This window comes from Brevibacillus fulvus, from assembly GCF_016908525.1.
Taxonomy (GTDB): Bacteria; Bacillota; Bacilli; order Brevibacillales; family Brevibacillaceae; genus Brevibacillus_G; species Brevibacillus_G fulvus.
Genome location: NZ_JAFBEB010000005.1, coordinates 230,687 through 279,801 on the forward strand (window position 1 = coordinate 230,687; position 49,115 = coordinate 279,801).

A 49,115-nucleotide genomic window follows, 5' to 3' on the forward strand; every position below is an offset into this window, starting at 1 on the left:
CATGAACACCCGCTACCCCGGCATTAAAGAAGGCCAGGCCGGCCAGATAGCTGCCCATGCTCATATCTGTTCTCGCCTGCCGACTGCTCCCCTCCTGCACCGCTGTCCGCAAAGAGCGGGCAATCAGTCTGACCGCTTGCAGAGCAAGCGCATCTGTTGCCGGATTGGCGTTTACCGACACATACGCTTCGACCGCATGCGTGAGCGCATCGATGCCTGTTGCCGCAGTAACCCGCGGCGGGACGGAAACAGTCAACTCCGGATCAACAATCGCCACATCCGCCAACAAGGAATCATGCGTCACAACATCCTTCGTCGTTTCCAGAGAGAGCACAGCGATGTTGGTTACTTCCGAACCTGTCCCCGAAGTGGTCGGGATCAAAATTTTGGGCAAAGCTTTTTGTGTAATCTGTTTTTTGCCCGTCAAATTCAGATAGTCGGCCACGGAACCTTCATGTACTGCCATGACCGCTGCCAGTTTCGCCAAATCGAGCGCACTGCCGCCACCCAAACCGATGACCAGATCAAAACGGTTTCCGCGGGCAAATTGAACCAGCTTCTCCCCAATCTCCAGCGGCGGCTCCGGCACCACTTCGGTGTAAACTTCAACAGCGAATCCGTTTTGACGCAGCGATTCTGTGACTCGCTCCGCCAACCCAATCTTCACCAAAGCCGGATCAGTGACGACCAGGATTTTTTTCGGGGAAAATTTGCTCACTTCCGGCACAAGCTGCTGCAGCGCCCCCCAACCGGTTATACTAAGCGGGGCAAAAACGATGCGGGCCACATTCATTGGAATTCCCCCTCTTTATTCATAATAACCTTCCGTAGATTTGCGGAACTGGCGAAACTGTTCGGAATCATGCCCGAACCATACTTGCGAACCGGTTTTTTCAGCAATTCGCCTGATTTTCTCCACAGCGTTGCGGTAGCCCAGCGAATCGTAAATAATTCCCGGCGGTTTCACAGGCGGCCCGTAGCTTTCGGCCGTATAGACGGCATCAGAAGCAAGAATGATACCGCCTGTTTCCGGCATTTCTACATGCAGCCCCAACATTCCCCAGGCGTGCCCGCTGCCAAAATTGAGCACTTTGATTCCCGCGGCAAGCGGCAAATTGTCCTCCGTCCGTTTGACCGGACGCCATTGCAAACGGTTTTTGATCCAGGCATCGATGTCAGCCCATATGTAAGCGCCTTCTTTTTGATGTCTGGCGTAGCTTTGCAAAGTCCCGTTCCATTCATCCTCATGCACGATGATCGTCGCATTGGTGAACATCTCCAGACAGCCGGCGTGGTCAAGATGCAGATGGGAGGCGACGACATATGTAATGTCTTCCGGTCGGACCTTTAGCTGTTCCAAGCGGTTGTGCAAATAGCATTCTTCGGTTGCGGTCCACGGAAACTGCTGCTGTGTTGTTTCTGCCCAGCGTCCCTCCGGCCCCATCGAATTGGGATTGCAGGAGGTGTCAAACAAAATTTTTCCTTCGGGATGATCGATCAGAACCGTATAGATGGGAAACTCGACAAACTCCGCCGGGGCGTTGGGATTGCTCGCTGTTGCCGGGTTGTGCATGGCAATCATCCAGTTCTTATCCATCCTCATTCGTCCATTGTCCATCACGTACAACTTCGGATGCGCCTTGACAATATTGGCCATTCCATTCATCTCCCTGCTTTTCCAAATTGTTTTACTTATCTATACGTTCACCACTCCCCTGCTCATGCCAGTCAAGGCAAAAAATCCGGCCCGCTGCATATAGCGGGCCGGATGAACGCGCCGTTGTTGCTATTACTGCCAATCCAGCGAGCCATTGATTTTGTCGCTGCCAATTACAACGTTGTCAAAAACAAGCTGCTTCACGTTTTCCAAAACCAACGGTGTTTTTACCACCTTTTTGACCGTAATGTTTTTCAAAAGCACATCTTCCAGCGGATACCCCTCCGGTGCATGGACTTCAAACATCGTTCCGGCACTCTCGACGGTCATATCTTCAAAGACAATGTCCCGATAAACAGACGGAAAGTTCCCTCCCAGTTCCCCCGGATAATTGAGCTGGAACCAGAACAAGGTGTCAAAGCTCTCCACTTTCATATTGCGCACGCGGATGTGTTCGACGACACCGCCGCGGTCCAAGTTGGCTTTAAAGCGGATAGCCGACGCTCCTTGCCGCAAAACGTTATCCATAAAGAACACATAACGAATATCACCGGACATCTCGCTTCCGAGAGCGATCCCGTCTTCTCCTCCCATATCGTTGTTGCGCACGACGATATACTCGCTCGGTTTGCCAATTTGCCGGCCATCCAGATCACGGCCTGATTTGACAACAACAGAGTCATCGCCGGTCCTGAACATATTGTTCTCCACCAAAACATATGTGCTGGAATCGATATCTACGCCGTCGTTATTGGCGCGATGGCTGTCAACCGTAATATCGCGAACAATCGCATGGTCGGTATAGACAAGATGATTGACCCAAAACGGAGAGTTCTTCACCGTATAATCCTCCAGCAGCACTCGTTTCGCACCGAAGAACTGAATGATCGGCGGACGCAGATAGGTCCCCTCGCCAAAAACCCGCTCCTTGACTGGAACTCCCGTAAAGCCCATTTGACGCAACTTCTGCTGGTCATCTCCCTGTTTCTCTGTCCAGCTGTGGAATACGCTGTCGGCATTACCGTCAATTACGCCCTTTCCGGTAATTGCCACATCATGGACATCATTGGCGTAAATCAAAGGAGAGTAGCTGTACAGCTCCGTTCCTTCCCAACGGGTATGGACAACCGGCAAGTAATCCTGCGGATCGGGGCCAAACAGCAACGTTGCCCCTTCTGAAACATGGAGATCGATATTGCTCTTCAGATGGATCGGGCCATTGCTAAGCCAGACACCTTTGGGCAAAACAACCCGTCCTCCCCCTTCTTTGCTGGCCGCCTCGATTGCAGCCATAATCGCATCGTGATCATCCGTCTCGCCATCACCTTTTGCCCCGAAAGCAGTTACGTTGAACTGGCGATCGGGAATCGCTGGTTCTTCAATCGTTTTCACGATCCTCTCCGCCATATTCCAATCAGCCGGAGTGGATTGCGCTCCCGCCTGCCCCGCCGCGTAAGCGCTTCCATTTGTGATAAGACTAAAGCCGAGCGTTAAGGTCAGCAGCATTCCCGCGAAGAAGCTCGTTCTTTTTTTTCTCATAAACAATTCTCCTTTCCCAAGATGAGCGTCTGTCTGTCAGCGTTTGCTTACCTTATTTTTATGAATATTCTAACAAAAAATTACAACGTTTTCAAAATTAAAACCTATCCATTACGGATAGGCATATCAATCAAAGTGATAGATCGTCTACGTCGGCTGTTTTTGCTTTTTCCATTGAACAGCCGGATCTTTCGCTTTCTCTTGTTGTTCGCCTGGAGCGGTATTTTTAAGAAAGAACGCTAAAACAAAGGAGATGATCGTTAAAATTGTGGCCACCATAAAAGAATCATTGATCCCCATCGCCGTCGCTTCCCGGGTAAGCGCATCGGTCACTGGAACCCCTTGGCGAGTAAAGAATTCAAGATGGGTAGCAGCGCGATCGGACATAATGGAGACAAACAATGCCATACCTACTGCTCCGGCAATCATCCGAATGGTATTGACCATGGCAGTGCCGTAACTATTCATCGACATCGGCAACGCATTTAATCCCGCTGTAAAAATAGGCATCATCAGCAGCGACATACCAAACATCCGAATGGTAAAAACGGTGATCACATAGCCATAAGCCGTATTAGTGTGGAGTCGCGTCAAAGCGTATGTGGTGATGATCGTGATGAACAGTCCGGAGATAGCCAACCATTTGGCACCGTATTTGTCAAACAGACGCCCGGTGATCGGCGACATGATCCCCATGACGATTCCGCCAGGCAATAGCATCAATCCCGCTTCAAACGGTGTGAAGCCGCGTACAGTTTGCGTGTAAAGCGGCAGCAGGATCATCCCGGAAAACATCGCCATTGTCACAACCACATTGATTACTGTCGTCAACGTAAAAATCGGATAGCGAAAAATGCGAAACTCCAGGATCGGATGTCCTACGGTCATCTGTCTCCAGACAAATAACAGCAAACTGATCACGCCCACGACAAGCGTCGAAATAACCGTCGGACTGCTCCATCCGGCATTGCCTGCGGTGGAAAAGCCGTAAAGCAACCCGCCAAAGCCAACCGTTGACAGGATAACACCTAATACGTCCAGTTTGGGCCGTCCCGTCTCCGTCACGTTGCGCATCAGAAAGAAAGCAACGATCAAGTTGATTAAAGCAATTGGGAAAATAATGAAAAACAACACCCGCCACGAGTAATGTTCTACCACCCAACCGGACAACGTCGGTCCGATGGCCGGTGCAAAGTTCATCGCTACGCCCAGGATTCCCATCGCCGCACCGCGTCGCTCCAGCGGAAATACATTGAAAATCACGCTGGTCATTAAAGGAAACATGATGCCTGCACCTGCAGCCTGTATGACCCGTCCGACCAGAATCAAGGAAAAATAAGGCGCAATCCCGCAAATCAAGGTGCCCACTGTAAAGATTCCAAGTGCCGACAAAAACAGTTGCCTCGTGGTGAACCTCTCCAAAAGATAAGCGGTAACCGGAATGACAATCCCGTTTACAAGCATATAAATCGTAATCAACCAGTCAGCCGTTGCCGCATCAATTTGCAGGGTCTCCATCATTTGCGGCAATGCCGTATTCACCAATGTCTGGTTCAAAAAGGCGACAAACCCGCCTACCAACATTACCGCAAACAGCGGCCCCGTCCTCACGGAACTTTCTGACGCAACATTGTCGCTGTTCATCTTTGGGTTTCCCCCTTTTTCGAGAGTTCCTTGATCGGTTAAACCTCCTACTTAGCTTGCCAAAGTCATACGGATTTTATCCGAAGGTCAAGCGATCTCTATCCGCAGTTGAAACCGACCGGGCATACGTCCCCATAGAGATAGGAAAGAAAGGACCCGATCGCGATAAACGGGCCGTAAGCAACCATTTGCCTGCGCTTGATCCGTTGCAAAAGCAGCATAACAGCAACCGTCAAACAACCTATTATCGAAGAAAGCAAGACTGCCCGAAACAGGGGAAAGGGCGGCAAAAACATGCCAATCACAGCATATAACTTTATATCTCCACCGCCTATGCCGCCGCTTGCTGCCGCAAACATCCAAAAGCACAAAAAAGCTGCCGCCGTGCTCGCAAGATGCGTCACATAACCGTGTCCCGGATAAGGGTGCCAAAACCGCAGCACGAGAAACAGCAGAAAAAAAGGCAGCAGCAGACGGTTCGGAATTGATTGGTCTGTAATATCGGTCAATGTTATAAGAACAAGCAGTGAAGCAAACAGAATCCCCAAAACCGTCTCCCGACCCATACCGTACCGGAAATAGACAGCGAAAAAAGCCATTCCGGTCAACGCTTGTACGCAGAGCGCAAAGCCGCTGAACAAGCGGAATCGTCCGTTTTTCTTTTTCCAACCAACCACAGCCGTAAAATAAAACGCACCACATACGAAGCCAAGCAGGAAAAACAGCGCGGACGGGCAACCGATGCGCATCGTTTCAAACCTCCTCTTGAACCTCCGACCTCGGTTTCTCCATTATAAGAAGATCGCATGGGACAAAAAGAGCAGGAAAGCGATGCTCCCCTGCTCCTTGCGAGTGATTGCCAGCCAAGTTTGTTCTTGTTCACTTGGCAAACAGCTTCTCCGCTTCATCCAACGCCATCTTGCTGCCAAGTGCCGAGTAGTCCAGCCACGGTTGTTCATTGATCACGTACACATGGTTCTCCTTCACCGCCCGAAGACCAAGCCAAAGCGGATTTACTTGCAACTGTTCAAACACTTTCTTGGCATCTTCCTCGACATTGACAATGACAAAAATCAAATCCGGGTCATAATCCGCCAGCACTTCTTGTGAAATGACCTCATAGGCTTTCTGAATTTTTTCCACTCCGTTTGCCGGCTGCAACTCCAGATCTTCAAACAAAAGCGGGCCAAGCGGTCGCTTCATTCCCTGAACGCGCAACTCTTTTGCCGATACCCGGATGGCCATGGCCGTAGTCGCCCCTGTTTTCTCCTTAATCAGCGATTTGACCCGTTCCGCTTGCGCTTCGTATTCTTGAATAAACGATTCCGCCTGTTGCTCCCGGTTGAGCATCTGGCCGAGTGCCCGCAAATGATCGCGCCAGGTGCCTTCATCGAGGGAAAACATATGGGTAGGAGCAATCTTGTTGTATTTGTCCAAATCCTGGCCGGCAAACTCTTCGTCAACCAAAATCATATCCGGCTTTAGCGCGAGCAAAGCTTCCATATCCGGATCGGCTGCTACCCCCAATTTTTTGGTGTTATGCAGCCGGTCGGCGACATGGGCCAGAAAATCTTTGGCTTTGCCACCGATGACCGAACCGACAGGAGTGATGCCGAGCGCCAACAGATCGTTTGTCAGATGAATTGACAGCGATGCGATCTTTTCTGCTTTTTCCGTGTGTGCTCCGCCAGTTGCTTGTGCGGTTGTTGGTGTTTTGGTACTGCTGCTGCAGCCAGCCAGCAGGCTGAAAAGCAGAGCAGTGATGATCGTTAAAACAGTTGGTTTGAATTTGCGCATATCTTCACTTCCTCATCCGTCATGATTTTGCTTTCACGAGTAAAAATAAAAAGTAAGGCGCTCCGACAGCGGCGACAATTACTCCGGCCGGAATGGAGTTTGGCAAAAAGAGCGTTCGCCCGATCATGTCAGCTGCTGCCAAAATGATCAAGCCAATCAGGGCTGCGACCGGTATCTGGTATTTGGCGGTGGAACCGACCAGCCGTTTGGCCAGATGCGGAGCAACCAGGCCAATGAAGCCAACGCCTCCCACCATTGCCACACTTGCACTGGACAAGGCTACAGCGGACAGCAGCAGCCACAGCCGCTCTCTCTGCAGCGCGACGCCGATGCCAATCGCCCGTTCGTCTCCCAGAGAAAATGCGTCCAAAATTCGCGCCCTCCACAATGAATAGCAAGTGAAGATCGTTACCCAGGGAAACAACGCATAGACGTTTTCCCAATCGCGCCCCCAAACACTGCCGACCAGCCACCTGGAAGTAAAACTGTATGTATCCTCATCGAGACGCAGCGAAAAAAACAACGAAATGGCACTGAATCCAGCCGTTACCGCAATCCCCACCAAGATCATGCGGACCGGCTGCAATCCCGTTTGCCGATTATAAGCCAGCAAAAAAATCAGCAAGGCCGCGATCGTTCCACCAGCAAATGTAAACAAGGGAATAAACAGCGCGAGCGGATCTTCCAGTGAGCGAAAAAAGGTAATGAAAACAATCAAACCGCAGGAAGCTCCGGCGTGCAGACCGAGGATTCCCGGATCAGCCAGGGAATTGCGCGAAATGCCCTGCAAAATCGAGCCGGATACCGCCAATCCGATACCGGCCAACGCACAAACAAGAATGCGGGGCAAACGATAATCGAACAGAACCATGGCCGCATCAGCGTCCCCGAAACCAAACAGCGTTTGCACGATCGTAATCGGGGAAAGCCAGATTGTGCCCGTATTTAAACTCAACACCATCGTACAAATGGCGACGGCCAGCATCAGTCCGCCAACTGCGAACGCTTTCCTTCTTCTTGCAGACAAAATCTCCATGTTGGTCATCGCCCCCTTTCTTTGCGGGCAAGATAGAGAAAAAATGGCACTCCCAGCAGGGCAACCGTCACCCCGAGAGCCAATTCTTGCGGCGGATTGATCGTCCGTGCAGCCCAATCAGCCAACACCAGTAATTCCGCACCCAGTATCGCCGATAGCGGGATGATGAACCGGTAGTCAGTGCCAACCAGCTTGCGAGCAATATGCGGAATGATCAAGCCAACAAACCCGATCGAGCCTGCCACTGAAACGGACACCCCAGCCAGCACCACCACTGCGGCCATCGCCAGCAGTTGGACCCGTTTCGTTTTCACCCCCAAATTGATCGCTACCTCCTCATCCATCGACAGCAGCGATACAGAGCGGCTGATTCCCATTACGGCGATAATCGTCGTAAGTATGATCGAAACCAGCCACTTCAGATGCGACCAATGAATGCCCGCTGCTCCCCCGGCATACCAAAAAGCCAGGTCCTGCGCCAAATCAAAATAGATGGCAATACCGGCGCTCAGAGAACTGAGCAAGGCTGCAACGACAGCGCCCGCGATCGTTAGCCTGACCGGCGTCAATCCGTTGGCCGATGCTGAGCCCAGCAAATAAATCGAGATGGTGCTCCCGACCGCACCGACAAACGATAGCAAAATCACGATAAAATAAGGAAGATTGGGAAAAAAAGCGAAACTGAGCGCCAACATAAATGCTGCTCCGGCATTGATTCCCAACACGCCGGCATCAGCCAGCGGATTTCGGGTCACGCCTTGCATCAAAGCGCCTGCTACCGCAAACGCCGCCCCAACCACAGCGGCAGCGATAACGCGGGGCAAACGTATTTCATGGATAATTTGATGAAGCGTTTTATCCGGCTGATAATCCACGATCGACAGCCAGACAGTTTGCAGGCTCATCTCTTTCGCCCCATAGGCGATCGCCAAAAATATGGAGATAATCAAGCCAAGCGTTGCGATTAAACCGACAATGACAAATTGCCACATTTTGCTGCCGGTCAAGGATGTTGCTTTGCCATTCAGAGTGTTTGCCTCCATGCGCAACGGTCCTTTCAAACTGAACTGAATTTCATTCACAAATTGATAATGATTATCAATTTCATTTTATAGATTACCTTATTCTCTCGGCTTTTGCCAACTGTTTTATAAAAAAACTGCAGCCAAGCGGCGGATTAACGCCTTGTCCCCGTTTCCGATTCCCACAAATTAGAAAAAAATTACTGGATAAGTAGGAAAGACCCTCGTTTCTCTCCTTTTATTTGGGTAAAATAGAAACATACGTTCGGTTTATTTGGAAGGGAGGAACGTGAATGAATGAAACGGTCGTCACCATTATCGCCATTCTGATTGGTACACTCTCGCTCGTTTTCGTCTACAAGCAAATTGAATTAAAAGTGCAGATTAAAGATATTTTGAATGTCACCCTAAAAGCAAACAAGACGAACGGAGACGCCAAAAAAGAGAAAGAGGAACCTGAGTTGCCCTCAGATTCCCCTCACGAAAAAAATGCTTCGGCCGGGAGAAGGGACTAGCTTCTCCCGCCACATCCTTATTATAGCAAAAGACAGCAGCAAGAATGTGCGCCATGATCTCGCAAGCTTATCTCGCCATCCAGCCGCCGTCCACGACGAGGATATGTCCATTTACATAGTCTGATGCCCTGGAAGCAAGAAATACTGCGGCCCCTACCAGATCATCCGAGACACCCCAGCGGCCAGCGGGAATTCGCTCGAGAATCGCTTGACTCCGCTGCTCGTCATTGCGCAGCGCTTCGGTGTTGTTGGTGGCGATATAACCGGGAGCGATCGCATTCACCTGCACGCCTTTGCCTGCCCATTCGTTGGCCAACGCCTTGGTCAAGCCGGCGACCGCATGTTTGCTCGCCGTATAAGCCGGCACAAACACACCGCCTTGGAAAGACAACAGCGAAGCGATATTGATAATTTTGCCGGAACCGCGCTCAACCATTTTCTTGCCAATTTCCTGCGACAATAGAAACACGGAATGGATATTCACGTCCATCACCCGCTGCCACTCTTGTTCCGAGTAATCGACGGCCGGCTCCCGATAGATGATACCGGCGTTATTAACCAGTATGTCAATGTCGTATTTCTCCAAAACGGGCTGCAGCTTGTCGCGAACGGATGACAAATCGCTCAGATCGATCAGAACCGTATCGTACGTTCCGCCGATTTGTTCGATTTTTTTCTTCGTTTCATTGAGATTGTCCTGATGCGCCAATAAAATCACATGCGCGCCGGCTGAAGCCAACCCGACGGAAATCGCCTGACCAATCCCGGTGCGAGCTCCCGTTACGAGCGCGGTCTTGTCTTTCAGCGAAAAAAAATCAAGCACTTGCATGGCATTGCCTCCTTACGCGTTCAAATTCCCACGCCCCGGTTCCTTCTTGGAACCAATTCATACGTGCCGGATTAACGCAAGTCTTCCATTTTCACCTGGTCCATATCGTCAAAATCTTGATTTTCCCCGCACATCCCCCAGATAAACGTGTAGTTTCGCGTGCCGATCCCGGAGTGAATCGACCAGCTTGGCGAAAGAACGGCCTGCTCATTGCTGACTACAAGATGACGGGTTTCTTGCGGTTGTCCCATAAAGTGAAACACTCGTGTATCTTCAGCCATATCGAAATATAAATACACTTCCATCCGCCGCTCATGGGTATGGCAAGGCATTGTATTCCAGCCGCTTCCCGTTTCCAGCACCGTCATGCCCATGCTCAATTGGCACGTCTCCAAGACATCAGGGTGAATAAACTGGTAAATCGTCCGTTTGTTCATCGCTGCTTCGTCGCCCAATGGCCGGGCAATTGCTTTCTGCAAATCAATTTTGACCGTAGGATAGCTTTTGTGCGCCGGGCAAGAATTCAAGTAAAATTTGGCCGGTTTGTCCGGGTCATTCGATTCAAAGACGACGCTTTTCGTGCCGCGCCCGATGTAGATGCCTTCCTTATGTTTCACTTCGTATTCTTCGCCATCAAGCGTGACTTTGCCGTCCCCCCCAATGTTGATCACTCCTGCTTCGCGCCGTTCCAAAAAGTAAGCAGCGGCCAGTTCTCTCCCCGCATCAAGCGCCAATTTCTGCTGTGCGGGCATAATCCCGCCGAAAATAATTCGATCGACATGGCTGTAAGTGAGCGTAACTTGATCTTCCACAAATACGTTTTCCATCAAAAACTCATTTCGCAACTTCTCTGTGGTGTAGTGCTTTACATCTTCCGGATGATGAGCGTAAAGGACCTTCATTTCGCTACTCACTCCCTCAAAATATACTGTCTGTTGATGGTTTATGTTCAAATTCCACATTGTAGAACAACGTTCCAAAATCATTATAATCGATATCAGAATCTTTTCAACAAAAAACTGGAAATCCACCGTCATTTTTCCAAACCGCTCATCTTTCGTTTACAAAGCAACGTTTTTTTCCTATGATGAAAATGGAACCGCATTCCATTATACGGTTCTATCCACATGAATCATTAATCACATTGAACAGCGGTGAAGGTTCAAGAAAGGGAAGTTTATGTCGATAGTTCAGTCATTGGAACGAGCACTGACTTTATTGAATACGTTGTCTGAATATCCGGAGGGGATGCAAATTACCCGGCTCGCCGAACAGGTTGGCCTGTCCAAAAGCACCACACATCGGCTCCTCTCAACCCTTTTGCACATGAATTATGTGATCAAAGATGAAGAATCGGACAAATACAAACTGGGATATCAGTTAATCTACTTGTCTCGCAATATTTTGGACAGTCTTGATATAAGAGGCATTGCCAAACCGTTTCTGCAAAAACTGTCGCAAGATGTCAATGAAACGATTCACCTCTGTCTGGAGGATAACGGCGAAGTCATGTATATCGATAAAATTGAGAGCAATCAAACGATTCGCATGTATTCGCGCATTGGCAGCCGCGCACCGCTCTACTGTACGGGGGTAGGAAAAGTTTTGTTGGCGGGAATGGATTCGCCAACGTATGAACGTGCAGTTTCGCAAATGGACTTTGTCGCCAAGACCGCGAAAACCATTACCGCGAAGGAGCAACTGGCGGAGGAAATTGCGAGAGTGCGGAAACAAGGCTACGCGTTGGATAACATGGAAAATGAGGTCGGCATACGCTGCATTGCCGGACCAATCGTTGATGTTCAAGGCAAGGTTGTGGCCAGTTTCAGCATCTCCGGCCCGAGCAACCGGATCACAATGGAGCGGATTGATGACGAATTGATCAAAAAAATTCGGGAAACTTCAACTGAAATCTCCCGTCAATTGGGCTGGCGAGCGTGAATTTGCGCCAGCTGTTTATTTTCATGCGATATTTGGATTTCCTTCTTTCCCCGAGTGATCGTCCTGCCGGATTCAGAGTAACCGAAATACGGTGGCAATCCCTTGTCCCCCCGCTGCGCAGAGCGTGCCAAGCCCCCATTCGGCTTTCCGTCGCTTCATCGCATGCAACAGCGTTACGCTGATTCGGGCACCGCTGTTCCCGATCGGATGCCCCAGGGCAATTGCCCCACCGTGTACATTCACTTTTTCCATGGGCAAAGCCAATTCTTTGATCACTGCCAGCGATTGAGCGGCAAACGCTTCGTTCAACTCGATCAAATCCAGTCGTTCGATCCCGATTTCAGCCATTTGCAAAGCTTTGCGGGTTGCCTCCACCGGACCGATGCCCATCCGATCCGGCCTGACACCAGACACGCCCAGACCAACAACTTCTGCAAGCGGTTGCAAATCGTATTGCTTCGCCGCCTTTTCCGACACAATCAGGAGGAGAGAAGCGCCATCGTTTAATCCCGAAGAGTTCCCGGCGGTTACGGTTCCCCCTTCTTTAAAGGCGGGGGTCAGATTGGCCAATTTCTGCAGATCGGTTTTGCGAGGATGTTCATCCACCTGGAACAAGACTGGTTCTCCCTTTTTTTGCGGTACCGGAACCGGAACAATTTCCTCAAGAAAAGCCCCTTCGGCAATAGCCCGCTGTGCTTTCAACTGACTCTCGTAAGCAAACTGATCCTGTTCCTCGCGGGAAATGGCGTAATCCTCCGCCAGATTCTCCGCGGTCATCCCCATGACCAGCCGTCCATACTTCTCCTCCGGCTGAGAGCCGGGTTGACTTTCCTTGTTTGGATCGAGAATCTCGGCATTGCCTGAGAGAAAACCATAGCGAGCATTGCGAATGTAGTAGGGGGCATTGCTCATGCTTTCCACACCGCCAACAATATAGACATGCCCCAGTCCGGCACGAATGCTGGCAAACGCATTGTGAATCGCTTGCATTCCGGATGCGCATTGGCGATGAACGGTATAGCCGGGCAACGATTCAGGCAAGTCAGCCTTCAGCAATACTTTCCGCGCGATATTGGACTGGTCTTGGCTCTGTTTGGCTTGCCCGATGATCACTTCATCGAATCCGTCTAGCGGCAATAAATTTTGTGCTTTCAGATCGTGAAACAATGGCAACAATAGCTCATCCGGCTGCAGATGCTTTAATGCGCCGCCGATTTTTCCGATCGCCGTACGTTTGGCGCTCACTACATAGACTTTGTTTTCCATCCATTTCATCCTCCAGACAGCAAAATAACGCTTACATTTTCCCTTGCCAAGCTTTTTTCACCACCACCGTCCATTAAAAAAACCCAGCCGCCAAAAGAGAATAAGAACCACAAGGTTTCCTTATCATCGTTTTGGAATAGCCAGGTACCGAAGTTCACATCAATCTAACGCACGAAACCGCTGTTAAACGTTATCGCTTTGCCTAATCTGAAATAAATTTATCCAATAGTTTGAATTTTGTCAACAACTGTAGACGGCGCAGCTCGCTTCAGCTCGAAAGCAGACCGTCTTTGCCAACGTGTAAAAACTTTTACAAACTTCAATAGCGAACTCTCTTATGTAATCTCGGCTTGAACCGGCAAAAAATACCCCCCCGTTCGTTCAAGCAATCGCCGGGGGTCGTCTGTCAAAAATGAAGCTATTTAGGTGTTGATGACAAATTTCATTTCCGGGTGCCGATAAACTTCGGTAAAATCAGGATTGTGGCGCAGATTGGCATCGAGATCTCCGGGAGAAAACCACAGATGGTCGTTCTTCATCGTATAACCGGCGCCGTAATGATAGGCCAGCCAGACCAGCTTGGAACAGTAGATTTCTCCCCATGGATCATCCAGCGGAGATTGAAGATCAAACGAAAAGATCGGCTTTTGTTCACCTTTGCTCACGTTTTCCGCATATTGCGAATAATAGTTGCCGGCATAAACCGCTGCTTTGCTCCCCAGCTCAGCTGACTTGGGGCGATAATGCGCATGAAGCTTGTGCTGGTCGACAAATTGTTGGATTGTATCTTTGCGAATTGCCGTTTGTCCGCCGACGGCTTCGATCAGTTCCGTTCCATTGATGACAATGGCTGAATGGCCCATGTACCCCGGTTGAAGCCCATTCACGTTGTCGCTGGCCACCAGGATGTCTCCCGCTTTAAATTCGCGAACCGGGATTGGTGCAGTCGGCAGGTTGGCAGGCTGTTCCTTCACCAAAAAGGTAAACTGCTCGACAATCGGCGAGCGCTCCCACCCTGGCAGATGTGCGGAGACCGTGAGCGTCCGCTCACCAAGGGACATTCCCTCCTTCTTGATATAAAAGCGGGGACCTTTCTGGTTTGCTTCTACCATTTGCCCGTCCACTTCGAACGTATAGGTTTGAAACGGAATGCGGGTAAGGTCGGTCACCTTTACATAATCTTGATGGTTTTGCACGGAGAAGCACTTCATATAACTTGTCACCTTCCTTTCTTACAGCATATGAAAGGGACAGGGGGGAGTTCTGGGAGAAGCGAAAAACGGGTTTCTCGCTCGTCAGCGGTTTCCCGCGACTGACCACCACTTGGCTTAAAGCTGCCTGGAAGCGTCTGAAAACAAGCGGCCAACGAAAACGATGCCACCATGAAGATCGGCAGAATAGCACATTTACAACTGTCTGAATCTTTGCTAATATTTTAATATTTTCAAGGAAAGAGGGTTTGAAATTGGAAAAGATTTTGAATCAATCACCATCGAACAAACAGCCTTTTTTCAAAGCTGATCAAGTAGGGAGTCTTTTGCGATCTGACCGAATCAAAACGGCACGCTCCCAAAAAGCGGCCGGCACTCTTTCTGCTGAGCAATTACGTGCGATTGAAAATGAAGAGATTACCCGGATTGTGCAAAAGCAAAAGGAGCTTGGTTTGCAAGCCGTGACCGATGGGGAATTTCGCCGCGCATATTGGCATTTTGATTTTTTGGAACATCTGGACGGCGTGCAAGGATACACTCCAGAAAGCGGTATTCAGTTTAAACAGGCGCAATCCATCGCCCACGCCGTAAAAGTTGTCGGAAAGCTGGGCTTTAGCGATCATCCGATGCTGAAAGATTACAAGTTTCTGCACGAGATCGCAGGGCAACATGCGGCCAAAATGACTATCCCCAGCCCAAGCATGCTGCACTTCCGCGGAGAAATTGACCGAAACGTCTATCCGGACGAAAATGAATATTTCCATGATTTGGCTGCCGCATACAAAAAGGCGCTCCATGCCTTTTATGATGCTGGTTGTCGATACTTGCAACTCGATGATACTTCCTGGGCGTATTTTTGTTCCGAAGAGCAGCGAGAACAGATTCGCGCTCGCGGCTATGACCCTGCTCAACTGAGCGAACTGTATGCCCGGACGATTAACGAAGCGGTGAGTGATCGGCCGGCCGACATGAAAGTGACGATGCATATTTGCCGAGGCAACTTCCGCTCCACCTGGATTGCATCAGGCGGTTATGAACCGGTGGCGGAAACTTTGTTCGGCTCCTTGAATATCGATGGCTTTTTCCTCGAATATGACAACGAACGCTCCGGCGGCTTTGAACCGCTTCGTTTTGTGCAACGCCCTGATCTGCATATCGTGCTGGGCCTGATCACCTCCAAGTTTGGCGAATTGGAACAGGCCGATGAAGTAAAGCGCAGAATCGACGAAGCGACCCGCTATGTGCCGCTGGAACAACTGGCGCTAAGTCCGCAGTGCGGCTTTGCCTCTACGGAGGAAGGCAATCTGTTGACTGAAGAACAGCAATGGGCCAAACTGGAGCATGTCGTCAAGATTGCGAAAGAAGTCTGGGGATAAGCCAGACTTGGTTCTCACGGAAAAAACCCCCATGTTCGGGAAGAAGCGGAACTGCTCCGTCTTTCCCTGAACGTGGGGGTCTGTTTTTCTCCAATGATCGTTAGGCGCCGATCATTGTTAGGTTGTTCATAAACAGGCGGTCGTTTACAGCTCAAGCTTCCGCACGCGGTAAACCTCTCTGCTTTCAAGCAGAGGTTCGGTGTTTTGCCGATATTGCTGATAATGCTCAGTCTCCGCATGACTTTTTAAGGCTTCCTCGTCTTTCCATGTTTCATAAAAAAGGAAGACGCGTTGATCTTCCAGCGACTGATGCAGATTATACTCGATGCAGCCCGCTTCTTTGCGGGACAGGGGGACTACTTTCAGCAACTCTTCCCGCAGCTGCTGCTCTTTTCCTGCTTTTGCCCGCAAAACGGCGGTAACGGTAATGGTGCTCATTGACGATTCCTCCTTCAAGACATGTTCATCTGGCTTGGTTACCATTATACATTCATTCTCTCCCGAAGACGGAAATGATTCCCTTACAGCAACAAGAAAACCTATATAGAATGCAAAAAACCCGGAACAGCGTCCAGGTTTTCCCTCACCGGGCGGGCCCAAGCGGATGGCTTACGCTTGCCCTTTTCCATTTTTTATGGTCTTGACTTCATACATGTTCACGACCGTACTGATTACATACTCCGGAGCAGGCTTTCCTCTGTTTTCCCGGTGCCCCTGGATATGAGCATCGCTCTTCTCCCAATTTTTCCAGGCCTCCTCGGACTCCCAGCGGATCATCACCATGACCTCGTCATGCTCCTGTTTCTTTCTGTTCACCATAACCGTTCTGTCCACGAGCCCTTCCATCGAATCCACCGGGCTTTCCGCGCTGAACCGCTCTATTACCTGATCAGCAAAGCCCTTTTGAACCGTAATTGTTCTCGTTTGAATCAACATCGGCAATCACCTTCCCTCTTTTTTATACAAAGACAATGGTCCCGCATACTTCAATGACGTTGTGTCTTCCTTCCTAGACTATAAATGAGAATGATTCTTAGTGTCAACCCACAGCCGGCGAGCCGCTGCCTTTTCCAAAGGTGTACCCGACGGCGATGATCAGAATCGTTTGCTGCCACCAGGCATCCAATGGTGAGTACGTGGCAGCCAGGGCGATTCCCAAAACTCCCCTGGGCGACAGTAGATTTGTGACGTCTAATTTCCTTGTTTTCATGATATACTTGGAGTAGATTGGAGTTATCAAGGGAGAGGGAGGAGATTCCTCCCCCTTGTGCCTCACTACTTGCGACGTTTGCTCTTGGTCGGGCGGCGTCGCTTTCGCTTTTTCCACCACTTTTTGAATCGATTGCTTCGTAGCCATTGACAAAGTAATCAATCGTTTCTTCTTCATCATCATTTAATTCCCGGTCTGCCTGTCTGGCATACGCTTCGGCAATCTGCTGCCGATCCCCTTTGCAACGAGCGGTATACATGGCAATATTGCGCAACAAATCTCGCTCTTGGCCATATTCTTCTTTGCTGATCGGCCGCCAGTGTGACAACACATATGTCTCTGCGTCAAAACGATCCAGCAGATCGAACAGCGCCAACGTCCTGTCGACCGTATAGCTTCTCTTTGGGGAATAAATGTCGGGTAAATACAATCGGCCAGAAACAAGATTTTCTCCTCTTTGATAAACACGACAACGGAGTCTGTCGCTGCATGCTCATATTTGAACAGCTGTCCATATATGAGTAAACTGGAGGAAAATAAGGAGGAGATCCCCAATGGCCGATCCGGCAAACCATATTGAAATCGGAATCAGTACTTTTCTGGAAGCAACGAAAGACCCGGTGACAGGTGAATCTGTCAGTCATGCCGAGCGACTGCAACGGGCCGTAGAGGAAATCGTCCTGGCCGATCAGGTCGGACTTGACGTCTATGGCATCGGGGAGCATCACCGCCCCGATTATGCCAGCACAGCACCCGCTGTGGTGCTTGCGGCCGCAGCCGCGATGACCAAAAAGATCAAACTGACCAGTGCGGTCACCGTACTGTCTTCGGATGATCCCGTTCGCGTCTTTCAAGCTTTCGCCACCCTGGACGGCATCTCTAACGGTCGGGCTGAAATCATGGCGGGGCGCGGCTCCTTTATTGAATCGTTCCCGCTATTCGGATACAACCTGGAAGATTATGATGAACTGTTCGAAGAAAAGCTGGAACTGCTGTTGGCCATTCGCGCTTCCGAGAAAGTAAACTGGCCCGGCAGTCGTCATCGCCCGGCGATCAATAATCTGGGTGTTTACCCTCGTCCTGTGCAAAACCCCTTGCCAGTATGGATTGCCAGCGGCGGCAATGCCCAATCGGTAATTCGGGCTGGGGTGCTTGGCTTGCCGCTCGCCCTGGCGATTATCGGCGGTATGCCGGAAAGCTTCGCCCCGTTAGTTGATCTTTATAAAAGAGCAGCGAAGGAAGCTGGCCACGACCCAGCCAAGCTGCAAATCGCTACTCATTCGCACGGTTTTGTCGGCGATACGACAGAGCAAGCGGCGGAACTGTTTTTCCCTTCTACACAAGCGCAAATGAGCGTTCTGGGACGGGAACGGGGTTGGGGCGCTTACACCCGGGCAACCTATGACGCCGCCCGCAGCCTGCACGGTGCTCTCTACGTCGGTGATCCGGAATTTGTCGCCGAGAAAATTTTGTTATTGCGTAAAAATCTCGGTGTTACCCGCTTCTTTTTGCATGTCAATGTCGGAACAATGCCGCACCGCGATGTCTTGCACGCCATTGAGCTGCTCGGCACCCGTGTTGCCCCGATCGTCCGCAGAGAGCTTGCCCGAACCGAAGGATAGAACAAACAATATCGTACCCAATGAGGCCATTCCCAGCGAATGGCTTTTTATTATGCAATGAATAAACTTTGCCAACATTTTTAGAAAATCACCGCCAATACCGTAAATATTACCAATATCTCCGTCTTAGACATGTCGCGTTATTTTTCATATAAAGTGAATTTTTTAAAAATTACTTAATAAAAATCGAGCAACATCCGATAATATCTTTGGGGGTTTTTACCGGAATCATCCAATTTTCTTAAATCATCTTCGATTTTTGTTTTGGCTGACAACCAGAAATTCGCTAAGGAATGGAGAGAGCAAACCGGTAGGACTCCACAGTGAAGTAGGGAGGAAGAAAACTGCAATGCGCCTAAATCTCAAGCAAAAAATCGTTATTTTAATGTGCTTATTGCTATTGTTGAGCTTGGGTTCGGTTTCCTTTGCCAGCTACCAAAGCGCATCTCTTTTGCTGCAAAACAGCATTGAGCAGGAAGCCCAGCTGACCGCATCCAACCTGGCCCTGAAAATCAATACATTCATCGATACGGAAATCGCCAAGGTGGAATCGGTGGGAAAACTGATTTCAGGCAATAAGGAAGCAGACTTAAAACTGATCCAAAAAGCACAGGAAGAGAACAAGGAGTATGAAACGTTCTTCTTCTCCTATGACTTGACCGGCAAAAACGTAATCAATTTTCTCGGAGAGGTAACCCCTGTATCCGACCGTGTCCACTTTCAAGAAGCGGGGAAAGGCGAAGGCAAGATCGTCCTCTCTGAACCAGTCGTGTCCAAGCGGACGGGAAACAACATCATTACGATGATTATCCCGCTGATGAAAGATGGCAAACAGTATGGCTACATGGGTTCAACATTGCCCATCAATGCTGTGCAAGAAGCGGTCTCCACGCAAAAATTTGGAACGGACGGCTTTGCCTTCCTTGTCAGCAAAACCGGTACTTACATGTGGCATCCAAACAAGGAACTGGTGCTGGCCAAATCGGTGCAAGATCAAAATATTCAACCAATTGTTGAAGCCTACCAAAATGTTGCACAGGGCAAGTCCGGTTTTTTCAACTATACCTTAAATAACCAAAATTACTCGGCTGCCTATTCACCTTCCACCTATAATTGGGGTGTATTTGTGACAGCTCCGACAGAAAGCTTGTTCCAACCGATCACCAGCCTTAATCGCAACTTGATGATTATTTCGGCAATCGCCCTCATGGTCGCTATTATCATTGCGTACTGGTTTACAGTTCGTTTAACACGTCCGATTCAACGTTTGAACACCGTTGTCAAGGAGGTTGCACAAGGTGATTTGACCAAAACCATTTTCATCAAAGGCAAAGACGAGGTCGCCGTTCTGTCCAGTGATTTCAATCAGACGGTCTCGCACCTCAAACGGCTGATCGAAGGGGTCACGGATACCTCTAATCGCGTTATGGATGTGACCAAAATGGTATCCAGCGGCATCGGTCAAACAAAGGAAAGCATTCACGGTGTCGGCGAGACGATCCGGCAAATTGCCGAACGTTCGACGGCACATGCCTCAAGTTCGGAAGAGATTGCGGTTTCGATGGGTGAGATGGCCAGTGGAGTCGTCAAAATTGCTGAGTCCTCCTCGCATGTATCGGAAGTGGCCCAAGAAGCGTCAAGCCACGCCGAGAGTGGTACAGAGGTTGTGGAACAAGCAGTTCATCAAATCCGCAGCATCGGCTCGGGCACAGATAAGGTAGGCGACGCAATTGAACGCCTCCATGAACGTTCTTTGCAAATTGTTGAAATCTTGAATGTCATCACCGACATTACGACTCGCATCAACCTCCTGTCGCTGAATGCATCCATTGAAGCAGCCAGAGCGGGAGAGCACGGCCGCGGATTCGCTGTGGTGGCCGAAGAGGTGAAAAAGCTGGCCGGACAATCGAGCCAATCAACTGAAGAGATCGCCCGAATCGTCGAGGAAATTCGCGCCGATGCGCAAAATGCTGTGCTGGTTATGAATGAAAACCGAAACGACGTGCAGACAGGAATCGCTTATATTGAAGAAGTGCGCGAGAAGTTCGCCAACATTCTCCAGGCCTCTCGCAACGTGGCCAGCCATATTCTCGAAGTTTCCGCCGCATCCCAACAGATGTCTGCCGGCTCCGAGGAAATCAGCGCCTCTGTGGAGGAAATGAAATCCATCGCGATGTTGACTTCCGCAGATGCCCGAAATGCGGCTGATGTAGCCGAAGACCAAATTCAATCCTTTGAACAGATCGCTTCCTCTGTACAAGCGTTGGAAAGCGTAGCGCAAGAACTGCGCAAGGAACTGTCCAAATTTAAAGTGTAACGCCCCCAATCACCATTGCCCAAATTGGGGCTCTTGAAAGGGGGGATGCCAAGGACTAAATCGCATCGATTCATTGCATTGAAAAACATTCAGAGAAATCATTGGAGGGTAACCACATGTTACGAACTTGGAAAACCGTATTATTAACCGGAGTCTTCACTTTAACCTTGACAGGTACGAGTTATGTCAGTCCCGACCTCTTCCCGACATCCAACGTATCCGCCGCATCGGCATCGGTCAATGCTCCTGGCCAACTGAAAAAAGCGGAAACCTCGCAATTGGATGAAATCATTAAGAGAGGCTATATTCGCGTAGGAATGACTGGCGACTACAAACCTTTTTCATATTTGAACCCGGAAACAAATGAATACGAAGGTTTCGACGTAGACGCTGCCAAAGAACTGGCAAAAGATCTCGGCGTAGAAGTGCGTTTTGTGCAAACTACCTGGTCCGACATGATGAACGATCTGTTGGCCGACAAATTCGATATCGCTGCTGGCGGTGTCACCCGCAATACAGCGAGACAAAAAACAGCTTACGTGTCACAAGGTTACATTACATTCGGGAAAGCTCCTTTGGTACGCGCCGAAGACAAAGACAAATATTTGACCATTGAAGACATCAACAAGCCTTCCGTACGCGTCGGCGTAAATCCTGGCGGAACAAATGAAGTATTCGTTCGCCAGTATCTGCCAAATGCCAATGTAACCGTCGTTGACAACAACTTGGACATCCCGCATTTGGTTGCTGACGGAACGTATGACGTGATGATCACAGACACGGTCGAAGCAATGACCTACGCAAAAGCTGATCCAAGACTGTACGCAGCTTTGACGGACAAGCCTTTCACCAAAAGCGAAAAAGGCTATATGATTCCTCGTGGCGATTTCGTCTATGCAAGCTACCTGGAAATGTGGATGGATGAAATGAAATTGCAAGGCAAATTTGACGAACTCTACAAAAAGTGGATGGAGTAGGAGCATTCCCTCCTTTTCATCATTCGCAGCAAAAAAGCTCCCTGCAGAACTGCTTTCTTGGCAGTTTCTCAGGGAGCTTTTCTGTTTCATCTGATCCCAATTGTTTGGCCCTCTGTCAAGTGCCGCAAAACGTTCGGTATGGCTGATCCGACTGCGGAGGCAGTCCGCAATATTCCTCCTGTTCGGCAGTATAGGCGTAAGGATTGGACAATACATGGAGAAGCCGTTTCAGGACCGAGTAGTCACCATGCTCGACTGCCGCTTCCAGCGCTTCCTCCACGCGATAATTGCGCGGGATGACGGCCGGATTGCTGTCTTTCATCAACTGTTGCGACTTTGTTTTCGATCCCGGTTGTCGGCCTAATCTGTCCTGCCACAACTGCTGCCATTCGGCAAATTCCGGCGAACGGAACAAGTCCGTATCCTCCCGTGCATCAAGCGTTAACGCGCGAAACGTATTGGTATAGTCGGCCCGATATTTTTGCATCAGCTCCAATAGCTTTTCGATCAGCGATCCGTCTTCCGGCTCTTCCTGGAAGAGACCGAGTTTTGCCCGCATGCCGGCGAGCCAATAATGTTGAAATAACGGCCCATAATCGGCAATCGCCGCTTCCGCTCGTTTGATCGCCTGCTCTTCGTCCGCATGGAGCAGCGGCAATAAAGCTTCCGCCAATCTCGCCAAATTCCAGCCGCCAATGTACGGTTGATTTCCGTAGGCGTATCGCCCTTGAAGATCGATCGAGCTGAACACCGTCGCCGGATCGTAGACATCCATAAACGCACACGGTCCGTAATCAATCGTTTCTCCGCTGATTGTCATGTTGTCGGTGTTCATGACTCCGTGGATAAAGCCGACCAATTGCCATTTGGCGATCAGCTCAGCCTGACGTTTAATGACGCCCCGAAGGAGGGATAAATAGCGGTCGTCGTCTGCCGCAATTTCCGGATAATGCCTCTCCAAAGCGTAATCGGCCAGCTTGCGCAGTTCTTCAACCGATCCCCAATAAGAAGCATACTGAAATGTACCAACGCGCAAATGACTCGCCGCCACACGGGTGAGAACCGCACCAGGCAAGTTTGTTTCGCGAATGACATCCTCGCCGGTTGCGACCACCGCCAGACTGCGCGTGGTCGGAATCCCCAACGCATGCATCGCCTCGCTGATGATGTATTCACGCAGCATAGGTCCAAGCGCCGCTCGCCCATCGCCGCCGCGAGAGTAGGGCGTCCTGCCCGAACCTTTCAACTGTATATCGACCCGTTCTCCTTGCGGTGTTATCTGTTCACCGAGCAACAGCGCCCGCCCGTCGCCCAATTTGGTAAAACTTCCGAACTGATGACCTGCATAGGCTTGAGCAAGCGGCGCAGCACCCGCGGGAACTTGATTGCCGGCCAGTACCGCCACGCCTTGTTCGCTTTGCAACGCCTGAACGTTCAATCCTAACGACGCTGCCAACGTTTCATTCAATACGATCAGTTTCGGCGAGCGCACCGGAGCGGGATTGAGCCGGGAATAAAAAAGTTCCGGTAAACCCGCATAACTGTTGTCCAAGTTCCACCCTGTTGCTATCGTAATTGTTTTCTCCGTCATTATAACCCCCGCTTTTCGGTTTGGCTTCGGCTTTTATCCAGTATTATACCCTTTCCCGACGGGCTTTACCTTCCATTTCGTTTGAGATTAGCCATGAAAAATGTTCAATTGGAATCACCGTTAATTTTCTCAATGATTGGGGATACTTAAAGTGATAGATTTTGAACATCACCAATCAGCAGCAATAATAACCCTACCCTGTTCGTTCAGCTTCTAAGTCAATTGAAAATGCCCTCAACAACTCTCCCATTGGAATTGTCTAGCAAAATGGTGCAAGAATTATATGTTTTTTCTTGACAGAGAACGGTTTTCATATCATAATTCTTATTAGATTATAATTATTATAGCTTATGAGGTGATGAGACAATTGTCCTTCCCGCAAAAGCTATCTTATTCTTATAAAACTAAGGAGGAATTTCAATATGTCACTGATTGGAACTGAAGTAAAACCATTTAAAGCTCAAGCTTTCCACGACGGAAAATTCATTGATGTTACGGAAGAAAACTTTAAAGGTAAATGGAGCGTTGTTTGCTTCTATCCTGCCGACTTTACTTTCGTTTGCCCAACAGAACTCGAGGATTTGCAAAACGAATACGACAACTTGAAAGCACTTGGTGTTGAAGTTTACTCGGTTTCCACCGACACCCACTTTACTCATAAAGCTTGGCACGATCATTCCGATACAATCAAAAAAATCAAATATGTCATGATCGGTGATCCTTCTCATGTGATCTCCCGCAACTTTGACGTGCTGATCGAAGAAGAAGGGGTTGCTGACCGCGCTACCTTTATCATCGATCCAGACGGCGTGATCCAAGCTATTGAAATCAACGCTGGCGGTATTGGCCGCGACGCAAGCATTCTCGTAAACAAAATCAAAGCTGCACAATATGTACGCAACAATCCAGGCGAAGTTTGCCCTGCAAAATGGAAAGAAGGCGCTGAAACACTGAAACCAAGCCTCGATCTTGTAGGGAAAATCTAAGGAGCGGAGAAAAAATGGCATTAGACGCAGAGATTAAAGAACAGTTAGCACAATATCTCCAACTGCTGGAAGGCGATGTCGTGCTAAAAGTCAGTGCAGAGTCCGATGCCGTATCTAAAGACATGCTGGCGTTCGTAGAGGAAATCGCCAGCATGTCCTCTAACATTACGGTTGAACAAGCACGATTGCCTCGAACACCCAGTTTCAGCGTAAATCGTGTGGGCGAAGACACCGGCGTGACATTTGCTGGAATTCCCTTGGGACATGAATTTACTTCTTTTGTATTAGCTTTGTTGCAAGTGAGCGGCAGAGCGCCAAAACTCGACCAAAACGTAATTGACCAAATTAAAAATATTCGCGGCGAGCATCATTTTGAGACATACGTCAGCCTGACTTGCCACAACTGTCCTGACGTTGTGCAAGCACTCAACGCGATGAGCGTGCTCAATCCGAACATCACCCATACGATGATTGACGGGGCAGCTTTCAAAGAAGAAGTGGAAAACAAAAACATCATGGCTGTACCGACCGTTTTCCTCAATGCTGAACCTTTTGGAAGCGGCCGTATGTCTATTGAGGACATTCTCTCCAAACTGGGCAATGCTCCAGACGCTTCCGAACTGGCCAACAAAGAGCCATACGATGTGCTTGTCATCGGTGGCGGTCCATCCGGAGCGAGCGCAGCCATTTATGCAGCGCGCAAAGGTATCCGCACAGGGATTGTTGCCGAACGTTTTGGCGGTCAAATCCTCGATACTCTTGGCATTGAGAACTTTATCAGTGTCAAATATACGGAAGGACCAAAACTTGCCGCTAGCTTGGAAGAGCATGTGAAAGAGTACAACGTTGATGTCATGAAAGCACAACGTGCCAAGCGGTTGGAAAAGAAAGAGCTGATCGAAGTTGAACTTGAAAGCGGCGCTGTTCTAAAAAGCAAAACCGTGATCATTTCGACAGGTGCCCGTTGGCGCAATATCGGTGTTCCCGGCGAAGCCGAGTTTAAAAACAAAGGGGTAGCTTATTGCCCGCATTGCGACGGTCCTTTATTTGCCGGAAAAGACGTCGCCGTAATCGGTGGCGGTAACTCCGGTGTTGAGGCAGCCATTGACCTCGCAGGTATCGCGAAACACGTAACGGTGATTGAATATGCACCAGAACTGAAAGCCGATTCTGTCTTGCAAGATCGCCTGTACAGTCTGCCAAACGTAACCGTGCTGAAAAACGCCCAAACGAAAGAAATTACCGGTACTGACAAGGTAAACGGAATCAGCTACATTGACCGTGAATCGGGCGAAACGCATCATATCGAATTGCAAGGCGTGTTTGTGCAGATCGGACTTGTCCCGAATACCGATTGGCTGGCGGACACATTGGAACGCACTCGCTTCGGTGAGATTGTTGTCGATAGCCGTGGCGCTACCAGCATACCTGGCGTATTTGCTGCCGGTGACTGCACCAATAGTCCGTATAAGCAAATCATCATTTCGATGGGCTCCGGTGCGACCGCCGCGTTAGGCGCCTTCGATTATTTGATTCGGAATTAAAAGCCGATCTTCTTCAATAGTTGTAAGAGCCGTGATTACTTGTAATCGCGGCTCTTTTGCCCAAAGCAGCGGCAGCTATCCGAGCGATAACTGCCGCTTTCGTTTTATTGTTTGGAGTGAAGCAAATCGGTGCCAAACGTTTTTTGCCATTCCGTTTTAAATGCGTGCACATCCGCAAGCGTCGCCGGGAAGGCAATCAGCTTTTCGATGAGTTCGTGGCCAACCGTGACAGCTTCTGCACCCGCCAGACAAACATCATGGACTTGCTGCACATTTTTAAAGCTGGCTGCCACGATCTCGGTCGGCAACTGATAAGCTGCGAATAATTGGGCGATTTCGGCGACCACTTTTACACCGTTTCCCGTCAAATTATCAATCCGATTCACATAAGGTGCAACGTATTTGGCACCGGACAGCGCTGCCATTAAAGCCTGAAAAGACGTGTAAATCGTTGTCGCAAGGATCGGAACATTTTGCCCGGCCAATAGCTTGATCGCCTTCAGCCCTTCCTCCGTTACCGGAATTTTAACAACGATGCTCCCTGAAAGCCGATCGGTAATGAAGGTTGCTTCTTCGACCATTTCTTCAGCGGTCTCGCCAAGCACCTGCACAAACAATTCTTTTTCGGTACCAATTACTTCCCGAATCTGCCTGAGCGTGTCCAGGAAGGGGTGGTTTTCTTTCACTAGAATGGAAGGGTTTGTGGTGACACCCGCAATCGGATAATACTCGGTCAAGCGGCGGATTTTTTCTACATTCGCGGAATCAATATATAATCTCAATTTGCTATACCTCCTATAAACAGAGACTTAACCCGTAACAGATTAAGCCTCCATGGTTTTTTAAAATGTGCTGATTCCCTATCTATCTGCCCAAAAAATCATTCGCTTACGATCTTTAGCTCGGTATTCAGTGCAATGGCGGGCAGTTCTTTCTCTTCCAAGTACAGGGTCCCTGGAAGTTCCGGTGTTGTCGCCCCGTCAAAGCGCAAGGTAATATGCCCAAGTGTCGTCAAGTTGCGCTGAACAAGATTGCCAACGGCGGTAATGGCAAACTCTTCATTGTTGATCAGAAGTTTCTGGCCTTCCTTGATTTCCCCACTCGGCTCGACAATATCAATGCTGTAACAAAAATCTTTTAAATCCTGGGGCGCGTTTGTCCCAAACAATATGAGCATCTTTTCATCGAGAAATGTGCTTGCCATTGGTCCAATGTTTTTTACTTTGTTTGCATAAATAATTTTCATAATCCTTTGGCATCAACAGAACTGCTATGCCCTTCTGCCTCCCTTTTTTTCAGCGTCTCGTACTGATTCGAGACTTAATTGCCAAACTTTATTCATATAAGCCGAAGCTGGCCAACCACGCGACGAATACTCGCGGTACCCCGATTAAAAAACGGGAATACAGCACGGAGGGTACCCCCACTTCTACCGTTTCCGGTTCCGCTTCCGCAAGCCCCAAACCTACCGGAATAAAGTCACAAGCATTTTGCGTATTGATCGCAAATAAGGCAGGAAGAGCGAGGTGCGGCGGAATGTTTCCTTTGCCGATTTCGACCCCGATCAAGGTACCGATAACTTGCGCGATGACGGCACCCGGTCCAAGCAATGGTGACAAGAATGGCAAGGAACAAATAAATCCGATCAAAAGCAGTCCCCAAATATTCCCGGCGAGCGGCGCCATTACCTTCGCAAAGACGTTGCCGATCCCGGACCCTTGGATAATTCCAATTAACAAAGAGACAAACGCCATGAAGGGGATAATGGTGGTAATCATTGTTTGCACAGCATCACGAGCGGCTTGGTAAAACGTATTGATCACTTTTCCTGCACCGAGTCCAAATTTGGTGATGATGCTTTTATTTTTCTTTTCCGCTAGTGTTTGCGAAACCTTTTTATCGGGACTGTACTTGAAGGCTCTTTCTGGTGCAGGTGACTTCTCCGCTGCCGTTGCAGCATGCGCCACCGCATCGTCTACGGGCTGAATCTGATCGACCCCCACCGCCGAGACGTAAATATCTTCTGTGATATATTTGGCCAATGGGCCCGTTTTCCCTGTCGGCATAATATTGATGGTCGGAATGCGCTTTTGCGGATAAATGCCGCAACGTAACGTACCGCCGCAATCGATAATTGCCACCATAATTTCTTCATCAGGAACCGAGGTGTGGAAGCCATTCACCGGTTCCGCCCCGGTCAGCTCGACGATTCTGTCGACGATGTCCGGTTTTGAGCCGCCACCTGTAATGTAGACGATTTTATTCCGCTCCGCAGTCGGCGTTATCGTCAGCGGACCTCCAAATCCGCCGCTACCTTTCACAACTTTGATCGAATGGTAACCCGTCATCTTAATACCCCCTCTATCCCCTAGTGATGTGCTTTCATTTCTGTTTTCAAAGTAATTCCTTGCTGCTTTTCAACAACTTTTGTTGTGAAGTCCGTAATCCATCCGGCAAAGAAATTCATGACCAAACCGACCAGAAGATAACGGACGGCCAATTCCGCTGTATTAAAACCAAGCGTTTCGATTCCTGCTGCGATCCCGAGAAAGATGAACAATTCCCCCGGATTGATATGTGGAAACAAACCGTTGCTTGTATGGCAGAAATAAGCACCGGCAGCATAGTAACTGGGCTTGTATTTTTCCGGCAGAAACCTGCCCAATGACAGTGCCATCGGATTCCCCAGCATAAACGAACCAAGAAACGGAAGCACCATGTACCGCAGCAGCGGACTTTTCGTTGATGCCCTCGCCAACCGGTTAATGCGTTCTTCTCCAATAATTTGGATCAATGTATTCATGGCGACGATTAACAGCAAAACAACCGGAACAATTCCTTTCATCCAGGAAACAAACGTATCGGCGCCCGTTTGAAACAATTTCATGAAGCCTTCGGCAAGCATAATGAGAAAATCCATAACCTGTCACCTCGTTTATTTTTTTAGAGCAACCGCGCGTTCTGCTCTCACCATCAAGTTCTTAAAAAGACTGTTTTTCTCCGGAATCACTCCGCCGCTCATGATCGTCTTGTAGTTGAACACCGCATCAAGAATAGCCATTTTCAAAAGGTGATTGCAATGCGCCATGTCGGCCTCTTGCAACGTCCGGATATTTTTCCCTTCAAAGCCTGGCAAATCCTTGACCCTGGCCATGACGGTAACTCCTTGTATCTTTTTGGCCTCGAGGATTTTGCCGCTGTCGGACACAGCGAATAGAACAATCGTTCCCGCACGAAATCTCCCCGGTTTCTTCCCAATGGCCACTTTCCCCATTCTCCTCAGCTTTGCATACGCTTTCGAGAAATGCCTGATTTGCAAAAAACCGAGAGCGGTTTGAACCAGAAATGCGCCGGCAATAAAAAGCACGATGAAGAAAACATTCATTCGGACCACTTCCTATCAGATTCGATTAAGATCTGCTGGCATATTCAAGGCAGCTTGCCAATTCTTCATAGCTTGCTGAACGTGCCAAACGGTTTACTAACTGATCGTCAGTCGCAATCTTGATAATTTCGTCGTAAATTTTTATTAAAAGACTTGCGTCGTAATCAGTTTGTCTCGGAATGCCCAGCAAGAAGACCAGCTTGATTTCTTTCCCGTCAGCCAGGACCTCCCTTGGAAACACGCCCAGAGCCAATTCAATTTTATCGGTCGCGGTATTGCTCGTATGCGGCAGAGCGATGTAGCGGTCAAAGACCATTGATCCTTTCGCTTCTCTCTCCAGCAGCCGTTCTTTAAAACCGCCATCCAGATAGCCTTTTTTGATTAAGTCGTCTATCATTTCCAGAACATTTTCTTGATAGCTTTTGCGGCAGTCCAGCAAGTAGAATTTCTCTTGGTTGATTAATAACTTAACAAGTGAATTATGATTGCCTTCATCTTTCAGCTTGAATTTTTGCAAATAGGTAACCTTTTCAATTTGTTTCGAAACGATATTTTCGTCGAAAATCTCATTAATCATGATGGTCGGCGTATCCGATTCAAACGGCAGCTTTACCGTTGAGAAGACGATATCGTAATGCTCCAATCGCTCCTTTGATACTTCTGTCTCGGAAAACAGATCCAGCTTCGTATTGGGATTCAATATGCGCTGGAGTTGAATGGCAACAAGTTTGGCAGAACCTCTTCCCTTGCCGCAAATCACCGCAACTTGTTGCAAGCGTTTTACTTTTACCTCACTCTGAGCGATGAAAACTCCGAAATAAAAGGCAATATAACCAAGCTCGTCTTCGTAAACGGTTAAACCGTATTCTTTTTCAATGACTTGCCCGGCGATTTCCGCCATTTTGAAGGCAACGGGGTATTTTTCCTTTACATCCGACAACAATGGATTTTTGATCCGGATCTCAAACATCAACCGGTTCAGCATAAAGGTTAAATGAAGCTGCAAATCTTCGAAAAACGGCTCATTTTCACGAATAATCTCTTTCTCGAAACCAAGCTGTTCCACAATCTTTTCCAATAGAGTTTTTACATCTTCGGTTATCGTGATATCAGCAATCGACCGGTTATTTGTGGGCGTTCTTCGTCCGGCAATCGGTAACGTAATAAACAAGATTTCCGGTTCCGGAACTTTGATCGGAAGTTTCCCTTCAATGGAAGCAACGATGTCCAAGGCGATTTGATAATCTTTTGTATCCTGCAGTTTCCTGTATTTTTCATGCACGTTGGTCAGCGGATGGTTTTTGACGAGACGATCCAGCATGACAACAACCGACTGCATCAGCCTGTCTTGGGTCGATGTCTCCAAATCGTGACGGGTGGCAATCTGCAAGATTTCATCTTTTATATCAACATCCAGAGGATAGCCACTGTAAATATAGTCATAAACGTTGTCAAGAATAAAGAATCGCAAATCGAGTTCACTGCCGCTTAAATACATCCCGCTGTTTTGTTTGCCGCGAATTGATAAATTGTAACTTTCCAAAGCCACCGCTGCATTCTTTAATTCATTCACCAGTGTCGTTCTGCCAATATTCATGGCAAAAGCCAGTTCGTCCAACGTATTCGTTTCCTCGCTGTTGATCAGTCGGTCGATGATAAAAGCAATCCGCCGTTGTGGTGAATCCCGCCTGTTGTTGCGCGAATCAATGGTTCCGAGCAAATTCTCAAACAACTGTTCATTTTTAATCTCCAGCCGATAGCCTTTGCCTCTTTCATTTTCGACCGCCGCGATTCCCTTCATGTCACTATTTAGCTGTTTGATATAATTGCGAATCGATCGGGTACTTACTCCAAGTGTCTCCGCCAAGTAATCCAATGAACAGTATGTTCTCTTTCTGATTAACGCAATGATTTGCATGACACGATCCTCTATGCCGAAATCAGACATGTTTTCACCACCTTCTCCATTAAAATGAATGTAATCAATGATACCGGAATTTGCCTGTTTTTAAAATTTGTCTCATTTTCCGGCCTGTTCAACATCCATTCAAAGGCGCTCTTATCTGACCGTAAACAGTTGCGGCAATCAACCGCGGGATTTTCCGCCAGAAATATTGATGGTCGTCCCTGTAATATAGCTGGAACGATCCGATGCAAGATAGGAAACCAACTCGCCCACTTCTTTTAATTGTCCTTCTCTCCCGAGTGGAATCGACTTGCTGTAATCCTGATTTAATTCCGCCACCGACACCCCGCGTGTATAAGCCAATGCCTCTTCATAAGCAGCCGTTCTTAATCCGGTGGTCTCCAGTATGCCGGGAGCTACCGCCACAACACGGATGTTGTATTTGCCCAATTCCTTCGCCCACGAGCGCGTGAACGATATGAGGGCACCCTTCGTTGCCGAATAGCAGCTTTGGCCTGCCGAACCTTCCTGGCCCGCTTCAGATGCAATGTTGATAATGACTCCTTTATTTTGTTTGACCATCTCTTTGGCGGCAGCCTGAGCACAAAGATACGGACCTTTCTGATTCACAGCTATCATAAAATCAAAATCTTTCTCGCTTAGTTCGTATTCCGGTCTTTCACCAGCTACATCCACCAATAGACGAGGCAGATTTACCCCGGCGTTATTGACGAGAATATCAATCGAGCCAAATTGTGCAACGGTTTGCGCAATCATCCGATCGACACTGTCTTTTTTGGTAACATCACACTTGATAAAATAAATGCCGTCCGCTTGTTGCCCCTCCGTACCATTCAGGTCGGAGACAACCACTTTCGCTCCATTTTTAACGAATTGCTTGGCAATTTGCAGTCCAATGCCAGAAGCACCGCCCGTAACGATTGCCACTTTCCCTTCTAATTCAAGCCAAGAGTCACTCAATCCCTGTTCCCCCTTTATCCTTCTCCTTTTATTTCTGTTATTTAGTATAAAGAGGTTGAAAATTGAGATTAATACACCGTTTTGCACAATAAAATGAAAACGATTGCATTAAAGATGTGCAAATGTAAAAAGGGCATTACCATGACATGTCCCATGAAGGAACAGCCGCTGGTAATGCCCCTATGACAAAGTTTATTTTAGTGCTCGTCTGTATCTATTGAAGAACCGACGGGAACAGCCTTGCCAACTCCAAATGCGAAATAGCTGATCACGACAATTCCCAAAAAGACAATTCCCGCAACCAATGAGACGCGGGTCTCATCGTTAAACCACATCCCGATTAATACCATCAGCAAAAACGCGATGGTCAGATAGTTGGTCACTGGTGCAAACGGCATTTTGAATGGATGATTTCCCATGTTTGCGGCATTTGCCTTGCGGAAGCGAATCTGGCTAAGCAGGATGACAAACCACGGAACCATGCCGGGCAGAACGCTGGCACTGTATACATACACAAACAAATTTTCCGGTGCCAAATAACTGAGGATAACCCCAATAAACAATCCGACAATCACGCCAATCGTCCCCAAAAAAGGTACGCCATTGCGCGACAGTTTCGTAAAAACTTTTGGCCCTTGACCGTTCACGCCTAATGTATAAAGCATCCGACCTGCGCTGTAAATACCGCTATTGCATCCGGACAAGGCGGCAGTGATGATGACAAAATTAATCAAACCGGCTGCGATCGTAATCCCCAGTTTTGCAAAAGTAGCCACGAAGGGACTGCCGATATCTTGCAATTGGTCCCACGGGTAAACCGTGACAATAACGAAAATCGCTCCGATATAGAAAATTAAAATCCGCCAAATAATGCTTTGAATGGCGCTGGTTAACGTTTTGCGAGGGTTCTCTGCCTCGCCCGCTGTAATCCCGATCAGCTCCACGCCTTGATAAGCCCCGATTACGAGTGACAACGCAAAGAAGAAACCTGTCCAGCCACCGGTGAAGAAGCCCCCGTGTTCCCAAAGATTGGATAGGCCAATCGCTGTTCCGCCGTTGCCAATGCCAAAGAAAATCAGCCCGAATCCGGCGATTATCATCAACACGATCGTCACAATTTTGATCATGGAAAACCAAAATTCAAATTCGCCAAATGACTTGACAGAAAATAAGTTCGCCGCACCGAGAATTACCATAGCGATCAATCCCGGTACCCAGGCGGGCAGATCGGGAAACCAGTACTGCATATACGTTCCCACGGCAACAATCTCCGACATCCCGACGACCACCCACTGAAACCAGTTGCTCCATGCCGTCACATAACCGGCCAACGGATGAATATATTTATGGCCAAAGTTCGCAAAGGAACCGGCGCTCGGCTCGAGGTACAACATTTCCCCCATTGCACGCATAATGAAGAAGATAAAAATTCCGACGATTGCATATGCCAGCATGACCGATGGCCCCGTCCATTTAATCGTGCTGGCTGATCCCATGAACAACCCCACGCCAATTGTTCCGCCCAACGCGATCATCTGAATATGCCGCGCTTTCAGGCTTCTCTCTAGTTCCCTGTTTTCCACTTTCGTTCCTCTTCCTTTCTACCATTACTCGTTGTCATGTGTACAATTTCTCCCCAAAGTGAAACGAATTTCCGCCAGAAGGGTAACTCACTTACACTTCTTCTATCCCCACAGGTTCGAATGATTTGTTATGACTTTTTAATCTTTCTTTAATTTTCAATTACTTGTATTGTAGTATGTTTCCCTGGCAAATACAATTGTGTCCTCCAGGGAAACAGTTGGCAAGACCGGAGTAAAAAATTGACAGCAACAACCAAACCTTCTATAATCAACTTCGAATATACAGTATATTCGAAGGAGATCGAACGGATATGTCTTATTCAATTAATATTGAATACTCTCCCGCCTATGAACTAATCGTCAGTTTTTATACTTATGTCCATCATAAACATCTGAAATCCATCGATTTGCCCGCAGACTGGGTCTTGGAAACAAGAGCGAACCTGCCCGCTCATTTTGCCAAAGAACTGGATGACGAGCGGTGGGAGGTGCTTCACCGTATCGCCCTGCTCATTCACCAATGCCCTGACAAAAGTTCTCCTGCCGCTTTTTTGCACTGGTTTGCGCAGCTGCCGCCAGGGGAGATTTATGAACGCCTGTCTCCTTGGGTACATTCCATCCCGCTCAATTTGGGCGAACTGCGAGATCGCAGTGTATATCTGTTAGCAGAATGGAATGAACATTACTTGCAAAAAATGGACCCGGCCATCCTGAACCAACTCGGAGAAGACGCTGCGGCGAAACAGCTTCAATCGCAGACGATCGCTCCCGTCGATCTGGTGAAAATCGCCACCAACGGTTATATGATTGATCCTACCGAAAATGTCCGGGAAGTGATCCTCGTCCCCCAATACCATTGCAAACCTTCCCTGGTCATCGATTTTTTTCGCGGAGTGGTCAGTTGTTTATATCCGCTTAGTCCGGAGCCGGCCACTCCATCGATGGTCAGCTTGGCGCAAAGTCTGTCCGACGAAAGACGGGTCAACATCCTCAAACTGCTGGCCAAAGGGCCAAAAACATTGATCGAAATTCATCAACAGATGAAGCTGGCGAAGAGTACCGTCCACCATCATCTGGGGATCTTGCGCCGGTCGGGAATGATTTGTGCCCACTTTGTGGACAGCTCCACGGTTTCCTATTACAGCGTAAGGGATCAAATCATCGGCAAATTTACGCAAGCACTGACCAATCTGTTGGAGGCTGGGGATGAACAACAATTTTAAACAGTACCATCCGTTTGTTTATTTTCTCTTGTTGGGCACAGTTCTCGTTTCATTGGCAAGCTCGATGGCCGTGCCTTTTCTGGCCGTTTATTTGGCAAGTTCGCTTCATCTGGATGCAGTCACCATTGGCATCATTCTCGGTGCTGGACCTTTAACCGCCATGTTTGGGGGATTTATCGGCGGAACACTCTCTGATTTATTTGGCAGAAAAAATTTTATGATCCTGGCACTGTCCGCATTGGGCTTTGTGTTTGTCGCTCTGACTGAGGTCGTGAATCCTGTTGGACTGTTGCTGTTGAGTATTTTGCAGGGATTGGGCTCGTCGTTTTTTGGAACGATTTCCAAAGCGCTGATGGGTGATCTGACCCCGCAGCACAAACGTTACCGGTTATTTTCCACCCGATATGTAGCGGTTAACTTGGGTTTTTCCATCGGGCCGATGACCGGTGCCTTTCTGGGAATAGCGGGGAGTGTCACGACATTTTTGGCAACAGGAATCCTCTACTTTCTATACGCCGTCGTGTTGATCTGCTTGTTCAGGAAATATCAGGTGAAGGAAGCAAAATCTGCCGATACGGAAAAGGTTTCGCTGTTTGGAGCTTGTCAGGTCGTCCGCAACGACAAGGCGCTGCTTCTCTTTATTCTGGGAAGCGTCTTGCTTACAACCGTGTTTGGGCAAATGTCCGTCACGCTGTCGCAATACCTGGCCAAAGGAATGGAAAGCGGGATCGAACTGTTTGGATTGTTGATGAGCATCAACGGAATAACTGTCCTTTTGACACAAGTGTTCATCACAAAGTGGTCGGAACGGTACACATTGTTTCAGCGGATCGTTGCCGGCAGTCTGTTGTTCGCCTGTGGTGAAGTGGGATTCGCCTTTTCCAACAGTTGGTTCAGTTTCATCCTCTTTATGATCATTTTTACTCTAGGCGAAATTTTAGTGGTTCCCGCTGAATATGCACAAATTGACCAAATCACTCCACCGGGCATGAGAGGGACCTACTATGGGGCACAAGGCTTTAACGAATTGGGCAATTTTCTTGGCCCGTGGGCAGGCGGCATGATCTTATCCGCTTATGGCGGCCAGCCGATGTTTCTGACGATGGCGCTCATCTCACTGGTCAGTCTGATCTTTTATACAGCTGGGCGCAAGGCTCACCGTGCGGCGCAACTGATTGCAAAGGGAGAGGGTTAGCGGACGGCATCCTTCTAAAAAGCTTTTTTTCTGGAAATGCCTTTCGACTATTACCCGCTCGGATGCCGCTATTCATCTATTACCTGAATTCCCTGGTTCGCATACATGGCTTTTATGTCCGGATTGAGTTGTTCTGTGACCAAATACGTTAATTGATTCGTTGGGCACACAATGTGATTGGAGACTGTATTAATTTTGTCAGATGTCACCATGGCCAATATTTCGGTAGAGATATTGACCATTTTCCTTTTGACCAAAGCTTCTGACAAACTCGGGACACTAATGCCGATTTGTGCGTCAATTTTGTAAATCCCCATGATGTACAAATCGGCACGCATCGTATTTAAAGCCTCAACCGTGTCAATTCCCAAGTTGACCATGGACTCTTTAAAGAGCGTGCCCCCCAACATGATCACCTCCACATCTTTGTGATTGTTGAGTGAAATGGCAATATGCGGACAATTCGTGATAACGGTCGCTTTTAGCGATAAAGGCAATTGTTGGGCCAAATGCAAATTGGTTGTCCCGCCATCAATCAACACTACCATCTCATCCTTGATGAATTCCAATGCCTTATTGGCCAATGCCATTTTTGTTTCGTTCGAAATCGTTTGACGTGTAGAAAAATCAACAACAGGCGGTCCTTTTCTTAAAGCGCCGCTGTGTACCCTTTTAATTAAACCAAGACTGTCCAATTCCTTTAAATCTCTGCGAATCGTATCCTCGGATACGGCTAAACGTTTGCTTAAATCGCTGGCAATTACTTTATGCTCATCATTTAAAATCTGCAAAATGAGTTGTTGGCGTTCCTCTTTTAACATCGTCATGCTCCTTGACATATGAGTATCCTTCCATGCCTATTTTATCATACTTGCTGTCATATCCAAGCGAAACATGCAAACACAAGTAAAAAAACGCAAAAACATGCTTTACTTCTGCCTGGATGCGACTTATAATTCAGAAAAAGGCAAATACAAGCGAAAAGGGGCATAAACATGCACGAAAGAAAAATAACGATTGCACCTTCCATCATGTGTGCCGATTTATGCAATCTGGAGAAAAGTGTGAAGGAACTGGAACAAGCAGGGGTGGACACGCTGCACATTGATCTCATCGACGGTTACTTTAGCCCCAGCATGCCGTTGGGCATCGATACTGTCAAACAATTGCGCAAGGCCACCGAGATGAATTTTGATGTTCACATCATGGCAAAAGAAAATGAGTTTTTCATTCAGGAGATGATCAAGATCGGTGTGCAACATATTTCTTTCCATCAGGAATCAAGCACGCATATCGATCGCCATATTCAACTTATAAAAAAACACGGCATCGGTGTTGGGGTCGCTCTAAATCCGGCAACTCCTCTGTCCGTATTGGATTATTGTTTACCCGAATGTGATACGGTGCTGCTCATGCTGATCAATCCGGGATTCGCGACGGATAAAAACGAAAAACAAGTATCCTATGCCGCAAAAAAGGTAGGGGACTTGTACCGGCTTATTCAACAGTTGAAGTTGCACACAAGGATCGAAGTGGATGGCAGGGTTTCATTCGAATCGATCCCCGACCTTGTAAGAGCAGGAGCGGAAATATTGGTTGCCGGTTCCACGAGTCTATTTCGGCCGGGCCACAGTCTGACAGAAAACAAGACGCTGATGGACCGTTACATTTTGGCAGGGTTAGGAGAGGAGGGCATAGTTCATGGTGAATTATTATGATGTGGCAAAAGAAATTACAATGGAACTGTCCGCGTCATTAAACAAGATAAAGAGCGAAGACGTCGACCAGTTACTTCGTGAGATTCAACAAGCAGAGAAAGTGTTTTTTGTCGGAGTCGGCAGAGTCATGTTATCGTTGCAAGCGATTGCCAAAAGGCTGGCCCATCTCGGGGTGAAAACGTATGTAGTTGGGCAAATTACGGAACCGGCCATCACAGAGAAAGACTTGTTAATCGTAGGTTCCGGCAGCGGAGAATCGGCTTTCCCCTTAATTATTGCCAAAAAGGCAAAGCAGTATCGGGCGAGGGTAGTGCATATCGGAGCAAATCCGCAAAGCTCCATGAGGGATTTTTCCGACTTGTTTATTAAAATTCCGGTCAGTACGAAACTGCAGCTCCCCGATGAGATTCGATCCAAACAGCCGATGACGAGTTTGTTTGAGCAAAGTCTTTTATTGCTCGGCGATACAGTCGCCCTGATGATGATTCGTGAGCAAAACATCGAGATGACTTCGCTCTGGCAATACCACGCAAATCTCGAGTAGAGGGGACAAACAAAATGAAAGCACTTCATTTTGGTGCTGGCAATATCGGAAGGGGCCTGATCGGTTATCTCTTGCAGCGTTCCGGTTTTGAAGTCTGCTTCGTAGACATCAATCAACAGGTTGTTGGCAAGCTAAATCAGGAACAAGAATATCAAATTGAACTACTGGACGATGAGCACACGGTTGAGACCATTTCTTCCATTACCGCCTTACACAGCTCAGAAGAAGAAAACGTAATCGATGCCATCGTATATGCCGATATCATTACTACATCAGTCGGTGTTCAGCATTTGTCCAAGATTGCCCCGATTTTGGCAAAGGGTTTAAGAAAAAGGGCAGACAAGAACAAAAGAAAAATTGATGTGATTGCCAACGAAAATGCGATCCGGGCTTCATCCTTGTTAAAACAGGAAATGGAGAAATGCCTGTCCCCTCACGAGATGGCCGAGATTCTCACTATTGCAGGTTTTCCGAACTCGGCGATCGACCGGCAGGCTTTATCTAAAAAAACAGCTGACGGAGAAATTCCCCTGGTCGAACCGTTTTACGAATGGATCATCGAACAGTCCGGAATGGTCAATACCGATCTTCCCAAGATCAAAGACGCCATCTATGTAGAAGATTTGCAACCTTATTTGGAGCGTAAACTGTACCTTGTCAATATGGGCCATGCCGCAACAGCCTATCTTGGCTCTCTTGTCGGGGAAGAAACGATCCAAAGCGCTTTGGCGCATCCGCAAATTGAGAAGTTTGTCAAGAATACTTTGGAAGAGGCAAAACATTACCTCATTCATCAATTTGCCATGAAGCCGGAAGAACTCGGCGAATATATTAATCAATTTTTAAAGCGCTTTCAAAACAAACATTTACATGACGCAGTCACCCGTGTAGGCAGATCGCCCATCCGCAAGCTCGGTTTTGATGAACGGTTGGTGAAACCAACAAGGGCACTCTATCATCTTGGCTATCCTGTAAAAAATTTAACGCTTGCCATCGCCGCCGCTTTGTTATTTGATTACCCGGTTGATGAAGAGTCATTGATTCTGCAGCGATATATCCGTGACAATGGTGTTACACAGGCGCTCATCCAGTTTTCATATTTGACCGAACAACCATTGCTCGAGTCGATCACGGCTGACTACTTACGCTTGAAACTTGCCAATCGCCAGGAAATCCTCGCTCTCATTTGAGGAAGATAGAAAGGAGAATCACCATGCTCAGCAGCTATTTGCAAGGAAATACGACTTTTCTGGAGCGTGTGTCCTCTTGGGAGGAGTCGATCCAAGCCGCAGCTCAACCTCTTTTGGAAAAAGGGTTTATTACCGCACAATATATCGAGGAAATGATTCAAAATGTAAACACCAACGGCCCCTACATCGTGATCGCACCGGGGATTGCCATGCCTCATGCCAGAAATGAAGGGGGGGTGATCAAAACCGGCATCTCCTTTCTAAAATTGCAGCATCCCGTAGTTTACCCGGACCATAAAGAAGTGAACATCCTGTTTGTTTTGGCCGCTGTTGACAGCTCTGAGCATTTGGAACTGATCTCCGACTTATCATCCTTGCTGATTGATGAAGAGATCATGGACAAATTACACCATGCCCTGCAGGAACAAGAACTGATTCAGCTCATTCAGCAGGTTGAGGAGTAGGTTACCGTTTGACTGAAAAACGAAATTATCAAGCAAAGGATGGATTGTCTATGGCCAATGTTACGAATGTCGCTCATGCGAAATCCCCATCCACTCGGGCTCGTATCCAAGCTTTTGGAGGCTTTCTTACCAATATGGTTTTGCCGAATATTGGAGCGTTTATTGCGTGGGGCATCCTGACAGCGCTCTTTATTCCGACAGGCTGGATTCCCAATGAAAATCTGGCCAAAATCGTTAGCCCTGCCATTACCTATTTGCTGCCTTTGCTTTTGGCCATCACGGGAGGAAGGATGGTTGCCGGACAAAGAGGTGCAGTAATGGGGGCAATCGGCGCGATCGGACTGATCGTCGGATCTGAAATCCCCATGTTCCTGGGAGCGATGATTATTGGCCCCTTGGGCGGATGGGTGATCAAGAAGTTCGACAAGATGCTGGAAAACAAGGTTCCTGCGGGTTTCGAAATGATCGTCAACAACTTCTCCATTGGGATTTTGGGCTTCTTCTTAATGGTTTTCTCGTTCTATTTTATCGGTCCCGTTATCGAATCAGCGAACAATTTTGTAACGTCGGCGATTCGAGCACTTGTCGATACGGGCTTCTTACCGCTATTATCGTTGATCAATGAACCAGCCAAAGTGCTTTTCTTGAATAACGTCATTGACCAAGGAATTTATTATCCGTTGGGAATGCAGGAAACGCTAAATGCCGGCAAGTCCATTTATTTTATGGTAGCCTCTAATCCTGGACCAGGTCTTGGTTTATTGTTAGCTTATACCTTGTTTGGAAACAAAATTGCGCGGCGCACAGCTCCCGGAGCGATCATTATTCACTTTTTCGGTGGAATCCATGAGTTGTATTTTCCTTATGTACTGATGAAACCCGTAACTATTTTGGCGATGATCGCCGGAGGCATGTCAGGAATTACGATTTTCCGCCTTTTTGATGTAGGTCTGGTAGCCGGACCAAGCCCTGGCTCCATCTTTGCCTACCTTGCCTTAACCCCAAAAGGAAATTTTATAGGTATTATTTTGGGAGTTGCCGTCGCTACCGCCGTATCTTTTATCGTTACTTCGATTATTTTGAAGCTCAGCAAACAGCCTGATAACGAAGAGGAATTCACCGCCTCAGTTGAAAAAGCACAAACCATGAAGGCGGAAGGAAAACAAGTGATGCAAGCATCCATTCATCCCCTCCATTCTGACAAACTGGCAAAAGTGTCATTTGCCTGCGATGCGGGAGCTGGCAGCAGCGCACTCGGGGCGACAACGTTCCGAAAAAGGCTGCAGAAAAAAGCCATAGAAGGAATTGAAGTGAAGCACTTCCGTATAGAAGATGTCCCTAAAGATACCGACGTTATCGTAGTGCATAAAGATTTGTCAGACAGAGCGAGACTTGCTCATCCTGATAAAAGAGTGATTACCATCGAAAACTATCTCGATGATCCAAACCTTGCCCAGTTACTGAATGAAATCGAAAAAAGGTAAGTTTGATAAGAGCGCTTACTTGGGACAGACGTCTTTTGTAAGCGCTTTTTTCGCATCTCGGCATCCTGATTGACTGTGACTGAAAAAAAGCGGGATTGTTGGGAAAATCATAAAAAAAGAGCGGATGGAAGTCCGCTCTCCGTTTGTAAACAAAACAGTTACCGTCTTCTGAAATGGTTCATCACATATTCCACCAATTCGTCTACCGCGCCAAATGTGTTCCCCACTTCAATCAAGTTTTCTGTTCGGTAGATCTCTTCATCCATTCCGAAAAATTGCATTACATGAGAAAACCGCTTCATGACGTCCGGATACACGACTACTTTTTTGCAGGAGCTGTTGGCGATAATTTCACAAAAGCCGCTCCTATATGACACGACATATCCCGCTTTTTCTGTTACTGCGATCGCATCGCGAAACTCAAAGTATAAGGGGATCGTTCCTTTGATCGGCGTCTCTTCCCTAGTACAGTTTGTACAAACGACATACTTTTCCTTTTGCAACTCTTCTGCCAAAACCTCCCAAAAACGCCAGTCAATTTGGGCGAGACTATTTACATAAGGCGCCAAAATGACGGTGTTGCCAGGCTCTAATCGGTTTTCCTGAAACAATTTATGCAACTCTTCTGCTCGGTTTACGATGTTTGGTTTATACGGTTTATCGTTTTCATCTAACCCAAACAGGCCGTATTTAAACTCATCAATAAAGTTTAATCCTTTATAGCCATCTACATAACTGTAAAAATGAAAATGCGGAAAATACGGATGAAGTGTTATTACCTTTTCCGGAAACAGTTTGGCAAAAGCAGCAAGGTTGTCGCTATCCTCCAAAGATAATGCTTCTACATAGTCGATATCAAACATGCTGGCGGTGCTGGCGGCAGATTTTCCGATCACCGTTAATAAAATTGGCTTTTGTTGCAAATCAAGCTTGTCTGGTTTATTCAAATACGTTTTTAAATAGGAGCAAAGGATGTAGACATCCCCGTTCGGTTTTTTCGGACACATAAAAAAGGATACTTCGCCGTACCTGTCGATGATCTTTTGGTAAATCTCATATCCTTTCCGCACTTTTTCTTCCGCTTTTTTGAAGGCCTCTTCCGACAAGTCGAAGTTTACATCATGATGATTCATATCCATCACTTGAAAGATATGTTTGCCTTCGGTATACCCCATGCTCTCCAGTTGCAATTTCATTTCATGGTAATACATCGATGCAATTAGCACTGCGGCATCATCTCGAAAAGCGCCCAACAACTCTTCCGGGAAGGAGATCACTGTATTAAGAAAATCTTTGCCGTGCATCCGCTTATTGTTGTCAATAATTCCACCAATAGCAACACCCTTCCGGGCAAGATGATTTACCATGACTTCCGCAGTCTTGTTCGCGCCAAACAGAATAATATATTTCTTGTCCAACAACTTATTGTGCACAAGAGTATCAAGGTTTTGTTTGAGTGTTTTCCAACTGTTCATGTTATTTCATACACCTCGGAATATCTGCCCCATCGTAACGATGATCCTGCATTGTTCGACCCTCTCCCTGTGACCAACTTTCGGATACGCCTAAAGCGCTTTGAAAAAAAGCTGCCACATCGGGATCTGTTCCAGAATAAAATTTCCGTTCTTCTTTCACAAATTCCTCGTTTTGATAGAGACCCAAGCTGACCAATTCTTCCAAGGTAATTCCTTTCTTGCCAATCAAGTTTTCACCCGTTCTCCCTTGTGGTCTGGCAAACGACATAATCACCAGCTTATCGGTAAACATATAGAGAGAGTAAAATTTAATCAGACTGTTCAGCTCGTCTTCCGACAGGTCGATACAGCCTTCCAGCCGATTGGTGAACAGCGGATACGCTTTTTTTACTTTTTCATCTAACGTCACCAAATAGATTTTCTCCGCCTTTTTATTTGCCGCAAATTGATCCAGATAAAGAAGCGAAACATAATTAAGTTTTGCATCGAGAGAAGGCATTACAATAACATAATCGCGATTTCCAAACTTCAGTTTTTCCGTTAATGCTATCCACAGCCTTCTTCCTTCATAAGCCTCGGACAATCTGTTTTGTACCTCGGTCATCAAATCCATCCGCCGTTCCTCCGATCTAATAAAAAACACTGTATTATCTTTATCGGTTACTTGGGTGCCGAGCAATGATTCATTCATTTTTCTTATGGAATTCACAAATTTCGCCGATATTTTAATATAAACGTATTCCCTATGCGAAGAGCTCATTTTGCAGCAGACGTAAAACAGCTTAAATTATTATACCTTTTCGCTTTTGTTTAAGGAATTGTCTTCGCTAAGCGGGTAAATATTCTCCACTCGGTCGGTTGCTGACTCCCCAATAACATCCTGTGTAAAGTGACGGTCACAACTAAGAATCTCAGTGAATCTGTATCGTAGTAGAACAGGGGGCTCTTATGAGAACGGAAAAAGAAAAAATGTTGGCTGGAGAAATGTATGATCCTCGAGATCCTCAATTAGGGAGAGATCGTGTCCAGGTCAGACTTCAGTTGAAAATTTACAATGAAAGTTTAGAAACAGAATTTCACAAGCGAACAACGATATTAAAAGCGATTCTCGGTTCCACGGGAGAAAGAATTGTAATTCAACCAAATATCCGATTTGATTATGGCTATAACATACATGTGGGTGAGAACTTTTTTGCCAATTTTGACTGTGTCATTTTGGATGTTTGTAAAGTAACCATTGGAGATAATTGTATGCTTGGGCCAGGGGTGCACATCTATACTGCTACGCACCCGCTAAATCCATACGAGCGAAATACAGGATTGCAATACGGAAAACCGGTGACGATTGGCAACAATGTATGGATCGGCGGTGGTTCAATCATTAACCCCGGGGTAACAATCGGGAACAACGTTGTCGTCGCTTCAGGCTCGGTTTCATCAAAGAAATCCAATTATAACAGGTTATCTGTAACGCTAATTCAAGGGCCATCCTTTTGCGGGATGGCCTCGTATGTTTGTAAACCCATCTTAGTTGCAGCAAGAGCCCTTTCACCCGTGCCGACGGTCCTGATCGCCCAGTGGCTGTTCAATTAAAAATGCCTCGCTCACAGCCGCTTGCGCACGGGCGTTCCTTCTCTAAACAAATACCATATCCAGAAACGACTCGATAAGCTCGATTGGCTCATTCAGTCCTTTTTCAGCTTCGGAATGATCAGCAGCATGTAATTCAACCAGACCATGCATGAAAGCGAACATGATGGCGGTTGATTGATTCGGTGATTTACGGGTATTTCCTGCCTGTTTCAGGCAACTTTCTACAAGTTCGTAAACCACAATGGCAGATGCATAAATGTCGGGGTATTGCGCTTTATCCCACTGCTTTTGAAACATCAACCGGTAATGTTCATAGTTATTTATACCAAATTCAAAATACGTCCGGAGAATGGTGTTCAATCGTTGACGGGGATCGCTTACGTTACCCGGCAGCTGGCGCATATTGCTATGTAGCACCTTAAAGTTTTCAGCTACAACCGCCGCCAGCAAATCCTCCTTGTTTCGAAAATGTCTGTACATGGCGCTTCGAGATAGATTCATTTCTTTTCCAAGCTCGCGCATACTGACCGCGTCTATGCCTTTTTGCGCTATCATTTGTCCGGTGATGTGAATCAGCTTTTGTCTTGTATCGCTCATACTAACCTCGGGTAACATCGATTTGTCTTGCCCATATTTTATACACAGATGTTGACAGTGTCAACAGAGCGCCAGTATAGTCGCTGTAAGTTGACGATGTCAACATCCATTGCTATTTGAGTACCACCACATCATGGCTGGCTATAGCCAAAGGAGCGTGTCGAAGATATGAGATCACATCGACAGACGGTTATTATTACAGGCGGAAACTCGGGATTGGGATATGAATGTGCAGAACAAATTGCCAAGTATGACAAAAATGTTTGTATTGTCCTTGCTTGCCGAACGCAGCGAAAGCCAATCAAGTAGTAAACTCATTAATCGCAGAAACGAATCATCGCAACATAACGTCCTTGGAGCTTGATCTTTCCTCTTTGGAATCTGTAAGAAGTTCAGCCAGTTCACACAAATGAATTTTCCCCCTTTATATGCGGTCGTCTGCAACGCTGGAGTACAGTTTGTCGATAAAACCCATTATACAAAAGACGGTTTCGGTGAAAGTTATATATTTACAAAAAAACAACTTCCGCTCACCTTTTTACAATGTTTTTTAACGACCGCCGCATATTCCCCCAGTTCCTCCACATTGTTAAAGGAGCGGTCCTGATTCGTGACAATAGCGATCGATAAGGATACAAGGGGTATCTTTTCTTTAATACCCTGTCGATTTTCTGCTACCACAAATTGTTGTGATTGATGGTCGGGGTGGTAAAAATCTCTAATCATCTCGTCAAAATCTTTGATGATTTCATTGCAGATTGATAAAAAACAAGAGTGATTCAGAACCGCAATAAAATCATCGCCGCCAATATGCCCTAAGAAAGCGCCTTCTTTAACCAACGTTCTCTTAAGTAATTCCGCGGTCGCTTGAAGAAGATCATCGCCTTTTTTAAAACCGTATGTATCGTTATAAGCTTTAAAATTGTCCAAATCGAAATATAGAATGCTAAATCGCTCCTGTTGGATGATTTCTTGCAATTTTTCATCAATCATGTGGTTTCCCGGCAGTCTGGTAAGCGGATTCAAAAAGCTGGCGAATTCTACCTGAACTTCAACCAACTTCATGAGTAATCGTTGAATGCTGACAATACCAATATATTTATTTTCCTTGGTCACAATTACATAATCATACCTGTCGTCTTCCTCCCTTTCCATTGCCAATTTGCTGACTTCTGTTATGGATTGGAAGTAATCAACGATGAGCGGCTCTTTTTTTACGACCAGATCAATCGACCTGCCCATAAAAAGATTATAACCATATTGCGTCCCTATTTTTTGGTAAAAGCTCGTTCTCGTTATAAGAGAAGTGGGTAATTCTTGATTTACGACAACTATTCCCTGTATCTTCGTATTCTCACTAAAAATCTCATGCACCGCTTTACTTACTACATTTTGAGAAACACAGGGTACTGGTTCGATAATATCCCCAATATACGCTGTCATATTTTCCACCTTCTACTGATAACATTCGTTTAGAATATAGAAGATTATTGCTTGTCATGATTCGCAGCAAACGTGCGGAATCCTTCCTAATCTTAATTCCTCTTGCGGTTTGCCTATCGCGTATCCTTGACCATAGTGTACTCCTTGTTGACGTACAAAGTCGAACTCTTCCTTCCTTTCGATTCCTTCGGCAATTGTTTCCGAAGAAGACCGCTTCGCATAATCTATGATTAATTTGACCAACTGCTGCTGTTCTAAATTTTTATCTATATTTTGAATAAGCGACCTATCCAGTTTTATAAATTCCGGTTTTAAATACACCAAACTTTTGAGACTATTGTAACCAGATCCGACATCATCGATCGCAATGCGAAATCCTTGTGAACGGTAATTGGAAAGGACCTTTTCAAACAGTGTAAAATCTGTCACAGCACTTTTCTCTGTCAACTCAAAAACAACCTGGCTTGGTTTGATCCCGAGTTCAGTTAAAATTTGAAGAGTTTCCCCACTTTGATAATGGGAATCAAGTAAAACATGCGGGTGGATATTAAGAAAAAGCAGCGTATTTTTGGGGTGCTCATTGCGATGCAATCGATCTTTAAAACGTTTAAGCGAAAGATTCCTGCAAAAACATTCAAACAAAAACACCTGGTTCGATTTCCCGACAAATTCATAAAAGGATTCTGTATTTGGAAATAAATCCGTTATGGCAGGACGATTCAACGCTTCATACCCGATCGTGTCTCCTGAGTCTAATTGAATAATAGGCTGGAAGTATGTATCCAGCGCATTCTGCTTCATGATGTTTCGTAATTCCTTCAATCTCTTATAATAAAAGATTTCTCGTTTTCTTCTGTTGTTTAAATACTTAAAATATAAGCAAAGGGTACTCGTCTCAATTTTTGCCAATAAATCAGTATTTATCTGACTGGACATTTTGTTGCACCCACTTTATTAAGGATACTCAATAGTTTACCTATCCTGTGTTAAAAGAGTGTGAATTCGGTATGGAATCTCGGTAGTATTTTGCTTGGATTCTCACGGCCCATGTCCTGCCTGGCGGTGATGTCATCCCCGAACAGGGACCTCGAAATTCAACACTTGAAAAATGCGTTGATAGCTAGTACACTGTTCAAAGCGCTTCCCTTTTAAAAAAATAAATAATACCTGTATAACCTCAGAATATGGCTTGAGGGTCTCTACCAGGAACCATAAAATCCTGATTACAGAAAATGACACATTCATTTTTTGTAATCAGGATTTTTTATTTTCGCAAGAAAGGATATAACCAAGATATGAATGGAAAAGTTTTTATTCTAGCATTATCAACTGTTGCCGTTGGACTCGTTGAATTAATTATTGGCGGAATCCTTCCAGCTATCGCCATCGACTTGAACATCTCCTTGAGCTCCGCTGGACAATTAATCACCGTTTTCGCCCTGGTTTATGCTGTGTCCGGTCCTGTGCTGCTCGTTATCACCAGCAAAATCGAGCGCAAAAAGTTATATCTTCTCTCCTTGTTGATCTTTTTCATTGGCAATATGATGACCTGTTTCAGTCCGAATTTCACCTTTATGATGGCTGCGCGGATTTTAACTGCCATGAGTACAGCACTGATCGTTGTCCTGTCTTTAACCATCGCTGCCAAAATCGTTTCACCGGCACACCGGGCAAAAGCTCTCGGTCTCATTTATATGGGCATCAGTTCATCACTGGTCATGGGCGTGCCGCTGGGAATTTTACTATCGGATAAATTCGGCTGGCGCATTCTTTTTCTGGGGATTGCAATTTTATCGATAGGTTCGTTCATACTGATTTCCATCTTGTTGCCGCGAGTTGCCGGGGAAAACACGCTTCCGCTTTCCCAACAAATAAAGGCAGTGGGCAGCTTAAAAATCGGCAGTGCACATTTGGCAACTATGTTTATGCTGGCTGGACACTATACGCTTTATGCGTACTTTACGCCCTTTCTGGAAACGGTGCTTCAGCTTGATTCCGGTTGGATCAGTTTATGCTATTTGTTATTTGGAATAGCGGCGGTAAGCGGCGGAGCATTCGGGGGGATTCTCTCCGATTCGATCGGGGCACAAAAAAGCATCCTTGTGGTCATCGTTTCATTTGCCCTTGTGCTCTCCTTCATCCCATTCACCACTTTTTCATGTTTTTGGCAAGTAAGAAATGTAGCAAATGGCAATTAAAAATGTACCACTTGCCAACCCCTAAATTATTTACCGTGTAATAGCGATTCTTTGTA

45 protein-coding genes, 2 pseudogenes and 1 riboswitch (1 of these 48 cut by a window edge) are annotated in these 49,115 nt (G+C 47.2%); of the genes and pseudogenes, 17 read left to right on the forward strand and 30 right to left on the reverse strand.

Features of this window, described 5'->3' with window-relative positions:
- The 8 genes from JOD01_RS09605 to JOD01_RS09640 all read right to left on the reverse strand — a co-directional run.
- A protein-coding gene (locus JOD01_RS09605; RefSeq protein ID WP_204518101.1) for an iron-containing alcohol dehydrogenase crosses the window boundary here: on the reverse strand, positions 1–793 show its 5' portion. Its footprint begins 392 nt before the window's first position; the window shows 793 of its 1,185 coding nt (coding positions 1–793); it begins with the start codon at positions 791–793; the stop codon falls past the left edge of the window.
- A 15-nt stretch (positions 794–808) separates the two neighbouring features.
- Positions 809–1,657, reverse strand: a complete 849-nt coding sequence (gene ahlS / locus JOD01_RS09610; RefSeq protein WP_204518102.1) for an AhlS family quorum-quenching N-acyl homoserine lactonase — start codon at positions 1,655–1,657, stop codon at positions 809–811.
- A 132-nt stretch (positions 1,658–1,789) separates the two neighbouring features.
- Positions 1,790–3,196 carry a glycoside hydrolase family 28 protein gene (locus tag JOD01_RS09615; protein WP_204518103.1) on the reverse strand — a complete coding sequence of 469 codons (1,407 nt, stop codon included), beginning with the start codon at positions 3,194–3,196 and terminating at the stop codon, positions 1,790–1,792.
- A gap of 147 nt (positions 3,197–3,343) precedes the next feature.
- Positions 3,344–4,840: a DHA2 family efflux MFS transporter permease subunit gene (locus tag JOD01_RS09620; RefSeq protein ID WP_204518104.1), complete on the reverse strand. Its 1,497-nt coding sequence runs from the start codon at positions 4,838–4,840 to the stop codon at positions 3,344–3,346.
- A 98-nt stretch (positions 4,841–4,938) separates the two neighbouring features.
- A complete protein-coding gene (locus tag JOD01_RS09625; RefSeq protein ID WP_204518105.1) occupies positions 4,939–5,589 on the reverse strand; it encodes a prepilin peptidase in 651 nt (216 codons plus the stop codon).
- Positions 5,590–5,719: 130 nt separating this feature from the next.
- Positions 5,720–6,637 carry an iron-hydroxamate ABC transporter substrate-binding protein gene (locus JOD01_RS09630; RefSeq protein ID WP_204518106.1) on the reverse strand — a complete coding sequence of 306 codons (918 nt, stop codon included), beginning with the start codon at positions 6,635–6,637 and terminating at the stop codon, positions 5,720–5,722.
- 19 nt (positions 6,638–6,656) lie between these two features.
- A complete protein-coding gene (locus tag JOD01_RS09635; RefSeq protein WP_420829079.1) occupies positions 6,657–7,622 on the reverse strand; it encodes a FecCD family ABC transporter permease in 966 nt (321 codons plus the stop codon).
- Between the two features lie 56 nt (positions 7,623–7,678).
- A complete protein-coding gene (locus JOD01_RS09640) occupies positions 7,679–8,665 on the reverse strand; it encodes a FecCD family ABC transporter permease (protein WP_239565363.1) in 987 nt (328 codons plus the stop codon).
- A gap of 323 nt (positions 8,666–8,988) precedes the next feature.
- On the opposite strand from JOD01_RS09640, the gene JOD01_RS09645 reads away from it, so the two are divergent.
- Entirely contained in the window at positions 8,989–9,210 is a 222-nt protein-coding gene (locus JOD01_RS09645) for a hypothetical protein (protein ID WP_204518109.1), read from the forward strand.
- 67 nt (positions 9,211–9,277) lie between these two features.
- On the opposite strand, the gene kduD is transcribed toward JOD01_RS09645, so the two are convergent.
- Together kduD and kduI are read right to left on the reverse strand one after the other, a co-directional pair.
- Positions 9,278–10,039 (reverse strand): 2-dehydro-3-deoxy-D-gluconate 5-dehydrogenase KduD, encoded by a 762-nt coding sequence (gene kduD / locus JOD01_RS09650; protein ID WP_239565345.1) that lies wholly within the window; start codon positions 10,037–10,039, stop codon positions 9,278–9,280.
- Positions 10,040–10,110: 71 nt separating this feature from the next.
- Positions 10,111–10,941, reverse strand: a complete 831-nt coding sequence (gene kduI / locus JOD01_RS09655; RefSeq protein ID WP_204518110.1) for a 5-dehydro-4-deoxy-D-glucuronate isomerase — start codon at positions 10,939–10,941, stop codon at positions 10,111–10,113.
- 277 nt (positions 10,942–11,218) lie between these two features.
- Between kduI and JOD01_RS09660 the strand changes: the two genes are divergently transcribed.
- Entirely contained in the window at positions 11,219–11,980 is a 762-nt protein-coding gene (locus JOD01_RS09660; protein WP_204518111.1) for an IclR family transcriptional regulator, read from the forward strand.
- Between the two features lie 72 nt (positions 11,981–12,052).
- On the opposite strand, the gene JOD01_RS09665 is transcribed toward JOD01_RS09660, so the two are convergent.
- Both JOD01_RS09665 and JOD01_RS09670 read right to left on the reverse strand, forming a co-directional pair.
- Positions 12,053–13,246 carry a thiolase family protein gene (locus JOD01_RS09665; RefSeq protein ID WP_204518112.1) on the reverse strand — a complete coding sequence of 398 codons (1,194 nt, stop codon included), beginning with the start codon at positions 13,244–13,246 and terminating at the stop codon, positions 12,053–12,055.
- A 422-nt stretch (positions 13,247–13,668) separates the two neighbouring features.
- Positions 13,669–14,457 (reverse strand): C40 family peptidase, encoded by a 789-nt coding sequence (locus tag JOD01_RS09670; protein ID WP_204518113.1) that lies wholly within the window; start codon positions 14,455–14,457, stop codon positions 13,669–13,671.
- Between the two features lie 263 nt (positions 14,458–14,720).
- Here JOD01_RS09670 and JOD01_RS09675 point away from each other — a divergent pair, with 263 nt between their 5' ends.
- Positions 14,721–15,833, forward strand: a complete 1,113-nt coding sequence (locus JOD01_RS09675; protein ID WP_420829080.1) for a 5-methyltetrahydropteroyltriglutamate--homocysteine S-methyltransferase — start codon at positions 14,721–14,723, stop codon at positions 15,831–15,833.
- A 144-nt stretch (positions 15,834–15,977) separates the two neighbouring features.
- Here JOD01_RS09675 and JOD01_RS09680 read toward each other — a convergent pair whose 3' ends face one another.
- From JOD01_RS09680 to JOD01_RS20035, 3 genes and pseudogenes are all read right to left on the reverse strand, one after another.
- The gene (locus JOD01_RS09680; protein ID WP_204518114.1) at positions 15,978–16,271 is read right to left on the reverse strand and encodes a putative quinol monooxygenase; all 294 of its coding nucleotides are present in this window, start codon (positions 16,269–16,271) and stop codon (positions 15,978–15,980) included.
- A gap of 171 nt (positions 16,272–16,442) precedes the next feature.
- On the reverse strand, positions 16,443–16,769 hold the full coding sequence (locus JOD01_RS09685; protein WP_204518157.1) for an antibiotic biosynthesis monooxygenase: 327 nt from the start codon (positions 16,767–16,769) through the stop codon (positions 16,443–16,445).
- Between the two features lie 410 nt (positions 16,770–17,179).
- Positions 17,180–17,529: pseudogene (locus JOD01_RS20035) on the reverse strand (MBL fold metallo-hydrolase); the annotation flags it as partial.
- 68 nt (positions 17,530–17,597) lie between these two features.
- Here JOD01_RS20035 and JOD01_RS09695 point away from each other — a divergent pair.
- The 3 genes from JOD01_RS09695 to JOD01_RS09705 all read left to right on the forward strand — a co-directional run bounded on the left by JOD01_RS09695 (position 17,598) and on the right by JOD01_RS09705 (position 21,959).
- Positions 17,598–18,665, forward strand: a complete 1,068-nt coding sequence (locus JOD01_RS09695) for an LLM class flavin-dependent oxidoreductase (protein ID WP_204518116.1) — start codon at positions 17,598–17,600, stop codon at positions 18,663–18,665.
- 349 nt (positions 18,666–19,014) lie between these two features.
- On the forward strand, positions 19,015–20,982 hold the full coding sequence (locus JOD01_RS09700) for a methyl-accepting chemotaxis protein (RefSeq protein ID WP_204518117.1): 1,968 nt from the start codon (positions 19,015–19,017) through the stop codon (positions 20,980–20,982).
- A 116-nt stretch (positions 20,983–21,098) separates the two neighbouring features.
- On the forward strand, positions 21,099–21,959 hold the full coding sequence (locus JOD01_RS09705; protein WP_204518118.1) for a transporter substrate-binding domain-containing protein: 861 nt from the start codon (positions 21,099–21,101) through the stop codon (positions 21,957–21,959).
- Between the two features lie 115 nt (positions 21,960–22,074).
- Here JOD01_RS09705 and JOD01_RS09710 read toward each other — a convergent pair whose 3' ends face one another.
- Complete coding sequence (locus JOD01_RS09710; RefSeq protein WP_204518119.1) at positions 22,075–23,550, reverse strand: protein adenylyltransferase SelO; 1,476 nt, start codon at positions 23,548–23,550, stop codon at positions 22,075–22,077.
- A 422-nt stretch (positions 23,551–23,972) separates the two neighbouring features.
- On the opposite strand from JOD01_RS09710, the gene ahpC reads away from it, so the two are divergent.
- Together ahpC and ahpF are read left to right on the forward strand one after the other, a co-directional pair.
- On the forward strand, positions 23,973–24,536 hold the full coding sequence (gene ahpC, locus JOD01_RS09715) for an alkyl hydroperoxide reductase subunit C (RefSeq protein WP_204518120.1): 564 nt from the start codon (positions 23,973–23,975) through the stop codon (positions 24,534–24,536).
- Between the two features lie 14 nt (positions 24,537–24,550).
- The gene (gene ahpF, locus JOD01_RS09720; RefSeq protein WP_204518121.1) at positions 24,551–26,080 is read left to right on the forward strand and encodes an alkyl hydroperoxide reductase subunit F; all 1,530 of its coding nucleotides are present in this window, start codon (positions 24,551–24,553) and stop codon (positions 26,078–26,080) included.
- Between the two features lie 104 nt (positions 26,081–26,184).
- On the opposite strand, the gene JOD01_RS09725 is transcribed toward ahpF, so the two are convergent.
- The 8 genes from JOD01_RS09725 to JOD01_RS09760 form a co-directional block, all read right to left on the reverse strand.
- Positions 26,185–26,862, reverse strand: coding sequence for a transaldolase family protein (locus JOD01_RS09725; RefSeq protein WP_204518122.1), 678 nt, complete (start codon positions 26,860–26,862; stop codon positions 26,185–26,187).
- Between the two features lie 98 nt (positions 26,863–26,960).
- Complete coding sequence (locus tag JOD01_RS09730) at positions 26,961–27,326, reverse strand: PTS glucitol/sorbitol transporter subunit IIA (RefSeq protein WP_204518123.1); 366 nt, start codon at positions 27,324–27,326, stop codon at positions 26,961–26,963.
- Between the two features lie 88 nt (positions 27,327–27,414).
- Positions 27,415–28,428 carry a PTS glucitol/sorbitol transporter subunit IIB gene (gene srlE / locus JOD01_RS09735; RefSeq protein WP_204518124.1) on the reverse strand — a complete coding sequence of 338 codons (1,014 nt, stop codon included), beginning with the start codon at positions 28,426–28,428 and terminating at the stop codon, positions 27,415–27,417.
- 20 nt (positions 28,429–28,448) lie between these two features.
- The gene (srlA, locus tag JOD01_RS09740) at positions 28,449–29,000 is read right to left on the reverse strand and encodes a PTS glucitol/sorbitol transporter subunit IIC (RefSeq protein ID WP_204518125.1); all 552 of its coding nucleotides are present in this window, start codon (positions 28,998–29,000) and stop codon (positions 28,449–28,451) included.
- A 15-nt stretch (positions 29,001–29,015) separates the two neighbouring features.
- The gene (locus JOD01_RS09745; protein ID WP_204518126.1) at positions 29,016–29,465 is read right to left on the reverse strand and encodes a transcriptional regulator GutM; all 450 of its coding nucleotides are present in this window, start codon (positions 29,463–29,465) and stop codon (positions 29,016–29,018) included.
- Positions 29,466–29,490: 25 nt separating this feature from the next.
- Entirely contained in the window at positions 29,491–31,413 is a 1,923-nt protein-coding gene (locus JOD01_RS09750) for a BglG family transcription antiterminator (RefSeq protein ID WP_204518127.1), read from the reverse strand.
- Between the two features lie 138 nt (positions 31,414–31,551).
- Positions 31,552–32,352: an SDR family oxidoreductase gene (locus tag JOD01_RS09755; RefSeq protein WP_204518128.1), complete on the reverse strand. Its 801-nt coding sequence runs from the start codon at positions 32,350–32,352 to the stop codon at positions 31,552–31,554.
- Between the two features lie 197 nt (positions 32,353–32,549).
- Positions 32,550–33,935: an amino acid permease gene (locus JOD01_RS09760; RefSeq protein ID WP_204518129.1), complete on the reverse strand. Its 1,386-nt coding sequence runs from the start codon at positions 33,933–33,935 to the stop codon at positions 32,550–32,552.
- A gap of 311 nt (positions 33,936–34,246) precedes the next feature.
- Between JOD01_RS09760 and JOD01_RS09765 the strand changes: the two genes are divergently transcribed.
- A complete protein-coding gene (locus JOD01_RS09765; RefSeq protein ID WP_204518130.1) occupies positions 34,247–35,158 on the forward strand; it encodes an ArsR/SmtB family transcription factor in 912 nt (303 codons plus the stop codon).
- A complete protein-coding gene (locus JOD01_RS09770; protein WP_204518131.1) occupies positions 35,142–36,353 on the forward strand; it encodes an MDR family MFS transporter in 1,212 nt (403 codons plus the stop codon). The genes JOD01_RS09765 and JOD01_RS09770 overlap by 17 nt, the downstream gene beginning before the upstream one ends.
- Positions 36,354–36,421: 68 nt before the next feature.
- Here the strand turns inward: JOD01_RS09770 and JOD01_RS09775 are convergent, their stop codons facing one another.
- Positions 36,422–37,174, reverse strand: a complete 753-nt coding sequence (locus tag JOD01_RS09775) for a DeoR/GlpR family DNA-binding transcription regulator (RefSeq protein ID WP_204518132.1) — start codon at positions 37,172–37,174, stop codon at positions 36,422–36,424.
- Positions 37,175–37,348: 174 nt separating this feature from the next.
- Here JOD01_RS09775 and JOD01_RS09780 point away from each other — a divergent pair, with 174 nt between their 5' ends.
- The 5 genes from JOD01_RS09780 to JOD01_RS09800 are packed head-to-tail and all read left to right on the forward strand — an operon-like array spanning position 37,349 to position 41,753.
- Positions 37,349–38,071 (forward strand): ribulose-phosphate 3-epimerase, encoded by a 723-nt coding sequence (locus JOD01_RS09780; protein WP_204518133.1) that lies wholly within the window; start codon positions 37,349–37,351, stop codon positions 38,069–38,071.
- Positions 38,055–38,615: a 6-phospho-3-hexuloisomerase gene (gene hxlB, locus JOD01_RS09785; RefSeq protein ID WP_204518134.1), complete on the forward strand. Its 561-nt coding sequence runs from the start codon at positions 38,055–38,057 to the stop codon at positions 38,613–38,615. The genes JOD01_RS09780 and hxlB overlap by 17 nt, the downstream gene beginning before the upstream one ends.
- Before the next feature lie 14 nt (positions 38,616–38,629).
- On the forward strand, positions 38,630–39,805 hold the full coding sequence (locus JOD01_RS09790) for a mannitol-1-phosphate 5-dehydrogenase (RefSeq protein ID WP_204518135.1): 1,176 nt from the start codon (positions 38,630–38,632) through the stop codon (positions 39,803–39,805).
- A 23-nt stretch (positions 39,806–39,828) separates the two neighbouring features.
- Positions 39,829–40,269: a PTS sugar transporter subunit IIA gene (locus JOD01_RS09795; protein ID WP_204518136.1), complete on the forward strand. Its 441-nt coding sequence runs from the start codon at positions 39,829–39,831 to the stop codon at positions 40,267–40,269.
- A gap of 50 nt (positions 40,270–40,319) precedes the next feature.
- A complete protein-coding gene (locus JOD01_RS09800; protein ID WP_204518158.1) occupies positions 40,320–41,753 on the forward strand; it encodes a PTS mannitol transporter subunit IIBC in 1,434 nt (477 codons plus the stop codon).
- 158 nt (positions 41,754–41,911) lie between these two features.
- Here JOD01_RS09800 and JOD01_RS09805 read toward each other — a convergent pair whose 3' ends face one another.
- Complete coding sequence (locus tag JOD01_RS09805; RefSeq protein WP_204518137.1) at positions 41,912–43,228, reverse strand: hypothetical protein; 1,317 nt, start codon at positions 43,226–43,228, stop codon at positions 41,912–41,914.
- A 1-nt stretch (position 43,229) separates the two neighbouring features.
- Positions 43,230–43,841: a hypothetical protein gene (locus JOD01_RS09810; protein WP_204518138.1), complete on the reverse strand. Its 612-nt coding sequence runs from the start codon at positions 43,839–43,841 to the stop codon at positions 43,230–43,232.
- A gap of 335 nt (positions 43,842–44,176) precedes the next feature.
- Between JOD01_RS09810 and JOD01_RS09815 the strand changes: the two genes are divergently transcribed.
- On the forward strand, positions 44,177–44,821 hold the full coding sequence (locus tag JOD01_RS09815; protein ID WP_204518139.1) for a sugar O-acetyltransferase: 645 nt from the start codon (positions 44,177–44,179) through the stop codon (positions 44,819–44,821).
- Positions 44,822–44,863: 42 nt separating this feature from the next.
- Here JOD01_RS09815 and JOD01_RS09820 read toward each other — a convergent pair whose 3' ends face one another.
- The 3 genes from JOD01_RS09820 to JOD01_RS09830 all read right to left on the reverse strand — a co-directional run bounded on the left by JOD01_RS09820 (position 44,864) and on the right by JOD01_RS09830 (position 47,797).
- Positions 44,864–45,418 carry a TetR/AcrR family transcriptional regulator gene (locus tag JOD01_RS09820; RefSeq protein ID WP_204518140.1) on the reverse strand — a complete coding sequence of 185 codons (555 nt, stop codon included), beginning with the start codon at positions 45,416–45,418 and terminating at the stop codon, positions 44,864–44,866.
- A 501-nt stretch (positions 45,419–45,919) separates the two neighbouring features.
- Entirely contained in the window at positions 45,920–46,861 is a 942-nt protein-coding gene (locus JOD01_RS09825) for a GGDEF domain-containing protein (RefSeq protein ID WP_204518141.1), read from the reverse strand.
- A 54-nt stretch (positions 46,862–46,915) separates the two neighbouring features.
- Positions 46,916–47,797, reverse strand: coding sequence for an EAL domain-containing protein (locus tag JOD01_RS09830; protein ID WP_204518142.1), 882 nt, complete (start codon positions 47,795–47,797; stop codon positions 46,916–46,918).
- A 211-nt stretch (positions 47,798–48,008) separates the two neighbouring features.
- A riboswitch (purine riboswitch) is annotated at positions 48,009–48,107 on the forward strand.
- Between the two features lie 49 nt (positions 48,108–48,156).
- Here JOD01_RS09830 and JOD01_RS09835 point away from each other — a divergent pair.
- A pseudogene (locus JOD01_RS09835) lies at positions 48,157–49,020 on the forward strand (MFS transporter); the annotation flags it as partial.
- Positions 49,021–49,115: the final 95 nt, after the last annotated feature.

What these genes read in the sequence shown, in the direction of transcription:
- JOD01_RS09765 (WP_204518130.1), top strand. Translation starts at nt 34,247, where the DNA reads ATGTCTTATTCAATTAATATTGAATACTCTCCCGCCTATGAACTAATC.
- JOD01_RS09685 (WP_204518157.1), bottom strand. Translation starts at nt 16,769, where the DNA reads ATGTTGATTCAAACGAGAACAATTACGGTTCAAAAGGGCTTTGCTGAT.
- ahpC (WP_204518120.1), top strand. Translation starts at nt 23,973, where the DNA reads ATGTCACTGATTGGAACTGAAGTAAAACCATTTAAAGCTCAAGCTTTC.
- JOD01_RS09775 (WP_204518132.1), bottom strand. Translation starts at nt 37,174, where the DNA reads ATGTTAAAAGAGGAACGCCAACAACTCATTTTGCAGATTTTAAATGAT.
- JOD01_RS09805 (WP_204518137.1), bottom strand. Translation starts at nt 43,228, where the DNA reads ATGAACAGTTGGAAAACACTCAAACAAAACCTTGATACTCTTGTGCAC.
- JOD01_RS09700 (WP_204518117.1), top strand. Translation starts at nt 19,015, where the DNA reads ATGCGCCTAAATCTCAAGCAAAAAATCGTTATTTTAATGTGCTTATTG.
- kduD (WP_239565345.1), bottom strand. Translation starts at nt 10,039, where the DNA reads ATGCAAGTGCTTGATTTTTTTTCGCTGAAAGACAAGACCGCGCTCGTA.
- JOD01_RS09780 (WP_204518133.1), top strand. Translation starts at nt 37,349, where the DNA reads ATGCACGAAAGAAAAATAACGATTGCACCTTCCATCATGTGTGCCGAT.
- JOD01_RS09710 (WP_204518119.1), bottom strand. Translation starts at nt 23,550, where the DNA reads ATGACGGAGAAAACAATTACGATAGCAACAGGGTGGAACTTGGACAAC.
- JOD01_RS09730 (WP_204518123.1), bottom strand. Translation starts at nt 27,326, where the DNA reads ATGAAAATTATTTATGCAAACAAAGTAAAAAACATTGGACCAATGGCA.
- JOD01_RS09670 (WP_204518113.1), bottom strand. Translation starts at nt 14,457, where the DNA reads ATGAAGTGCTTCTCCGTGCAAAACCATCAAGATTATGTAAAGGTGACC.
- JOD01_RS09665 (WP_204518112.1), bottom strand. Translation starts at nt 13,246, where the DNA reads ATGGAAAACAAAGTCTATGTAGTGAGCGCCAAACGTACGGCGATCGGA.
- kduI (WP_204518110.1), bottom strand. Translation starts at nt 10,941, where the DNA reads ATGAAGGTCCTTTACGCTCATCATCCGGAAGATGTAAAGCACTACACC.
- JOD01_RS09770 (WP_204518131.1), top strand. Translation starts at nt 35,142, where the DNA reads ATGAACAACAATTTTAAACAGTACCATCCGTTTGTTTATTTTCTCTTG.
- JOD01_RS09815 (WP_204518139.1), top strand. Translation starts at nt 44,177, where the DNA reads ATGAGAACGGAAAAAGAAAAAATGTTGGCTGGAGAAATGTATGATCCT.
- JOD01_RS09645 (WP_204518109.1), top strand. Translation starts at nt 8,989, where the DNA reads ATGAATGAAACGGTCGTCACCATTATCGCCATTCTGATTGGTACACTC.
- JOD01_RS09640 (WP_239565363.1), bottom strand. Translation starts at nt 8,665, where the DNA reads ATGTGGCAATTTGTCATTGTCGGTTTAATCGCAACGCTTGGCTTGATT.
- JOD01_RS09830 (WP_204518142.1), bottom strand. Translation starts at nt 47,797, where the DNA reads ATGTCCAGTCAGATAAATACTGATTTATTGGCAAAAATTGAGACGAGT.
- JOD01_RS09750 (WP_204518127.1), bottom strand. Translation starts at nt 31,413, where the DNA reads ATGTCTGATTTCGGCATAGAGGATCGTGTCATGCAAATCATTGCGTTA.
- JOD01_RS09820 (WP_204518140.1), bottom strand. Translation starts at nt 45,418, where the DNA reads ATGAGCGATACAAGACAAAAGCTGATTCACATCACCGGACAAATGATA.
- JOD01_RS09705 (WP_204518118.1), top strand. Translation starts at nt 21,099, where the DNA reads ATGTTACGAACTTGGAAAACCGTATTATTAACCGGAGTCTTCACTTTA.
- JOD01_RS09790 (WP_204518135.1), top strand. Translation starts at nt 38,630, where the DNA reads ATGAAAGCACTTCATTTTGGTGCTGGCAATATCGGAAGGGGCCTGATC.
- JOD01_RS09800 (WP_204518158.1), top strand. Translation starts at nt 40,320, where the DNA reads ATGGCCAATGTTACGAATGTCGCTCATGCGAAATCCCCATCCACTCGG.
- JOD01_RS09825 (WP_204518141.1), bottom strand. Translation starts at nt 46,861, where the DNA reads ATGACAGCGTATATTGGGGATATTATCGAACCAGTACCCTGTGTTTCT.
- ahpF (WP_204518121.1), top strand. Translation starts at nt 24,551, where the DNA reads ATGGCATTAGACGCAGAGATTAAAGAACAGTTAGCACAATATCTCCAA.
- JOD01_RS09635 (WP_420829079.1), bottom strand. Translation starts at nt 7,622, where the DNA reads ATGCTGGCCGTCGCCATTTGTACGATGGTGTTGAGTTTAAATACGGGC.
- JOD01_RS09620 (WP_204518104.1), bottom strand. Translation starts at nt 4,840, where the DNA reads ATGAACAGCGACAATGTTGCGTCAGAAAGTTCCGTGAGGACGGGGCCG.
- JOD01_RS09745 (WP_204518126.1), bottom strand. Translation starts at nt 29,465, where the DNA reads ATGAATGTTTTCTTCATCGTGCTTTTTATTGCCGGCGCATTTCTGGTT.
- hxlB (WP_204518134.1), top strand. Translation starts at nt 38,055, where the DNA reads ATGGTGAATTATTATGATGTGGCAAAAGAAATTACAATGGAACTGTCC.
- JOD01_RS09630 (WP_204518106.1), bottom strand. Translation starts at nt 6,637, where the DNA reads ATGCGCAAATTCAAACCAACTGTTTTAACGATCATCACTGCTCTGCTT.
- JOD01_RS09810 (WP_204518138.1), bottom strand. Translation starts at nt 43,841, where the DNA reads ATGGATTTGATGACCGAGGTACAAAACAGATTGTCCGAGGCTTATGAA.
- ahlS (WP_204518102.1), bottom strand. Translation starts at nt 1,657, where the DNA reads ATGGCCAATATTGTCAAGGCGCATCCGAAGTTGTACGTGATGGACAAT.
- JOD01_RS09660 (WP_204518111.1), top strand. Translation starts at nt 11,219, where the DNA reads ATGTCGATAGTTCAGTCATTGGAACGAGCACTGACTTTATTGAATACG.
- JOD01_RS09680 (WP_204518114.1), bottom strand. Translation starts at nt 16,271, where the DNA reads ATGAGCACCATTACCGTTACCGCCGTTTTGCGGGCAAAAGCAGGAAAA.
- JOD01_RS09795 (WP_204518136.1), top strand. Translation starts at nt 39,829, where the DNA reads ATGCTCAGCAGCTATTTGCAAGGAAATACGACTTTTCTGGAGCGTGTG.
- JOD01_RS09625 (WP_204518105.1), bottom strand. Translation starts at nt 5,589, where the DNA reads ATGCGCATCGGTTGCCCGTCCGCGCTGTTTTTCCTGCTTGGCTTCGTA.
- srlA (WP_204518125.1), bottom strand. Translation starts at nt 29,000, where the DNA reads ATGGATTTTCTCATTATGCTTGCCGAAGGCTTCATGAAATTGTTTCAA.
- JOD01_RS09695 (WP_204518116.1), top strand. Translation starts at nt 17,598, where the DNA reads ATGGCCGATCCGGCAAACCATATTGAAATCGGAATCAGTACTTTTCTG.
- JOD01_RS09615 (WP_204518103.1), bottom strand. Translation starts at nt 3,196, where the DNA reads ATGAGAAAAAAAAGAACGAGCTTCTTCGCGGGAATGCTGCTGACCTTA.
- srlE (WP_204518124.1), bottom strand. Translation starts at nt 28,428, where the DNA reads ATGACGGGTTACCATTCGATCAAAGTTGTGAAAGGTAGCGGCGGATTT.